The sequence below is a fragment of the Compostibacter hankyongensis genome, from assembly GCF_039541075.1.
Lineage (GTDB): Bacteria > Bacteroidota > Bacteroidia > Chitinophagales > Chitinophagaceae > Compostibacter > Compostibacter hankyongensis.
The window spans coordinates 1-57,671 of record NZ_BAABFN010000019.1 but is presented as its reverse complement, the minus strand read 5'-3'; the positions used below and the strand labels follow the sequence as shown (position 1 = coordinate 57,671).

Annotated in this window: 44 protein-coding genes (1 of these 44 running past the window's edge); 23 read left to right on the top strand and 21 right to left on the bottom strand. The window is 53.8% G+C overall.

What is annotated here, in order from left to right; genetic code table 11:
- The 3 genes from ABD851_RS14675 to ABD851_RS14665 form a co-directional block, all read right to left on the bottom strand.
- Positions 1-206 carry the 5' portion of a hypothetical protein gene (locus ABD851_RS14675; protein WP_344980603.1) on the bottom strand. The gene continues 28 nt to the left of window position 1, outside the view, so the window shows 206 of its 234 coding nt (coding positions 1-206); its start codon is at positions 204-206; its stop codon lies beyond the left edge, outside the window.
- Positions 207-224: 18 nt separating this feature from the next.
- The gene (locus ABD851_RS14670; protein WP_344980601.1) at positions 225-1,877 is read right to left on the bottom strand and encodes a sodium:solute symporter family protein; all 1,653 of its coding nucleotides are present in this window, start codon (positions 1,875-1,877) and stop codon (positions 225-227) included.
- A 158-nt stretch (positions 1,878-2,035) separates the two neighbouring features.
- Positions 2,036-2,908 carry an SMP-30/gluconolactonase/LRE family protein gene (locus tag ABD851_RS14665; RefSeq protein ID WP_344980599.1) on the bottom strand — a complete coding sequence of 291 codons (873 nt, stop codon included), beginning with the start codon at positions 2,906-2,908 and terminating at the stop codon, positions 2,036-2,038.
- Between the two features lie 158 nt (positions 2,909-3,066).
- Here ABD851_RS14665 and ABD851_RS14660 point away from each other — a divergent pair, with 158 nt between their 5' ends.
- Positions 3,067-3,963, top strand: coding sequence for a 3-hydroxyacyl-CoA dehydrogenase family protein (locus ABD851_RS14660; protein WP_344980597.1), 897 nt, complete (start codon positions 3,067-3,069; stop codon positions 3,961-3,963).
- Here ABD851_RS14660 and ABD851_RS14655 read toward each other — a convergent pair.
- Together ABD851_RS14655 and ribD are read right to left on the bottom strand one after the other, a co-directional pair.
- Positions 3,947-4,564 (bottom strand): IMPACT family protein, encoded by a 618-nt coding sequence (locus ABD851_RS14655; RefSeq protein ID WP_344980595.1) that lies wholly within the window; start codon positions 4,562-4,564, stop codon positions 3,947-3,949. The genes ABD851_RS14660 and ABD851_RS14655 overlap by 17 nt on opposite strands.
- Positions 4,564-5,610 carry a bifunctional diaminohydroxyphosphoribosylaminopyrimidine deaminase/5-amino-6-(5-phosphoribosylamino)uracil reductase RibD gene (gene ribD, locus ABD851_RS14650; protein WP_344980593.1) on the bottom strand — a complete coding sequence of 349 codons (1,047 nt, stop codon included), beginning with the start codon at positions 5,608-5,610 and terminating at the stop codon, positions 4,564-4,566. Before ribD ends, ABD851_RS14655 begins: the two co-directional genes overlap by 1 nt.
- A 68-nt stretch (positions 5,611-5,678) precedes the next feature.
- Here ribD and ABD851_RS14645 point away from each other — a divergent pair, with 68 nt between their 5' ends.
- Entirely contained in the window at positions 5,679-6,197 is a 519-nt protein-coding gene (locus tag ABD851_RS14645) for a DUF3267 domain-containing protein (RefSeq protein ID WP_344980591.1), read from the top strand.
- Positions 6,194-7,057: a peptide chain release factor N(5)-glutamine methyltransferase gene (prmC, locus tag ABD851_RS14640; RefSeq protein WP_344980589.1), complete on the top strand. Its 864-nt coding sequence runs from the start codon at positions 6,194-6,196 to the stop codon at positions 7,055-7,057. The genes ABD851_RS14645 and prmC overlap by 4 nt, the downstream gene beginning before the upstream one ends.
- Here the strand turns inward: prmC and fmt are convergent.
- Together fmt and ABD851_RS14630 are read right to left on the bottom strand one after the other, a co-directional pair.
- Positions 7,054-8,016: a methionyl-tRNA formyltransferase gene (gene fmt / locus ABD851_RS14635; RefSeq protein WP_344980587.1), complete on the bottom strand. Its 963-nt coding sequence runs from the start codon at positions 8,014-8,016 to the stop codon at positions 7,054-7,056. The genes prmC and fmt overlap by 4 nt on opposite strands.
- Before the next feature lie 63 nt (positions 8,017-8,079).
- Positions 8,080-9,276, bottom strand: coding sequence for an exo-beta-N-acetylmuramidase NamZ family protein (locus tag ABD851_RS14630; protein WP_344980585.1), 1,197 nt, complete (start codon positions 9,274-9,276; stop codon positions 8,080-8,082).
- 150 nt (positions 9,277-9,426) lie between these two features.
- Here ABD851_RS14630 and ABD851_RS14625 point away from each other — a divergent pair, with 150 nt between their 5' ends.
- Together ABD851_RS14625 and pepT are read left to right on the top strand one after the other, a co-directional pair.
- Positions 9,427-9,855 (top strand): FKBP-type peptidyl-prolyl cis-trans isomerase, encoded by a 429-nt coding sequence (locus ABD851_RS14625; protein ID WP_344980583.1) that lies wholly within the window; start codon positions 9,427-9,429, stop codon positions 9,853-9,855.
- A 48-nt stretch (positions 9,856-9,903) separates the two neighbouring features.
- Positions 9,904-11,151 carry a peptidase T gene (gene pepT, locus ABD851_RS14620; RefSeq protein WP_344980581.1) on the top strand — a complete coding sequence of 416 codons (1,248 nt, stop codon included), beginning with the start codon at positions 9,904-9,906 and terminating at the stop codon, positions 11,149-11,151.
- Between the two features lie 3 nt (positions 11,152-11,154).
- Here pepT and ABD851_RS14615 read toward each other — a convergent pair whose 3' ends face one another.
- The 4 genes from ABD851_RS14615 to ABD851_RS14600 form a co-directional block, all read right to left on the bottom strand.
- Positions 11,155-11,463, bottom strand: coding sequence for a rhodanese-like domain-containing protein (locus ABD851_RS14615; RefSeq protein ID WP_344980579.1), 309 nt, complete (start codon positions 11,461-11,463; stop codon positions 11,155-11,157).
- A gap of 72 nt (positions 11,464-11,535) precedes the next feature.
- The gene (locus ABD851_RS14610) at positions 11,536-12,333 is read right to left on the bottom strand and encodes a PASTA domain-containing protein (protein WP_344980577.1); all 798 of its coding nucleotides are present in this window, start codon (positions 12,331-12,333) and stop codon (positions 11,536-11,538) included.
- A 68-nt stretch (positions 12,334-12,401) separates the two neighbouring features.
- The gene (locus ABD851_RS14605; protein WP_344980575.1) at positions 12,402-13,388 is read right to left on the bottom strand and encodes a D-alanine--D-alanine ligase; all 987 of its coding nucleotides are present in this window, start codon (positions 13,386-13,388) and stop codon (positions 12,402-12,404) included.
- Positions 13,389-13,599: 211 nt separating this feature from the next.
- Positions 13,600-13,947 carry a 4Fe-4S dicluster domain-containing protein gene (locus ABD851_RS14600; protein WP_344980573.1) on the bottom strand — a complete coding sequence of 116 codons (348 nt, stop codon included), beginning with the start codon at positions 13,945-13,947 and terminating at the stop codon, positions 13,600-13,602.
- An 82-nt stretch (positions 13,948-14,029) separates the two neighbouring features.
- On the opposite strand from ABD851_RS14600, the gene ABD851_RS14595 reads away from it, so the two are divergent.
- Together ABD851_RS14595 and ABD851_RS14590 are read left to right on the top strand one after the other, a co-directional pair.
- On the top strand, positions 14,030-15,034 hold the full coding sequence (locus ABD851_RS14595) for an aldehyde dehydrogenase family protein (RefSeq protein ID WP_344980571.1): 1,005 nt from the start codon (positions 14,030-14,032) through the stop codon (positions 15,032-15,034).
- A 300-nt stretch (positions 15,035-15,334) separates the two neighbouring features.
- Positions 15,335-16,864, top strand: coding sequence for a S1C family serine protease (locus ABD851_RS14590; RefSeq protein WP_344980569.1), 1,530 nt, complete (start codon positions 15,335-15,337; stop codon positions 16,862-16,864).
- A 303-nt stretch (positions 16,865-17,167) separates the two neighbouring features.
- Here the strand turns inward: ABD851_RS14590 and proS are convergent, their stop codons facing one another.
- A complete protein-coding gene (gene proS / locus ABD851_RS14585; protein WP_344980567.1) occupies positions 17,168-18,643 on the bottom strand; it encodes a proline--tRNA ligase in 1,476 nt (491 codons plus the stop codon).
- A 245-nt stretch (positions 18,644-18,888) separates the two neighbouring features.
- On the opposite strand from proS, the gene ABD851_RS14580 reads away from it, so the two are divergent.
- Entirely contained in the window at positions 18,889-19,947 is a 1,059-nt protein-coding gene (locus ABD851_RS14580) for a hypothetical protein (protein WP_344980565.1), read from the top strand.
- Between the two features lie 136 nt (positions 19,948-20,083).
- Complete coding sequence (locus ABD851_RS14575; protein WP_344980563.1) at positions 20,084-21,679, top strand: OmpP1/FadL family transporter; 1,596 nt, start codon at positions 20,084-20,086, stop codon at positions 21,677-21,679.
- Positions 21,680-21,798: 119 nt separating this feature from the next.
- Here the strand turns inward: ABD851_RS14575 and ABD851_RS14570 are convergent, their stop codons facing one another.
- The 5 genes from ABD851_RS14570 to ABD851_RS14550 all read right to left on the bottom strand — a co-directional run bounded on the left by ABD851_RS14570 (position 21,799) and on the right by ABD851_RS14550 (position 27,260).
- Positions 21,799-22,965 carry a 2-isopropylmalate synthase gene (locus tag ABD851_RS14570; RefSeq protein ID WP_344980561.1) on the bottom strand — a complete coding sequence of 389 codons (1,167 nt, stop codon included), beginning with the start codon at positions 22,963-22,965 and terminating at the stop codon, positions 21,799-21,801.
- A 61-nt stretch (positions 22,966-23,026) separates the two neighbouring features.
- Positions 23,027-24,106 (bottom strand): 3-isopropylmalate dehydrogenase, encoded by a 1,080-nt coding sequence (leuB, locus tag ABD851_RS14565; RefSeq protein ID WP_344980559.1) that lies wholly within the window; start codon positions 24,104-24,106, stop codon positions 23,027-23,029.
- A gap of 141 nt (positions 24,107-24,247) precedes the next feature.
- Positions 24,248-24,853 (bottom strand): 3-isopropylmalate dehydratase small subunit, encoded by a 606-nt coding sequence (gene leuD, locus ABD851_RS14560; RefSeq protein ID WP_344980557.1) that lies wholly within the window; start codon positions 24,851-24,853, stop codon positions 24,248-24,250.
- 70 nt (positions 24,854-24,923) lie between these two features.
- Positions 24,924-26,321, bottom strand: coding sequence for a 3-isopropylmalate dehydratase large subunit (leuC, locus tag ABD851_RS14555; RefSeq protein WP_344980555.1), 1,398 nt, complete (start codon positions 26,319-26,321; stop codon positions 24,924-24,926).
- A 141-nt stretch (positions 26,322-26,462) separates the two neighbouring features.
- A complete protein-coding gene (locus ABD851_RS14550; RefSeq protein ID WP_344980553.1) occupies positions 26,463-27,260 on the bottom strand; it encodes a methyltransferase domain-containing protein in 798 nt (265 codons plus the stop codon).
- 139 nt (positions 27,261-27,399) lie between these two features.
- Here ABD851_RS14550 and ABD851_RS14545 point away from each other — a divergent pair, with 139 nt between their 5' ends.
- Complete coding sequence (locus ABD851_RS14545; protein WP_344980551.1) at positions 27,400-28,956, top strand: hypothetical protein; 1,557 nt, start codon at positions 27,400-27,402, stop codon at positions 28,954-28,956.
- A gap of 152 nt (positions 28,957-29,108) precedes the next feature.
- Here the strand turns inward: ABD851_RS14545 and ABD851_RS14540 are convergent, their stop codons facing one another.
- The gene (locus ABD851_RS14540) at positions 29,109-29,954 is read right to left on the bottom strand and encodes an N-acetylmuramoyl-L-alanine amidase (RefSeq protein WP_344980549.1); all 846 of its coding nucleotides are present in this window, start codon (positions 29,952-29,954) and stop codon (positions 29,109-29,111) included.
- Between the two features lie 125 nt (positions 29,955-30,079).
- On the bottom strand, positions 30,080-30,679 hold the full coding sequence (locus ABD851_RS14535; protein ID WP_344980547.1) for a hypothetical protein: 600 nt from the start codon (positions 30,677-30,679) through the stop codon (positions 30,080-30,082).
- A gap of 382 nt (positions 30,680-31,061) precedes the next feature.
- Here ABD851_RS14535 and ABD851_RS14530 point away from each other — a divergent pair, with 382 nt between their 5' ends.
- Positions 31,062-32,033 (top strand): ribonucleoside-diphosphate reductase small subunit, encoded by a 972-nt coding sequence (locus tag ABD851_RS14530; protein ID WP_344980545.1) that lies wholly within the window; start codon positions 31,062-31,064, stop codon positions 32,031-32,033.
- 38 nt (positions 32,034-32,071) lie between these two features.
- Complete coding sequence (locus ABD851_RS14525; protein ID WP_344980543.1) at positions 32,072-34,480, top strand: ribonucleoside-diphosphate reductase subunit alpha; 2,409 nt, start codon at positions 32,072-32,074, stop codon at positions 34,478-34,480.
- 78 nt (positions 34,481-34,558) lie between these two features.
- On the opposite strand, the gene ABD851_RS14520 is transcribed toward ABD851_RS14525, so the two are convergent.
- Both ABD851_RS14520 and ABD851_RS14515 read right to left on the bottom strand, forming a co-directional pair.
- Positions 34,559-34,984, bottom strand: coding sequence for a DUF6157 family protein (locus tag ABD851_RS14520; RefSeq protein ID WP_344980541.1), 426 nt, complete (start codon positions 34,982-34,984; stop codon positions 34,559-34,561).
- A 79-nt stretch (positions 34,985-35,063) separates the two neighbouring features.
- On the bottom strand, positions 35,064-35,813 hold the full coding sequence (locus ABD851_RS14515) for a GntR family transcriptional regulator (RefSeq protein WP_344980539.1): 750 nt from the start codon (positions 35,811-35,813) through the stop codon (positions 35,064-35,066).
- An 856-nt stretch (positions 35,814-36,669) separates the two neighbouring features.
- Between ABD851_RS14515 and ABD851_RS14510 the strand changes: the two genes are divergently transcribed.
- The 11 genes from ABD851_RS14510 to ABD851_RS14460 all read left to right on the top strand — a co-directional run bounded on the left by ABD851_RS14510 (position 36,670) and on the right by ABD851_RS14460 (position 57,536).
- Entirely contained in the window at positions 36,670-39,705 is a 3,036-nt protein-coding gene (locus ABD851_RS14510; protein WP_344980536.1) for a SusC/RagA family TonB-linked outer membrane protein, read from the top strand.
- Positions 39,706-39,723: 18 nt separating this feature from the next.
- A complete protein-coding gene (locus tag ABD851_RS14505) occupies positions 39,724-41,472 on the top strand; it encodes a RagB/SusD family nutrient uptake outer membrane protein (protein ID WP_344980534.1) in 1,749 nt (582 codons plus the stop codon).
- Between the two features lie 86 nt (positions 41,473-41,558).
- Complete coding sequence (locus ABD851_RS14500) at positions 41,559-42,557, top strand: metallophosphoesterase (RefSeq protein ID WP_344980532.1); 999 nt, start codon at positions 41,559-41,561, stop codon at positions 42,555-42,557.
- A 39-nt stretch (positions 42,558-42,596) separates the two neighbouring features.
- The gene (locus ABD851_RS14495) at positions 42,597-44,330 is read left to right on the top strand and encodes a glycoside hydrolase family 99-like domain-containing protein (RefSeq protein WP_344980530.1); all 1,734 of its coding nucleotides are present in this window, start codon (positions 42,597-42,599) and stop codon (positions 44,328-44,330) included.
- A gap of 77 nt (positions 44,331-44,407) precedes the next feature.
- A complete protein-coding gene (locus ABD851_RS14490; RefSeq protein WP_344980527.1) occupies positions 44,408-45,631 on the top strand; it encodes an MFS transporter in 1,224 nt (407 codons plus the stop codon).
- A 58-nt stretch (positions 45,632-45,689) separates the two neighbouring features.
- Positions 45,690-47,177 carry an L-fucose/L-arabinose isomerase family protein gene (locus tag ABD851_RS14485; RefSeq protein WP_344980525.1) on the top strand — a complete coding sequence of 496 codons (1,488 nt, stop codon included), beginning with the start codon at positions 45,690-45,692 and terminating at the stop codon, positions 47,175-47,177.
- A gap of 98 nt (positions 47,178-47,275) precedes the next feature.
- Positions 47,276-50,524, top strand: a complete 3,249-nt coding sequence (locus ABD851_RS14480) for a SusC/RagA family TonB-linked outer membrane protein (RefSeq protein ID WP_344980523.1) — start codon at positions 47,276-47,278, stop codon at positions 50,522-50,524.
- Between the two features lie 10 nt (positions 50,525-50,534).
- A complete protein-coding gene (locus tag ABD851_RS14475; RefSeq protein ID WP_344980521.1) occupies positions 50,535-52,424 on the top strand; it encodes a RagB/SusD family nutrient uptake outer membrane protein in 1,890 nt (629 codons plus the stop codon).
- Between the two features lie 58 nt (positions 52,425-52,482).
- A complete protein-coding gene (locus ABD851_RS14470) occupies positions 52,483-53,670 on the top strand; it encodes a DUF5000 domain-containing lipoprotein (RefSeq protein WP_344980519.1) in 1,188 nt (395 codons plus the stop codon).
- Positions 53,671-53,700: 30 nt separating this feature from the next.
- Positions 53,701-54,939 (top strand): DUF4998 domain-containing protein, encoded by a 1,239-nt coding sequence (locus ABD851_RS14465; RefSeq protein ID WP_344980517.1) that lies wholly within the window; start codon positions 53,701-53,703, stop codon positions 54,937-54,939.
- Between the two features lie 56 nt (positions 54,940-54,995).
- Positions 54,996-57,536 carry a hypothetical protein gene (locus ABD851_RS14460; protein WP_344980515.1) on the top strand — a complete coding sequence of 847 codons (2,541 nt, stop codon included), beginning with the start codon at positions 54,996-54,998 and terminating at the stop codon, positions 57,534-57,536.
- Positions 57,537-57,671 lie beyond the last annotated feature (135 nt).

Genomic DNA, 57,671 nt, shown 5'->3' with positions numbered 1-57,671 from the left:
TCTTCCGCATTTTTTTCCATACCGCCCCATTTCCACATGGCCAGCATGACCAGGGAAAAAACGACAAACACTATCCCGCAATCGCGATTGATGGTCTCTCCGACAGGCAGCCCGGTTTGTCCGGTAAAGGAAACGATCAGCAGCATGATACCCACCAGCAGAAAGAAAAAGCCTACCACAAAACGGAGATCAATCATATTCTTCATGGCATATTATTTTTCGGATCAGTAGAAGATCAGGTTCAGCAAAAGGGTAAGCACCAGTACGATAACCGCCAGCGTCACGGGTTTCCTGTACCAGACAAGATGCTTTGTTTCCGGTCGCGGGGTAAGGCTGTACACCAGTCCTACCAGCTCGGGCTCTTCTTTTTTCCGGGTAAACAGGCTGATCGTCCAGGTCAGCACAAAGCAGCAGCTGAAGGCCATGATGGCGATCATGAAGTTCTGCCCCATGGTGGAGCGAAACTCATGCAGGTTGGCGATCCAGGCGCCTTTTCCTTCAGCCAGGGTGAGCCCGTGGGTGAAAGCCGCCGCTGCAGTGCCGCCCAGCAGGCCCCAGAAGGCGCCGTTGGCCGTGGTCTTCTTCCAGAACATGCCCAGGAAGAAGGTGGCAAAAAGCGGGGCGTTCACAAAGCCGAACACCAGCTGCAGAAAATCCATGATATTGTTAAAGCTCCTGGCCAGATAAGCGGTGGCGATGGAGGCCAGTATCCCGAACACGGTAGCCAGCTTGCCCACCATGAGATAGTGCTTGTCGCTTTTGCCCGGTGCAAAATAAGACTGGTAGATGTCAAAGGTCCATACCGTATTGAAAGCGGTGACATTGCCCGCCATGCCGGACATAAAAGAGGCGAAAAGTGCGGTGAGACCAACCCCGAGAATACCGCTGGGATAAAAATGACCCAGCAGGGAAGGCAGCGCCATGTCGTAGTTGGGCGTTACCCCGTCCGGCTTTAACGGGAGGGTATAGCTGCCGCTGGCCTGCAGGGCAATGGCGATAATACCCGGCAGGATCACGATGAAGGGCATGATCATCTTGGGGAAACCGGCGATCAGCGGGGTCTTCTGCGCGGCGGTCATGTTACGCGCGATCATGGCGCGCTGTACCACCAGGAAATCCGTACACCAGTAGCCGAAGGACAGCACAAAGCCAAGCCCCATGGCCATCTGCCAGATATTCACTCCCATGGCGTTGGCATCCGCATCGCCCATGTATTTCCAGGCATGGGTCATGGGCTCGGGTATATTTTTTACGATACCCTGCCAGCCGCCCGCCTGGTGGATACCCAGGTATACCAGCGGGGCAATGCCCAGGACGATCAGGAAGAACTGCAGCACCTCATTGTAAACGGCGCTGGTAAGACCGCCCAGGAAAGTATAGACCAGCACCACGCCTGCTGCCAGGAAGATGGAGAACTCAAAGCTCCACCCCAGGATGGTCTGGAACAGCAGGGCCAGCGCGTACAGGGATATGCCCGAGCTGAAGATCGTCATCACGGCAAAGGTGATGGCATTGAAGCCCCTTGTTTTCTCGTCAAAGCGTTTGGCCAGGTATTCCGGCACGGAGCGGGCCTTGCTGCCATAATAAAAAGGCATCATGAATACGCCCAGGAAAAGCATGGCCGGGATCGCTCCTACCCAGTAGAAGTGGCTGGTCATGATCCCGTATTTGGCGCCCGAAGCGGCCATACCAATTACTTCCTGCGCGCCCAGGTTGGCCGATATAAAGGCCAGGCTGGTGATCCACAGGGGGATAGACCGGTTACTCATTAAAAAGTCGTTGCTGGTCTTTACCCTTTTTTTAATAAAAAACCCGATGCTGATCACGAAAACAAAATAGAGTCCGATGATCAGATAATCGATGAGCTGCAGGTGCATAATTCAGGTCGTTTCTTGACAATACGGTGAACAGGTCGTGCCGGCGCGCATAGCCTTCCCGGCGTCTTTTCCGTTTTACGGGCGGGAAAAATAATAATAATTAGCCTATCTCCCGGGAAAAATTCATAAACGGGTCTTTTCCCTTCCGCAAGGGGGGATCAGCCCCGGAATACATTGGGTGCAAATCCCTTTACACCGGGTCTTACCGCAAAGATGCTTCCGCTGAGCGGATATTTTTCCAGGTCGGCCTTTTCCAGATCCTTCCGGGAGGTAGTGATGTACAGGGTATCCAGGTCTTTCCCGCCGAAAACGCAGGAGCTCACGTTGGGCGCCGCCACATCTACCTTAGCGAGCATCTCTCCCGTAAGGGGATCCCAGTGATAGACCCCCGCTCCACCCCAGTGCGCCACCCAGAGCCGGTCGTTTTCATCGATGGTCATCCCATCCGGGTATCCCATGCCGGGCGACAGCCGTATGACGTTTTCCCGGAAACGAATGCCGCCCGAGATATCGTCGTAATCATAGGCCTGCACACAGCCGGTAGACGTATCAATATAATACATCGTTTTCTTATCCTTCGTCCATACGATACCGTTAGAAATGGAGGTACGCGCTATTTTTACTTCCGGATTGAGGTCGGGTCCGATGCAATAAAGGTTGCCCTCATGGGGCTTCCCGTCCAGCTCCATCGTGCCCAGCCAGAAGCGTCCTGCCGGGTCGCATTTACCATCGTTGCTGCGGTTGTGCGGCCGGTCCTGTTCCAGCTCCAGCAACGTCTCCACCTTGCCGGTATCCGGATCAAAGCGGTCCACAAAGCCCTGCATGCCGATGACAATGCGACCCTGCTCATCGGGAACGATGGTCCCCGAGAGGGAACGCAGGGACCAGGCCTGGTGTACCTTGGTCAGCGGATCGATATTGTGCAGCTTTTTTTTCAGGATGTCCAGCCAGAAAAACTGCTGCCGTTTTTCGTGCCACAGGGAAGCTTCTCCGTGGGCACAGGGTATCCGGTAAAAAAGAGCTGCCTGCATGGTATAGTGATTTCTTTTGCGGGGACGCTAATCTCGATGCAACTTCGAGGTCTCCTGCCCGCCGCAAAGCGATGGCAGGCAGATCCGGCCCCTGAAAACGAATACGAGCGGATGAAAATACATAAATTGCATGATCTTTCACGGCAAACCTCCTGTTCATGCAAAATATAGCGGTCATCGGGGCGGGAACGATGGGAAACGGCATTGCTCATATATTTGCCCAAAAGGGATTTAACGTCACCCTCTGCGACTTATCACCGGAGGCCCTGGAGAAGGCCCTGCAAACGATATCCCGGAACCTGGACCGGCAGCTGGCCAAAGCGCGGCTGTCTGCCCGGGAAAAGACGGAAACCCTTTCGCGGCTCCGCTGTTCCGCCTCGCTGCAGGAAAGCGTCAGGGAAGCGGCGCTGGTCGTCGAAGCTGCCACCGAGGACGCCCCCACCAAGCTGGATATATTCCGGATGCTGGACCGGGAGGCGCCTCCCGCCGCCATCCTGGCCACCAATACCTCTTCTATCTCCATTACCCGGATCGCCGCTGCCACCCGCCGGCCCGGGAAGGTCGTCGGCATGCATTTTATGAATCCGGTACCGGTGATGGAACTGGTAGAGGTCATCCGCGGCTATCATACCAGCGGGGAGACGGTCGCCGCCGTGACGGCACTGGCGCGCGATCTCGGAAAAACACCCTGTCTGATAAACGATTACCCGGGTTTTGCGGCCAACCGCATCCTCATGCCCATGATCAATGAAGCGATATTTGCCCTGCACGAGGGTGTCGGCGACGTGGAAGCCATCGACACAGTGATGCGGCTGGGCATGTCCCACCCGATGGGTCCCCTGCAGCTGGCCGATTTCATAGGGCTGGATGTATGTCTTTCCATCCTGCAGGTACTGGCGGCGGGGCTGGGCGGATCCAAATACGCCCCCTGTCCCTTACTGGTCAACATGGTGACCGCAGGATGCCTGGGGATAAAAAGCGGGGAGGGCTTCTATACCTATACGCCCGGCAGCAAGGAGCGAAAGGTCAGCACACGGTTCATACACCCTCTTTAAGGCGAAAGGCTATCTCCAGGTTGGGAATCCCTTTCAGGTCTTTCAGGCAATCCTGCAGCTTATTCACGGGAATACCTATACGCAAGCTACAGAACAGCTGCAGCTCCTGCTGCTGTATGCTGCAGCGGTATTGCCGTACCGTCTGCAGCACCTGGTTGAGCGTCGTATAATCAAACTGCAGCTCGCAGGTCTCTTCAATCTGCTTGCGCACTGCCGGGGTAAGCTGAAGGGCAAGCGCGGCGGCGCTCCTGTACGCCTGGATCAGCCCCGGCACGCCCAGCAGCGTACCGCCGAAGTAGCGGACTACGGTCACCAGCACGTCCGTCAGCCCGCGGCGGTCTATCTGACCCAGGATCGGCTTCCCTGCCGTTCCGGAAGGCTCTCCCGCATCGCTGACGCGGAACAGGAGCCCTTCGGTGCCCAGGCGATAGGCAAAACAGTGATGGCTGGCTTTGGGATGCTCCTTCCGTACCGACTGCAGCCGCTCTTTTACCGCTTCCGGCGTGCTCACCGGAAAAGCAAAAGCCAGGAACCGGCTTCCCCGGTCCTTGAATTCCGCCTCGGCATTCCGCTCTATGGTAAGATAGCTGTGTGTCTCCATTATGCCGGATAATAGGTATTTATTTCATCGCCATGCAGCAGCGCATGTTCCCCAAGCTTCCAGTGCGAACAAGCCGGCTCCCGTATTCCGCCGGGCAGGCTTACCTGCCCGGTGATGACGCGCGCCTCATCCCAGCAGCCATGATCCAGGAAGGACTGCAGCACCGCGGGGCCGCCTTCCACCAGCACAGACTGCACCTTACGCCGGTACAATTCCTGCAGCACCGTCTCCGGAAAAGCGTCCGGATCTGCAGCGATCCATTCCACCGCTCCGCGTTTGCCGGTTTTCAGGCCGCTGAATATCCAGGTGGGTCCGCCATCCTGCAGCAGGCGGGCCTTTTCCGGTATGCGCAATCTCCTGTCCAGCACAATACGGAGGGGGGAGCTTCCGCTCCAGTACCGGGTCGTCAGCAGCGGGTCGTCAGACAGTACGGTGCCGGAACCCACCAATATGGCCGCCTCCTCGCTCCGCCAGCGATGAACCAGCCGGTCGGTGCTGTCGCCGGATATCTTCAGGGCAGCGCCATCGGCGCAGGCCACGGCGCCTTCAGGCGTCCGGGCCCATTTCAGCATCACGTAAGGACGCCGTTGTTCGTGAAAGGTAAAAAAGCGCCGGTTTATGTAACGGCATTCCGTTTCCAGCACACCCGTCTCCACCGCCACCCCGGCGGATCTTAATTTTCCGATCCCTTTTCCGGCTACTTCGGCAAAGGTATCGGTGCAGCCGATCACCACCCTGGGTATCCGTTCCCGTATAATGCGGTCGGCGCAGGGAGGCGTTTTCCCATGGTGGGCGCAGGGCTCCAGGCTCACATACAGGGTAGATGCGCTGATCAGTGGGCGGTCTTCCTTCGTAACGCTTTCCAGGCAGTTTACTTCGGCATGCGCTTCCCCGTAGCGGGCGTGCCAGCCTTCCCCGATGATGCGCTCCCCGTAAACCAGCACCGCTCCCACCATCGGATTGGGCGCTACGCTCCCGGCTCCGCGGGCCGCCAGCTGCAGGCAACGCCGCATCATCTTTTCTGCTGTAATGATGTCTTCTTTCATGAAAAACGGGATGTACAAAAGTAGGCAATCCCGGGAAACGGTTTTCAACGATATCGTACCTTCGCGGAATGACAATGGAGCAGCATACCGGTCAGCAAAAAAGACTCTCGGCCGCCGCCGCCAGGGCCAATCTATATGCCCTGCTTTTTGTCATGCCCATTTTTGTGCTTTATGCCGTTCCCTACCGGATGATCTGGGGAAGAAACCTCGCCACCGCCGCCCTGGGGGTAAAATGGCCGCATCCGCTCCTGCTGTTGCTGTGCCTGGGTGCGGGCATCCTGCTGCATGAGCTGATCCACGGCCTTACCTGGGCGTTCTTCTGCCGGTCCGGCTTGCGGTCCGTCCGCTTTGGTATCCTGTGGCGTTCGCTCACTCCCTACTGCCATTGTACCGCGCCCCTGAAGCGCTGGCAATACAAGACCGGGGCGCTCATGCCGGCCCTCCTGCTGGGACTGGGGCCCGCGCTGTACGGCCTGGCTACGGGCGCACTCTCCGCACTCTGCTTTGGTTTTATCTTTACGCTTGCCGGCGCAGGGGATTTCCTGATCGTATGGCGGCTGTGGAAAACAGGGAAACACAGGCCATGATGAATTTCCGGGAAGCAAGGCAACATTACAGCCAGCTGCTGCATCCCCTGTATGAAGCGCGGGAAGCGGAGGCGATTACAGACCTCGTCCTGGAATCGGTAACCGGGAAAAGCCGGCTGCAGCGGATAACGGACCGCGATGCCTGCCTTACCGGGGTGCAGCAGAGCCGGCTGCAAGCGGCGTTTGACCGGCTGCGGCTGCAGGCACCCGTGCAATATGTGCTTGAAGAAGCCTGGTTCCATGATTTACGGTTACGGGTAAACGAAGAAGTGCTCATTCCCAGACCCGAAACGGAAGAGCTGGTGGAATGGATCATACAGGACCAGGAGAAAGCTCCGTCAAAAGCGCAGCAGCTCATAGATGCGGGGACCGGCAGCGGCTGCATCGCCATTGCCCTGAAAAAGACCCTGCCGGACCTGCAGACCACCGGTACGGATATCAGTGCGGGCGCGCTGGCCGTGGCTGCCGGAAACGCAAGCCGTTATGGCCTGGATATCGGCTGGATAAAAGCGGACATGCTGGATGAGACGACCTGGCCCGCGATGCCGGGCTGCGACATCCTGGTCAGCAATCCCCCATATATCCGCCGCAGCGAGGCCGGGGCCATGGCTCCCCATGTCCGGGACCACGAGCCGGCGCAGGCCCTTTTTGTGCCGGACGAAGACCCCCTGCTTTTTTATCGCGCACTTGCCCGGCTGGCCTGTCGGAAGCTGCGGCCCGGAGGCGCCCTGTATGTGGAGATCAACGAGGCCCTGGGCGACAGCGTGGCCGCTCTCTTTCGTAAGGCGGGGCTGAATCCCGTCGTCCTGCGGCAGGACCTGTTCGGAAAAGACCGTATGGTAAAGGGAAGCTTGGGTTAACCCCGGCGGTACCCCCGCAGGAATTCTCCGACAGGCATCCGCTTTTTTCCTTCCAGCTGCACTTCCAGCACGCGTATCCACCCATCGGCACACGCAAAGCGGAGAAAGCTTTTGTAGTCGGTATCCCAGGCGCCGGGGTCTGCCCGGGGCGGCATCCTTTCTTTCTCCGCCCGGAATATCTTCAGGGTCTTGTCCTGCAGCCAGGTCCATGCGCCCGGGTAAGGGCCGAGCCCCCGGATACGGTTATAGACGGCGGCGGTATCCTGCTGCCAGTCGATCTTCCCGTCTTCCTTAAACAGCTTGGGCGCCCGCTTCAGCTGCGATTCCGGCAGCTCCGGCTGAGGGGAGGTCGTATAGCCGCCCGCCGCCATGGCTTCCACGGTCTTTAACAGCAGCTTCGCTCCCGTATGCATCATCTCATCGTGGAGCTCGCCGGCCGTCTCATCGCGGCGTATGGGCATCCGTTCCTGAAAAAGCATACTGCCGGTATCAATTTCCTGCTGCAGCAGAAAGGTGGTAACCCCGGTTTCCTTTTCCCCGTTGATGATCGCCCAGTTGATCGGGGCCGCTCCCCGGTATTGCGGAAGCAGGGAACCGTGCAGGTTAATGGTGCCGAGGCGCGGCATGGCCCACACCACTTCGGGAAGCATCCGGAAGGCCACCACTACCTGCAGATCGGCCCCGAGGGCGCGCAGCTCCTCCAGAAAGCCCGGGTCGCGCAGCTTTGGTGGCTGGAGCACGGGGAGGTCGTTGGCGACCGCATACTCCTTTACCGCGCTCTGCTGCAGTTTCAGCCCCCGGCCGGAGGGCTTGTCCGGGGCTGTTACCACCCCCACGACGGGCCAGCCGTTTTTGATCAGGATATCCAGCGAGGGCACCGCAAATTCCGGCGTCCCCATAAAAACAATGCGCAGTTTTTTCCCGGGAAGGGGCGTATGGCGAGATGTTCCGGTAGTCATGGGATGCGGTTTTGAAGATTAAAAGGCAGCGGGCTTCCGGCCACGCCTCGGGATGCGGCACACTCAGGGATACAGCAGGTAGCGCTGTCTGATCTCTTTAAACCGGGTCAGCTCCGGCGCCCAGCTTGCCCGGATCTTTTCTGCGCTCCAGCCGGCCTTTACCTGCTGCATCAGCGCGTCGTTGCCCGCCAGCTTGTTAAAATACGCATTGAAAAAATGATCCTTGTCCGGCGCCAGACGATAGGCTTCGAGCAGCCATTTCAGCTGTATCTTCCCGCCGGTTTCCCGCAGGGCCTCCTCCGGAGATGCCGCCGCAAGGAAACCATAGCAGCGCTTGTCCAGCTGAGGGGGATTTTTGGCGCCCGGACGGCTGCGGGGCGTAAAAGCATAGAGATCCGGCGGAAAGTCCGGGCGGCCGAAAACCTGAAAAGGACGATCCGTGCCCCGGCCCACGCTGCAGTCCGTGCCTTCAAAAAAGCACAGGGAAGGATAAAGATATACCGAAGTCATGTCCGGCAGGTTGGGCGACGGACGTACCGGCAGGGTATAACGGCTCCGGTGGGTATAGCCGCGGCAGGGTATAACGGTCAGCTCCGGCTGCAGATCCGGACTGCTCAGCCAGCGTTCCCCGATCAGCATACGGGCATACTCCCCGATCGTCATCCCGTATACGATTGGGATAGGCTGCGGACCGACGCCGGACCGGAACTTCAGGTCCAGCACGGGGCCATCCACATAAAACCCGTTGGGATTGGGACGGTCCAGGATGATAAAGGGCTTGTGGTTCTCGGCGGCGGCTTCCATAAACCGCTGCATGGAGCTGATGTAGGTATAAAAGCGCGCGCCGACATCCTGGATATCATACAACATGACGTCCACATCAGTCAGCTCTACGGAAGTAGGCTTGTTGTGCTTGCCATAGAGCGAGATCACCGGCAGCCCGGTTGCCGGGTCGGTGCTGTTGCCGACGGTTTCACCCGCGTCGGCATTACCCCGGAAACCATGTTCCGGTCCGAATATCTTTACGATCTTCACCCCTCTTTTCAGCAGTGTATCCACCAGGTTCTGCTCTCCTACAAGGGAGGTCTGGTTCACCAGCAGGCCTACGCGCTTTCCATCCAGCAGGGGAAGATATTTTTCGGTTTGGTCTGCACCGGTAAGTATCTTCTGCGGCTGTGGCCGCCGGGCAGCCTCCGCATGATCCGGGATATGCGGAGCACAGAAAATCAGCAGGGGCAAAAAGAACAGGATCAGGCGCATGGGAGAACTGTTGATGTTGTGACAAAGATAATATTCTTTGCGCTGCTCCGGCGGTACCGCCGGCGGCCTGCCCCTGTTACAGGGTATATCGGGGCAGCCCGGGCATTTTTTCTTACCTTGCAGTTTTATTCATCTTATTAAACTTTTTTTATGCAGACTGCGAAGAAAGGAGATACCGTAAAGGTGCACTATCACGGACGGCTCGGCAACGGCGAAACTTTTGACAGTTCCGAAGGCCGCGATCCTCTGCAGTTCCAGGTAGGGGAAGGCATGGTGATCAAAGGCTTCGACGACGCTATGATCGATATGAAAGTCGGCGACAAGAAGACGGTGAACATCCCCGTGGAGGAAGCCTATGGTCCGCGTGATGAAGAGCTGGTCATCGAATTTCCGGCCGACCGGATGCCGGCCGACCTTAAGCCGGAAGTGGGCATGCAGCTGCAGATGCGCAGCCAGGAGGGACAGACCATGCCCGTCGTGGTGACGGCCATCGGCAACGATACCCTCACCCTGGACGCCAACCATCCGCTGGCGGGAAAGGAACTGACTTTTGACATAGAATTGGTAGAGATCGGCTGAGCACGGGTCAACCTCACGACACCCGGCCGGCATCATATCTGCTAAGCCATGTTTGAAAACTATGCTTATACGGTCGCAGACCGCTTTCTCCGTTATGTACGGATCGATACACAGTCCGATCCCCGCTCTACGGGCTTTCCTTCCAGCGCGGGGCAGCTGGACCTGCTGCGGCTGCTGGCGCAGGAGCTGCGGGATATGGGATTGGCCGACGCTGAGCTCGACGAATACGGGTATGTATATGCCACCCTGCCTGCCAATACCGCCAAGCAGGTACCGGTGATCTGCTTCTGCTCGCATGCGGACACCTCGCCGGATTGCAGCGGCGCCGGCGTTAAACCGCTGGTACACCGGCAATACGACGGGAACCCCATTGTGCTGCCGGACGATCCGGCCCAGGTGATCCGCGCGGAGGAGCATCCCGCTCTGGCCGGTAAAAAGGGGGAGGATATTATTACCGCCTCCGGCACTACCCTGCTGGGCGCAGACGACAAGGCCGGGCTGGCGGAGATCATGGATGCCGTGCACTACCTCGTTGCCCATCCCGAGATAAAGCACGGGAACATCCGCCTGCTTTTCACGCCGGATGAAGAGATCGGCCGCGGGGTAGACCATGTGGATCTGAAAAAGCTGGGAGCCGACTATGGCTATACGATGGACGGAGAAACCGCCGGCTCGCTGGAAGACGAGACCTTTTGTGCAGACGCCGTGGAGATTATCATCCACGGTATTGCTGCACACACCGGTTTTGCAAAAGGCAGGATGGTCAACGCCGTAAAGGTGGCCGCCGCCATTATCGATGCCCTCCCCAAAGACCAGCTCTCACCGGAAACGACAGAGGGAAAAGCCGGATTCATCCATCCGCTTCATTTGGAAGCAGGGGGCGAAAAGGCCGTTATTGAATTTCTCCTGCGGGATTTTACCCTCTCCGGTCTGAGGGGTCATGAGCAATTGCTGCAGGCGGTGATGGAAAGGGTGCTTCGTAACTACCCGGGAGCGCAGGTGGAATGGAAGGTAACGGAGCAATACCGCAATATGAAAACGGTGCTGGACCGTTATCCGGAGGTAACCGCTTATGCGGAAGAGGCCATCCGGAGGGCCGGCCTGCGACCGGAGCGGCACAGCATCCGCGGAGGGACCGACGGCTGTCGTCTTTCTTTTATGGGCCTTCCCTGTCCCAATATCTTTGCCGGCGGACATGCCTTTCACTCCCGGCAGGAATGGATCAGCATACAGGATATGCAGAAGGCCGTGCAGACCATCGTACACCTCTGCAGCATCTGGGAGGAAAAAGCTTGAGCCTTAGCTTCCGGCCTGCTCCTGCCATTTGAGCATGCCGCCCTCGAGGTTCACGACATTGGTGAAACCCATGGTCTCGAGCAGCATGGCGGCCTGTCCGCTACGGTTGCCGCTGCGGCAGTAAAGCACGAGCTCGTCGTCTTTATAAGGCTCGAGCTCATCCACCATCATGGCGCGGATATCGCCCAGGGGCAACAATATACCTCCGATATTAAATTCCTCGTGTTCGTACGGCTCCCGCACATCCACCAGGCGGACATCTTCTCCTTTGTCCAGCCGCTTTTTCAGTTCCGCTACTGTAATGTTTTCCATAATGATCAGGATCGGTATTTCGGATTGTTCAAGCTGAAAATATCACCGCGAAGTTAACGCATTCCGGTCAATTCACAGGGCTGACGAGTCTGCCGGAGGGATTCCGGCCGCAGTGCTGTCCTGCGATATCCAAAGATCGATGCTTTCGCCTGCACGGATATAATGGGGGGCGCCGGAAGCGCTTCTGGCAGAAGGATTCTGCCTGAACACATGGGCGTTGGCGGTGTCGGTCAGCACGCCATCCGTCAGCACCACCCCGCGGTTCAGGTTGCTTGCGCTCAGCAGATCGAGGGCCTGCAAATAGGTCAGCCCCACCAGGTTGGGAACGGGGTTGTCCACATTCCCGATACCGTCGCCCAGCACCAGGGTAATGCGCGCGCCTTCCGGCACCAGGGTGCCCGGGGCAATGGGCTTGCCGTTGTACAGCTGCTGCAATACGGCATCCTTGGCAATATCGGGGCGGTAAAGCGTGTCGCCTAAGTTCAGCCGCTGGCTTTCGAGGGTCATCATGGCGCTGCGGAAGGAATAGTTGACCAGGTCCGGCATGGCGGTGGTCGGCGGCATTTTTTTATTGAGGGTAAGATATACGGTACGGCCCACCTTCACCACAAAACCGGCTTCCGGCGTCTGCCGCAGCACGGTCAGTGGAGCTGCCGTATCGGTATAGGCAGAATCCTGCACTACTACGTTAAAGTCCAGCGAGCCCAGCAGGCGGCTGGCTTCTGCGCCCTGCTGCCCGGTTACCTTGGGCACCCGCAGGGTCTTGCCGTGACGCGTGATCACGCCCAGCAGGGTAAAAAAGAGGATGGCCAGTATAATAATCAATACAATTACGGCAATCAGGTTGGCCAGAAAAGATCTTTTAAACACGGGCAATCGGTTTTAACAAAAATCGAATTTCCTATTTTTTGCTTATATCCCCAATTATAACCTTCAAATCATTCAAAGCAGGCCTCCAGCAAAGAGCCGTAAAAATCCTTCAGGGTCATCCCCGCCGCCCGCACCTGCTTCGGTACAATGCTGCCGTCGGACTGCCCCGGCATGGTATTGATCTCCAGGAAAAAGAGCTCGTCGGTCTCCTCTTTCCAGATGAAGTCAATCCGCGTAATCCCGCGGCAGTTCAGGGCGTTATAAAGACTGCAGGCGGTCTGACGGATCCGTTGCTGCAGGGACTCCGCCGCTTCGGCGGGCGTCACCTCCTGGGCCAGACCGGGGGTATACTTGGCTTCATAATCAAAAAAATCGCGGGTGCTGATGATCTCGGTAATGGGCAGCACGGTAAAGATACCCTGGGTTTTAAAAAGACCGCAGCTGAATTCCCGGCCCGGCACAAACTGCTCTACCAGCACCTGGCTATCTTCACGGAAAGCCTTTTCGAGCGCCGGTTCCAGATCGTCCACGGTGGTTACGCGGGACATGCCCACGCTGCTGCCGCCTTCGTTGGGCTTTACAAAACAGGGCAGCTCCACCTGCCGCAGGATATCGGCAATGGCATAAGGCTGGTTCCGGAAGAGATGCACCGAGGGGGATATGTTTACCACACCCAGCGCGGCAACCACCTTGTTGCAATAGCTTTTGTTAAAGGTAAGCGCGGAGGTGACCGATCCGCAGCTGGTATAGGGGATGCCCAGCATATCGAAATAACCCTGAAGACGGCCGTCTTCGCCCGGGGTGCCGTGTATGCCGATAAACACGGCATCAAAGGTGACCTTGCGCCCGTTCAGCGTCAGGGAGAAATCATTCCGGTCTACCTGCACCACTTCACCCTTGTCTGTAATGTGCTGCCAGGCCGCGCGGGTGATCTCTATTTTATAGACATCGTACCGCTCCTTGTCAATATGCTTTTCGATGGTTACGGCACTTTGCATGGAAATACCGTACTCTCCGGAATATCCGCCTGCTACCAGGGCAATGTTTTTTTTCATATCGTCATGGGTCAATAGTCAATGGTCCGGTTTCCGGGTTTCTGGTTTCCAGTTTCCGGTTTGAGGCTGCTGGTTTATCTCGCCCACTATGATTTTCAAAGGCCTTGATGAACGCTGCGCGTTTCCGGTTTTAAAAAAGCCCGTACTGCGGAAACAGACGGGCTTAAATGCTTTCGGCAGCTCCGGGCCTGCGGTCCGGATGTCCGCATGCTCAGATGTGGAGCCGTTCCTTTTTGGATAGCAGCTCATCCACGGTTTCCCGGTACATTTCGTCCGGCACGCAGCAATCTACCGGGCATACCGCTGCACACTGGGGTTCTTCATGAAAGCCCTGGCACTCAGTACATTTATTGGGTACGATATAATAATAGTCCACGCTGATGGGCTCCATACGCTGGTCGGCATCCACTGCGGTGCCGTCCATCAAGGTATATTCTCCCTTTATGCTTGTTCCGTCGGCAATGGCCCATTCCACCCCTCCCTCATAAATGGCATTATTCGGGCACTCCGGTTCACAGGCTCCGCAATTGATACATTCATCCGTGATCTTGATAGCCATGTCAAAAATTTATTTCAGTGGTAAACGATACTTTTGCATGGACAAAAGTAAACTATCTTGTGCTAAATCTATAATTTTTGAGATGGAATTACCGTTGGACAAGCGCATTGCCCTGATGGCCCGGCTGGGCGAATACCTGGACAGCCCCGCTCCGGAGCTGGATGCGATCATTGCCGCAGCCGCCCGGGAAAATCCCTGGTTCACACCCGGTTTTATACGGCTTGCCCTGCACAACTGCTGCAATGAGCTGCTCCGGCCGGAGCTGTTGCACAGCTGGGCCCGGCATTATGAAGTACCCGACCGGCTGTCCGCGGCGGAAACGGGCATCGTCATGGCCGGCAATATTCCCCTGGTGGGCTTTCATGATTTTCTCTGCGGCTTTATCAGCGGGCATCCGCTTCGTATCAAGCTTTCTTCCAAAGACGCGGTACTGCTGCCCCATCTTCTGGAGCAGCTGTACCGCTGGGAGCCGGCCACCCTTCAGCGGGTGCGCATCGCTCCCCAGCTGAAGGATTGCGCAGCCTACATCGCTACCGGCAGCGACAATTCTGCCCGGTACTTCGACTACTACTTCTCCAAGTACCCCCATATCATCCGCCGGAACCGGACTTCTGTTGCCCTGCTGGACGGATCGGAAACCACGGAAGAACTGTCTTTGCTGGCTGATGATATCTGTCTTTATTTCGGCCTGGGATGCCGCAATGTCACCCAGCTGTACGTACCCGAAGGATATGATTTTATACCGCTGCTGGAGGCCTTGAAAAAGTATGTCGAGTTCGGCGAGCATCACAAATACCGCAATAACTACGATTATAACCTGGCGCTGCAGCTCCTGAATAACCAGCCTTATCTGTCTACCGGGTTCATGCTGCTGACCGACGACGCTTCGCCCTACTCCCCCATCAGCGTACTGCATTATCAGACCTATGCCCCCGGCGACCGCCCGGGAGAGCGCCTGATGGCGGATGAACGCATCCAGTGTATCGCCGGCCACGGACATCTTCCCTTTGGCAAAGCCCAGCAACCCGGCCTCACCGACTATGCCGACGGCATAGACACGATGACTTTCTTCCGGGGACTTCGCTGAAAAGGGATTCCCGGTTCGGGATTTCCGGTTTCTGGTTTCCGGAAGTCTAAGGTTTAAAAGCCGAAGGTCTAAAGTTCCATTCCAGACAGATAAACTTTAGACTTGAAATGCCCTTCGCCTTTGACCCTTCACCTTTTACCTTTCTTTAACCTTTCGCCTAAAGTATTGTTAAAGTGACTGTGGGCTTGTCTGTATTTGTTTCTTCAGGCGTTAATTTTGCAACAGACCATGCAAAACCGCAGAAAGCCCTTGCGGCCACCGCTGCGAACCGCATTTACCGATGGAAAAAAATTCATGCTCATGAAACTCAAAAATATCGCCACGATTGTCCTCATCAGCGGCGCTACCGCAGTGGGCAGTGTATTTGCCTACGACCATTATTTTGCCAAGCACGAGGATATTTACCTTACCGACAGCAACCGGATGCCGGCGCATTATGTCAGCTATAACAGCAGCGAAGCCGCGGATGCGGTGGACTTTAGTCCGGCTGCCAGCGTTGTGATCCCCGCCACGGTGCATATTAAAACAAAAACGCCGCCCCGTGAGGTGAGCGCCGGCCATTCCCAGCAGGATCCCTTTGGCGGGATGTTCGGGAACCCCTTCTCCGATTTCTTCGGGGGCGGAAGCGGTGGTCATTATTACCGCCCGGGCCAGATGGCTTCCGGCTCCGGTGTGATCATCGCGGAAGACGGCTACATCGTCACCAACAATCATGTGATCGACGGGGCAAGAGAGATCGCCGTTACGCTCAACAACAACAAAACTTACAAGGCCAAGATCGTGGGACAGGATCCGAACACTGACCTGGCTGTGATCAAGATCGACGCCAAGGACCTTCCTTATATCGTATTCGGCAATTCCGACCAGACGAAGGTAGGACAATGGGTGCTGGCCTGCGGTTATCCGCTGAACCTGCAGTCCACCGTTACCTCCGGCATCATCAGCGCAAAATCGCGCAAGCTGGGGATCAACGACGAGGGCATCAACCCCATCGAAAGCTATATACAGACCGATGCAGCGGTGAACCCCGGCAACAGCGGCGGTCCCCTGGTGGATACGCAGGGCCGGCTGGTAGGCATTAACTCGGCCATTGCCTCCCCCACCGGTTCCTTCGCGGGCTATGCGTATGCCGTGCCGTCCAATCTCGTGAAAAAAGTGGTGAACGATATCCTCAAATACGGAACGGTACAACGGGCCTACCTGGGTATACAACTCCAGCAGCCCAACCCCAGCAAGGCTTATCAGATCTCTTACAACGGCAACAGCAATGAGCCGGAAGGCGTAAAGGTAGATGAAGTGACTTCCAACGGAGGCGCCGTAAGCGCAGGCCTCAGAAAAGGAGACCTCATTACGAAGATAGACGATCAGGAGGTTCATACCCAGAACGAGCTGCTGAGCGTAATCGCCAACTACCGGCCGGGGAATGTGGTAAAGGTTTCCTATACCCGGGACGGGAAGGAATACACCACGCGGGTAACGCTGAAAAATGAAAACGGCACCACCGATATCGTAAAAGCCGGCATCCTGGATGTGCTGGGCGCCGATTTCCGGGAACTGCCGGAAAAATATGCCCAGAAGCTGGGCATCTCCGGCGGAGTGGTCGTGGTCAATATCGGCAGCGGCCTGATCCGGCAGCAAACCGATATGCATCCGGATTTTATCATCCTGAAGGCCGGCAGCACCCTGATAAAATCAGTGGACGACCTGAAGGAAGCGCTGCAAAAGCAGGGTAATAATGTGGTACTGCAGGGATTTTATATCGGGGAAGACGGTGTTTCCGACATCTACTCGTATGCGCTGAACAATGTAAAGGGCAGCATTGTAAATTGATAAAATAATTTAGCGCCTTAGGTACAGGTTTGTTTGTTTCATATAGGTTTATAGGTTAGCAAGGGCTCCGGATTTTTCCGGGGCCTTTTTGCTTCCCGGTTTCCGGGTCTCTGATTTCCGGTTTGACGTTTCCGGGTTTCCGGTTTGAAGTTCATCAAATAATCGAAGGTCTAAACCTTAAACAAGAAACTTCAAATCTCAAACTTCTAAAGTCGATCTGCCTGGAATGATACTTAGACTTTAAACTTAAAATGCCTTTTACCCTTCACCTTTCACCTCTATTTCCCCTTTAGAGAGTGGGGCTTAGTAGGCCCGGGCAAAGAGCACCCGTTCGCGGGAGGGCTTGCCGCTGAGGATGCATTTTCCTTCTTCGGGGGGATTATCCAGCGGTATACAGCGTATCGTAGCTTTGGTCAGCTCCTTTATCCTGGTCTCGGTTTCCGCGGTACCGTCCCAGTGGGCGGATACAAAACCGCCTTTCTCATCCAGGATTTTCCGGAAGGTATCAAAATCGTCGGCCGGGGTAATGTGCTCTTCCCGGTAGGTGGATGCCGCACGGTATATCTGCTGCTGGATATCATCCAGCAGGTCCTTTATCCTCGCGGCAAGGTTATCCAGCGACAGGCTCATTTTTTCCCGGGTATCCCGGCGCGCCACCTCGGCAACGTTCTGCTCCAGGTCCCGCGCACCCAGGGCAATCCGTACCGGCACGCCTTTCATTTCGTACTCCGCAAACTTCCAGCCCGGGCGCACATTGTCGCTGTCGTCGTATTTTACCCGGATACCCGCTTTTTTCAGCTCGGCGCTGATCTCATCCGCCTTCGCATCAATGAGGGCCTTCTGCTCCGCTCCTTTCCAGATCGGGACGATCACTACCTGCAGGGGAGCCAGCAGGGGGGGCAGCACGAGGCCTTCATCATCGCTGTGCGCCATGACCAGTGCGCCCACCAGCCGCGTGGAGACCCCCCAGGAGGTAGCCCATACGTGTTCGAGCTTGTTCTCCCGGGTAAGGAACTGCACATCAAAGGCTTTGGCAAAGTTCTGGCCCAGAAAATGCGAGGTACCGGCCTGCAGGGCTTTGCCGTCCTGCATGAGAGCTTCTATGCAATAGGTATCTACCGCTCCGGCAAAGCGCTCTGCCGGAGATTTTACACCCCGGACGACGGGCAGAGCCATATAGCGTTCTGCAAAATCGGCGTATACGGCCAGCATCTGCCGGGCTTCCGCCTCGGCTTCCGGGGCGGTGGCATGGGCGGTATGCCCTTCCTGCCAGAGAAATTCGGAGGTCCGCAGAAAGAGGCGGGTCCGCATTTCCCAGCGCACCACATTGGCCCACTGATTGATCAGGAGGGGAAGATCGCGGTAGGATTTTATCCAGTCTTTATAAGCATTCCAGATGATGGTTTCCGAAGTAGGTCTTACGATGAGCTCCTCCTCCAGCTTTGCTTCCGGGTCCACGATCACCCCCGCACCCCCGGGATCGTTCTTCAGCCGGTAATGGGTCACCACGGCGCATTCCTTGGCAAAACCCTCTACATGAGCGGCTTCCCGGCTGAGAAAGCTCTTGGGGATAAAAAGGGGGAAGTAGGCGTTTTGATGACCGGTATCCTTAAACATCCGGTCCAGCTCATCCCGCATTCTTTCCCAAAGGGCAAAACCATAGGGCTTGATGACCATGCAACCCCGTACTGCCGAATAGTCAGCCAGCCCGCTTTTGATGATCAGATCATTATACCACTGGGCATAATCCTGCTGACGGGGGGTGATCTCTTTACTCATAATGTTGAATTGGCGCGTTTTTTGAAATATTCCTGCCGGAAAAAACGCCACAAACGTACAATGAAAATCCCAGATTCTGCGGCGTATTTTGTCTGCCCTGCTATCCGCTGAAGCCCTCCCGAAAATTGGATGAACGGTGTGGCCAGACCACAAAAAACCATTATCTTTACGGAAGAGAGCCTGTCATACAGGCAGCAGAGCGCTGCCGGCATGATGTGTGATCTGAAACATTAAACCCATACACAATGAAACCGATATCCATATACCTGCTCGCCGCCGCCCTGCTGCTGGGGGGGTGCGCAACGACCTACCGGTCGGGGCAGACGCCGGATGACGTATATTACTCTCCGGTTCAGCAGTCGACAAGCGCTCCTGCCGCTACAGAAGAGCAGTACAGCACGGACGACAACGGCTACGCCGCTGCCGCCCCGGAGGACGACGGCAATTATGTCACCTACGAGAACGGCGACACCTATGACGATGAATACAGCAGCGATTACGACTATGGCCGCCGTTTTGACCTGTTCGACAACCCGGGCGCATTTTATAATTCCAACTACTATTACTACAATACCCCGATGGGCTTCGGGAATCCTTTCTGGTATAGCTATACGCCCGGATGGTCCTTCGGCCTGGGCTATTCCCCCTTCTACTCCTCGCTCTGGTATCCTTCCCTTTCCTTTGGCCTGGGCTGGGGCGGCGGTCTTGGCTGGGGATATCCCGGATGGGGCTGGGGTGGCGGTTACTACCACGGTTGGGGCAGCCCATACTGGAATGGCTATTACAACGGCTATCTCAACGGTAAATATGCCTATGGCTACCGCCGGCCGGCCACTACGGTAGGTCCGCGGCGCAGCTTTACTTCGAGGGCGGGCGCAGCAGGCACCGTAAGAACGAGCACAAAGCCTTCCGAAAGCAGCGTCAATGCCCCCAGAAGGGTGTTCAGACCCGGCGAAAGCAATACGGTTGACCGGAGCGGCAACAGAAGGGTGTTCCGCAGCAGCACGGACGAGCGCAGCACCGGCACGCGGCCGACTACTACGCGGAGGGTGTTCCGTCCGTCGTCCGATGAACGTCCGGCAAATACTGAAACAGCGCCCCGTCGGGGATTGCGGATATTCCGGAGCAATAACAGTAACAGCAACGAAAGACGTGCTCCGGAGCGCACCGTCGCTCCCCAGCAGAGAAGGTCCTATACTCCTCCGCAGCGGTCTTATACGCCGACGCGTACCTTCTCCGCACCCAGCCGGAGCTTCAGCAGCCCCAGCAGCGCACCGTCAAGGTCCGTTGCCCCGCGGCGGTAAATAAAAACAAAGCATTCAATCCCTCCCGTCTCAAGCGGGAGGGATTTTTCCATCCGCAACAGCCGGTTCAAGCGCAGCCGTCATTTTTAAATCTTCCAGCCAGGAATAAAGCTACTTTGTCAAACGGAATAAGACCATGAAGCGATCCCTTTTATCAGCCGTTCTTGTTTTTTTATCTATCGTTGCCGCACAGGCGCAGGACGAAACCGATGCGCTCCGTTACAGCCGTCTTACCTCGGGAGGCGATGCACGCACTCAGGCTATCGGAGGCGCCATGGGCTCGCTGGGCGGCGACGTCAGCGCCATGTCCGTCAATCCCGCAGGCATCGGCCTTTTCAAGACCAACGAGCTGACCATAACGCCCGGCTTCCGCAGCCTGAATACGGATGCCACCTATTACGACAACCAGGCTTCCGATTCCAAAAGCAGCCTTTTCCTCCAACAGATAGGCCTGATCTTTGCCAGCAATCCCCGCCGCAAAAACAACGACAGCCGCTGGAAAAATGTCACTTTCGGACTGGGGGTGAACCGTCTGGCCAACTTCAATCGCAGCCTGTATTATACCGGCACCATAAAAGGCGACAAAAGCAATTTCTCTTCCTACTCGGATAATTACTGGCTGCAGCTGCAGGGCGAGACCGATCTGGATGGCGCACAGGACAATTACCCGTTCGGGCCCAGCCAGGCGATCCGCACCTATCTCATCGACCCGGTACTGGATGACAACAACAATCCTACGGGAGACTGGGCCGCCCTCCCCAGCGATATCATCAGCAACGGCCATCCGCTGGAGCAATCCAATTCCATCTCCAGCAAGGGCGGCATCAATGAATTTTCGCTGTCCGTAGCCGGCAATTACGACGACAAGCTCTTTATCGGCGCCAGCCTGAACATCCCCTCTATCAATTACGACCGGAGCCAGACTTTCCGGGAAACCAATACACAGGATAAGAACTCCGTGCTGAACTATTTTGATGTCGACAACAGTCTCCATACCAACGGCGTGGGCATCAACGGCAAGCTGGGTCTTATCTACAGCCCCCAGCCTGCGCTGCGGCTGGGTGCGGCTTTTCATACTCCCACGGTATACACCCTGCACGATACCTATTCCACCCGGGTCACCACCAGCACCACCGACCAGGGACTGCTGACCTCCTCCACCCAGGATATTACCGACGGTTATCCCGGGGAATACGATTACAACCTCACCACGCCCTGGCATGCGCTGGCCAGCGTCTCCTATCTTTTCAATGACGGGGTGGATGCTCCGGTACACGGCTTCATCACCGCCGATTACGAGTATGTCAACTATGCCGCAGCCAAGTACCGCTTCAACCGCGACGACGGCGGCTCCGGCCTGGGCGGCGCCACCGCCAAAGATCAGGCCGATGCGCTGAACCGCTCTATCAAGGACATGTACAAAGGAGCTTCTAACCTGCGGTTGGGCGGAGAAGTAAAGTTTAACGTAATGGCCGTTCGGGCCGGCGTGGCCTGGTACGGCAGCCCTTACCAGGACAGCAATGTCAAAGGCGACCAGCTTTTATACAGCGGAGGCCTGGGTTACCGCAACGGGGGCTTTTTCGCCGATCTGACCTATGTATACAACCGGGAAAAGGACGAAGACCAGCCCTATTACGTGACGGCCAACGACGCAGGTATCCCCTCTCCCCAACCCGCCGCCCTTACCTCCGGTGGAAGCAATATTATCCTGACGATAGGGTTTAAGCTGTAGGGTAAATAACCCGGTTAAGCATAAAAAAACCCGCGGTAGACACCGCGGGTTACAACATAATGAATCGCCTAATAAAATCTTTATGCTTACGCACTTAAAGGTGCGGGACAATTCCTTGATCAGGCCCGGGCAGGTTTGCCGGATACCAGGCTGCGTAATTCCTCATCGCCGATCTCTTTTTTCTCATCTGCCATCATGAGAAAACGTTCGTATACCTCATCCATATCTATTTTCTGCACATCGTAGCCCAGCCGCAGCAGGTGATGCCGCAGCGCATGCCGCCCGCTGCGGGCGGTAAGGATAATGGAGTTCGAGGCCAGGCCCACATCTTCCGGATTGATGATCTCATAGTTCTCCCGGTGCTTCAGCACGCCATCCTGATGAATGCCGGAGCTGTGGGAAAAAGCATTGCGGCCTACAATGGCCTTATTGGGCTGCACGGGCATCCGCATCATATCGGAGACCATACCGCTGATGGCATAAAATTTCTTGGGATCGATACCGGTGGTCAGCCCCAGGGTCGCCTGATGCGTACGGAGCACCATGGCCACTTCTTCCAGGGAAGTATTTCCGGCCCGCTCCCCGATGCCGTTGATCGTACACTCTGCCTGCCGCGCCCCGTTCTTCAGACCGGCAATGGCATTGGCCGTAGCCAGACCGAGGTCGTTGTGGCAATGCACGGAAAGGATGGCCTGCTCCACATTCGGAACATGATCCTTGAGGTATTTGATCTTGGCGCCGTATTGCTCAGGCAGGCAGTAGCCGTTGGTGTCCGGAATGTTCACCACCGTGGCTCCGGCGGCAATGACGGCTTCCACCATCTGCGCCAGATATGCATCGTCGGCCCTGCCGGCATCTTCTGCATAGAACTCCACATCATCCACGAACTTGCGGGCATATTGCACTGCATCGACTGCCCGTTCCAGGATCTGCTCGCGCGTGCTGTTGAACTTGTATTTGATATGCATATCGGACGACCCGATACCCGTATGGATACGCGGACGTTTGGCCTGTTTGAGCGCTTCCGCCGCCACCTCGATATCCTTACGGTTGGCGCGGGTCAGCGCACAGATAACGGGAGCGCTGACCGCCTGTGATATTGCCACCACGCTCTGGAAATCACCCGGACTGGAAATCGGGAAGCCGGCCTCGATAACATCCACACCGAGCGCTTCCAGCTCGCGGGCAATCTCTATCTTCTCCTTCGTCGTCAGCTGGCAGCCCGGTACCTGCTCCCCGTCTCTCAACGTGGTGTCAAAAATGTAAACGCGGTTCTTATCATCCATGATCATGGGTTTAATAATTTTATAACGGATTTATCCGGCCTGAGCCGTGTCTGTCATCGCCTTACTGTAACAATGCAATCACCTTGCCTCCCATAGCCGAGGTACCCAGCACAAAATCGTTGGGTATTTTCTTGTCGGCAATATCCAGGGTCCGGTAGCCCTGCTTCAGGGTATGGTCCACCGCCTTTACCAGCGCTTCGGCCTCGTCTTTCAGCCCGAAGGATATCTCCAGCATCAGCGCGGCAGACAGGATGGACGCCAGGGGATTGGCGATACCTTTGCCGGCAATATCATGCGCCGATCCGTGGATCGGCTCATAGAAGCCGGTGGTGTCTCCCACGGAGGCCGATGCCAGCATACCCATGGAGCCAGCGATCTGCGAAGCCTCATCGGTGAGGATATCCCCGAAAAGATTGGCGGTCAGCACCACATCAAAACGTTTCGGGTCTTTTACCAGCTGCATGGCGGCATTGTCGATAAACATATGCTCGGTTTCCACATCGGGATATTCCGCTGCGATCTGCTGCACTACTGCGCGCCAGAGCCGGGAAGTTTCCAGCACATTGGCCTTGTCCACCGAGCAGAGTTTTCTGCGTCTTGCACGGGCAGCCTCAAAGGCCTTGCGGGCGATGCGCTCCACCTCATAGCGCTGATAGCTCATCAGATCGGAAGCCCAGCTGCCGTCCTCTGCCTTTTTCTTTTCCCCGAAATACACATCTCCGGTCAGTTCCCGGAAAAACAGGATATCGGCGCCGCTCAGGATTTCCGGGCGGATGCTGGAAGCTCCGAGCAATTCGTCAAACAGGCGGATCGGACGCAGGTTGGCATACAGTCCCAACTCCTTGCGGATCTTTAACAAGCCCTGTTCCGGCCGTACCTTCAGCGAAGGGTCGTTATCGTATTTGGCATGGCCGATGGCCCCAAAGAGAATGGCATCGGAGGCCCTGGCCTTGTCCAGCGTTTCCTGCGGCAGGGGATCTCCTGTGGCTTCTATGGCCACATGCCCCATCAAAGCCTCGTCAAACGAGAAAGTATGTCCATGCTTTTCGGCAATGGCCTGCAGGGCCTGTTTCCCCCATTCCGTTACTTCCTGCCCGATACCGTCGCCGGGGATGACCAGTATTTTTTTGTTGATTCCCATGTAGTCGTTTCTGATTTCTGGTTCAGTAGTTTAATGTCTAAAGTTGATCTGCCTGGAATGGAACCTCAGACGTTAGACTTTAAACTCAAAATGCCTTTCACCTTACACCTCTCCCCCTTAGGGAGTAGGAGGTTAAGGCGACTAAAAATTAAACAGCCGGCTGGCCTCATATGCTTTTATCTTATCCTGCTGGCTAAGGATAAAGTCGATATCATCATAGCCGTTGATAAGACATTCCTTTTTATAAGGATTGATGTCAAAATGCTCCTCGCCACCGCCGGTCAGCCGGATCACCTGCCCGGGCAGATCCACTTCCAGCCGGGCCTGCGGATCGTTCTTCACGGCCATAAAGATTTCCTGCAGAAAAGACTCCGATACGGTGACGGGCAACAGGAAATTGTTCAGCGCATTGTTTTTAAAGATATCGGCAAAGAAGCTGCTGACCACCACATCAAATCCATAGTCGGCGATAGCCCAGGCGGCATGTTCCCGCGAAGAGCCGCAACCGAAGTTCTTGCCGGCTACCAGTATCTTCCCGGAGTAGGTGGCGTCGTTCAGCACAAAATCCTTTTTCGGACGGCTTTCGTCATCGTTCTCGTAACGCCAGTCGCGGAACAGGTTTTCTCCAAAACCTTCCCGGGTGGTCGCTTTCAGAAAGCGGGCCGGGATGATCTGGTCGGTATCCACGTTTTCGATGGACAGCGGCACTGCCGTCGACACGAGGTGTTTAAAGGTACGTTTGGACATAATTTTCTAATTGCATTTCTTTAAAATCGTTCCCTCATCAAATCAGCACATCATCAAATCATCAAATCAATCATATCATTTCCCGCACATCCACCACCTTGCCGGTCACCGCAGCGGCGGCCGCCGTCAGCGGGCTGGCGAGGAAGGTCCGCGCATTGGGGCCCTGCCGGCCTTCAAAGTTGCGGTTGGAGGTGGATATGCAATATTTCCCGGCAGGTATCTTATCCTCATTCATCCCCAGGCAGGCGCTGCAGCCCGGCTCGCGCAGCTGGAATCCGGCCTCCTCGAAGATTTTGTCGATACCTTCGGCACGGGCCTGCTCCTCTACCTGTTTGGATCCGGGCACCACCCATACCTGCACATGCTCGGCTTTTTTCCGACCCTTTACAAAGTTGGCCACCATACGGAGATCTTCCATACGGGCGTTGGTACAGCTTCCGATAAATACATAATCCACCGGCTGGTTCAGCAGGGCGGCTCCCGGCTGCAGGCTCATATAATCCAGCGATTTTTTGAAAGCGGCCTTTTCCTTTTCCGGAAAGCTTTCCAGCTCGGGGATATGACCGGCCACTCCCATGCCCATGCCCGGGTTGGTGCCGTAGGTGATCATCGGGGTAATGTCCGCAGCATCAAAAGAAAGCACCTTGTCAAACACCGCATCTTCATCCGAATACAATGTCTTCCAGTATTCCATCGCTTTGTCCCAATCGGCTCCCCGGGGGGCGAACTTCCGGCCTTTGATATAGCTGAACGTGGTTTCGTCCGGGGCAATCATACCGCCGCGGGCGCCCATCTCGATGCTCATGTTGCAGATGGTCATACGAGCCTCCATGCTCAGGCCGCGTATGGCCGACCCCGTATATTCCACAAAATATCCCGTAGCGCCGGAGGCGGATATCTGCGAAATAATGTACAGGATGATGTCCTTGGACACGACGCCCTTTTTTAGCGTACCGTTGACCTCGATCTTCATCTTCTTGGGCTTGTACTGCAGGATGCATTGCGTAGCCAGGACCTCCTCCACTTCGGAAGTGCCGATGCCGAAGGCCATGGCCCCGAGGGCGCCGTGCGTGGAAGTATGACTGTCTCCGCATACGATGGTCATCCCCGGCAGGGTAATGCCCAGCTCCGGCCCGATGATGTGCACAATGCCCTGGAAGGGATGTCCCAGCCCGTATAACTCTACGCCGAACTCCTCACAGTTACGCGTAAGCATTTCCACCTGATGCCGGGAGAGGGCTTCCCGGATCGGCAAATGCTGGTTCAGCGTAGGCACGTTATGATCTGCCGTGGCATGCGTTTTTTCCGGACGGAATACCGGTATCCCCCGGCGCCGCAGACCGTCAAAGGCCTGGGGACTGGTCACTTCATGAATAAAGTGCGTGTTGATATACAACACATCGGGATACCCTTCGCGACTGCTCACCACATGCGCGTCCCAGATTTTTTCTACCAATGTTTTTCCCATAAAATCGGTTTCTCGTTTTCAATTTCTTGTTCAGGAGGCTAAGGTTTAAAGTTTAAGATCTAAGGTTGATTTGTCTGGAAAGAAACCTTAGGCTTTAGACCTTGAACCTTAAACTGCAAAATGCCTTTTACCTTTCACCCTTTACCTTTCACCTTTTACCTCCGTCTCCGGCGGCAGGGGTTTCTCCGCCACAAATCGCAGTCGCCTGTAATCGGCATACCAACGCCCGTTACGATAGCAGGAAGGCCGCAGCAGCTCCTGCGCTTCCCGGGCCAGGTCTTGCTGCTCCGCTTCGGGTATCCCTTCAAAAAGCGCTCCTCCAAACATCATGAGCCAATCCGCTACACCGTTGTCGGCGTCTTCCAGAAGCGTTTCGCGATCAAAATACTGCAGCAGCCGCAGCACAAAGCCGGTCTGCTCCAGCAGGGCGGCATATGCGCCGGGGGCCGGGAAATACCATACTTTCCTGGCGGCCTGCGTCTTATATCCGTGCTTTTCGAGCACCGCGCTTATGGCGCCGGTGACCAGGCCCACATTTCCCTTGCCGCCCATCTCCGCCACAAAACGTCCTCCGGGCTTTAACACACCGCAAACGGCGGCGAGGACTTTTTCCTGCTCCTGCATCCAGTGCAGCGCCGCATTGGAAAAAACGGCATCGAACTGCTGCTCCCCGGAAAGCGCCGTCGCATCCTGTAATTTAAAATTTATCCCCGGATATAGCAAGCGGGCCTGCCGGATCATGTCCGGCGAACTGTCCACCCCGGTAACTACGGCTCCCTGCTCCGCCATCTTCGCAGCATGATGGCCGGTACCGCAACCCAGATCCAACACCTCCATCCCCGGACGGATATCCAACAGATCCAGCAGCACGTTCCCGTATTCCGCCACAAAGCCGTGGCGTTCATCGTAACAGCCCGCGTTCCATTGCATCTCCGTCATACCGGTGTCTTTTTATTTCTCAAACCTACATGACCTCAGGAAATTGTAATAACTTTATTTGTTTCAAATTACGATCATAAACCAGTTTTGTTTTTTCAAAACACATTAAATATCAAATAGTTAAATACATTCAATTCCGATGCCCAACCAGATAAATGAGGCCTTGTTCGACCTGGTAAATACCCTCACCAAGGCAGAAAAAAGGCATTTCCAGCTCTATCTGAACAAAAACAGGGACAAGGAAGACAAGCTTTTCATCCAGCTTTTTCATGCCCTGGAAAAAATGAAGGTTTATGATGAGAAGGCGCTCTTCCGGAAAGTCCCTGCCATCAAAAAACAGCAGCTCTCCAACCTGAAAGCTCATCTTTACAAACACCTGCTGACCAGCCTGCGCCTGCTGTACAAGGAGAAAGACCCTGCCATCGAGCTACGCGAACAGTGCGACTATGCCCGGGTGCTTTATGATAAAGGTCTGTATGCGCAAAGCCTGAAGATGCTTTCCAAGATAAAGCTCCAGGCCCGGGAGCGGCAGGAGCTGATCCTTTGTCATGAGATCATTGAGTTTGAGAAGCTGATCGAATCGCGGCACATTACGCGCGGACTGGAGAACCGTGCCGAACAGCTCAGCCTCGAATCGCGGCAGCTAAGCCGGCAGCTGGCCCGGATCAGCTACCTGAGCAACTTCTCGTTGCAGATGTACGGTCTTTACCTGAAAATCGGTCATGTGCGCAATGAAAAAGATGAGCAGCTGCTCCGTCATTTTTTCGAAAGCAACCTGCCCCGGCGATCGGCGATCGACAAGATGAGCCTGCAGGAAAAGCTGCAGCTCTTTCAGGCTTTTTGCTGGTACTATTACGCGCTGCAGGATTTTCTGATGTATTACCGGTATGCGCAGAAATGGGTAAATCTGTTTGAAACCTATCCCCTGCTGAAGGAAAGCGATCCCGTCCTTTACATAAAAGCCATGCACAACCTGCTTACGGCGCATTTCTACAACAGCAACCGGGAGCGTTTTCTGCAGGACCTCCGCACACTGCAGACCTACGTAGAGGAACATGCCCACCGCTTTGATGATAACATGCATATCACGGCTTTTGTTTATCTGTACACGGCTGTCATCAACCGGCATTTTCTGGAAGGCACTTTTTCCGAAGGCCTGGAAGTGGTGCCGGTTATCACCGAAAAGCTGGAGAGCCTGCACCTGAACCTCGACCCGCACCGGGTGGTAGTCTTTTATTATAAGATCGCCTGTCTGTATTTCGGCAGCGGCGACAATCAATCCGCGATTGAGTACCTGAACCGGATCATCAATATGCGCATCGGCAACCTGCATGAAGACCTGCAATGCTTTGCCCGTATCCTTCACCTCATTGCACATTATGAGCTGGAGAACTACAGCCTGGTGGAATACCTGGTACGGTCGGTCTATCATTTCCTGGCACGGCACCGGGACCTCAGCCAGGTGATCGAAGCCATCATGGTATTTCTGCGACGAAATCTATATACCGATCCCCGCAAGCTGCAGGGCGCTTTCCGGGCGCTGAAAGACCGGCTGGAGAAGATTGCGGAGGATCCGTATGAAAAACGGTCCTTTCTCTATCTCGACATTATTTCCTGGCTGGAGAGCAAGGTCAGCGGGCGTCCCGTCCAGGAGGTGATCCGGGAAAAATACCTGAAGGGGGTGCCGAGATTCTGAGGGTTTCTGATTTGAAGTTTCTGATTTCCAATTTCTGATTTGAGGTTCTCCTTAGTCTAAGGTCTAAAGTTTCATTCCAGGCAGATCAACTTTAGACGTTAGACCTTGGCCTTTAAACTGCAATGTGCCTTTCGCCTTTAACCTTTAAGGAGTCAGTGGGTTAAATATTTCTGCTCGATATCATAGAGCACTTGCTTGTTTTCGGGGCTCAGCGCTGCGGTGGTATCCGCAGGGATAAAATGCCGCTTAAAAGCCAGGATGGCCGCGGTGGTATCACGAAGGTTATAGCCGATCACCCGCAGGGCCGCTTTATAATCAAAATCCTCCGACGGCGCTACCAGTACTGAATCCTGCCAATAGCCGTAACCGTTATCCGCCAGCTTTTTCCAGGGGAAAAATCCGCTGGGATCTACCTTTCTTCCGGGCGCTACATCGCCGTGCCCCACAAAATTGGCGACAGGGATATGGTACCGCTCCTTCAGGGAATGCAGGATCACCAGCAGGGCGGCGATCTGTTTTTCGCCGAAGGGTTCATGTCCGTTGTTGTCCAGCTCTATTCCTATAGATGCCGAGTTGACATTGGCAATGTTCCCCCAGCTGGAGACGCCGGCATGCCAGGCCCGGTACTGCTCATTGACCAGCTGGTATACGGTTCCGTCCTTACAGACCAGGTAATGGCTGCTGACCCGTCCGCGGACAGCCGGGTTGGTCAGCGTTTTAAGGGACTGCATACAACCGTCCTGCGCCGTGTGATGAAGGATCACAAGATCGGGGGTACGGATGTCAAAGTTGGAAGAGGGAGCAAGGATACTGCTCACCGACAGCGAATCCAGCGGCAACTGCACGGGTACAAAATCCCCGTAGCCGCTGCTCATCTTTTTCTGTTGATCCCGGTACGCGGTCCGGGCGCTTTTTCCGAGGGGATAAAATCCGGTTGGGGCACAGGAGGCGACGAGGACCACCGGCAACAGCAGAAAAAAGGATCTGAATATTCGCATAGGCAGAAGAAGTACTGTCTGCTAATATAAATAAAAAAAGCATCCCCTGCTCCAGACGTGAACAGGGGATGCACACTTTCCACATAAAACTCAAAGTTTATCCATTCATCTTCGTCAAGCCCTCGTTATGGTTCAGATCCTGCTGAATCCACCGTTGACGGAGCATCCGGCGGTTTTACACTACCGTTGTCCTGCGCAGATGCCGCGGAGGTATCCATGTACTGTACCGGAGCATTGCCGCTGGGCGAAGTCTGGCTGGGCGTTGCCGACGGGTCGCTCCCGCTTTGGGCGCCCGGTACGGTATCCATCGCCGGGGCTATGGCCGGCTGCTGGTGCTGCAGGTCAGGTGTCGCCTGCCCTGCGGGTTGCTGCATATTGTCCGGGGTCTGCCCTGCGGGTTGACTCAGGGACGGCTGGGTTGCCTGAGGCGACGGCTGCTGCAGGCTGCCGGGCGTCTGCCCTGCGGACGGCGTTTGTGCCGGCTGCGTTCCGAAAGGATCGGCCGTCGATCCTGCAGGACCGGTATTGAGCGTGTTTCCCGAATTCAGGGCCGGGGAAGTAGAAGGCGTCCCGGCGCCAAATTGAGAAGGATTATTTCCTGAGGGGCTTGTACCGGGGGCCGGCTGGGTTCCTCCTCCGGCCGGACTCATGCCGGATTGTGCAAAAACTGCCGCGCTGACGAATAGTGCCGGTACAACCATGGTCCATTTCACGATCTTGTTCATAACACCTCCTATTTTATGGTTAACATTCAATTGCGCTTAAAAAATAACTTTCTTCCCGTCTGCTCTGTTATATCCCGTAAGAGGAGGAGTAAAAAAATACGCTACCGGTAAAAGTTCAATTACTATGCCAAAAAGCGATACAAAAAGCGATTAACGAACCTACAACAAATAACATTTTTATTAATATTACCTTATCCACAGGGTGTTTAAAACTAAAGGCCGCCCGATTCCGAGCCTTTCCTATTTTTGTTTTACACCACGCAAACGACCGGCAAGTATCCTGCTGCTTCCCATGCGGAAGCAGAGGCGGACCTGCCCCCTGAAGTTTAGGAAATACCGGTAATTTGCGGACCGTTTCAACGTCATCATAAAACCCTGAGATATGAGCAACGAACCAGAAATTCTGCTACGGGAAAACAAAGACCGCTTTGTGATCCTCCCTATAAACTATCCGACCGTCTGGGAACACTATAAACGGCACGAGGCCAGCTTCTGGACGGCCGAGGAAATAGACCTCAGCAGCGATCTGAAAGACTGGGCCTCGCTGAACGACGGGGAACGTCATTTTATCTCCCACGTGCTGGCCTTTTTTGCCGCCAGCGACGGTATCGTCAACGAGAACCTGGCGGTAAACTTCATGAGCGAGGTACAGATACCCGAAGCGCGCTGCTTTTACGGCTTTCAGATCATGATGGAGAATATCCACTCCGAAACCTACGCCCTGCTCATCGATACGTATGTGAAGGATCCCAAGGAAAAAGATCGCTTTTTCCATGCCATCGAAACCGTACCGGCTGTAAAGAAAAAGGCCGAATGGGCGCTCCGCTGGATCGAGAACGGCAACTTCGCCGAAAGGCTGGTGGCTTTTGCCGCCGTGGAAGGCATCTTCTTCAGCGGCAGCTTCTGCTCCATCTTCTGGCTGAAAAAAAGAGGACTTATGCCGGGGCTTACCTTCTCCAATGAGCTGATCAGCCGCGATGAAGGCCTGCACTGCGAATTTGCCTGTCTGCTCTACAAAATGCTGAAAAACAAGCTTTCCCAGGAACAGGTATACCATATCATCACAGACGCTGTAAAGATCGAAAAAGAATTCATCACCGAAGCCCTGCCGGTAGACCTCATCGGCATGAACAGCCGGCTGATGAGCCAGTATATTGAATTTGTAGCGGACCGCTGGCTTAGCGAGCTGGGCTATCCCAAAGTATACCAGGTCTCCAACCCCTTCGATTTTATGGAGATGATCTCCCTCCAGGGTAAAACCAATTTCTTTGAAAAACGGGTGGGCGATTACCAGAAGAGCGGCGTAATGGCTAATAAAGCTTCCCAGACCTTCAGCCTCGACGAAGATTTTTAATTTTTCAGAAAGATTACTAACCCTTTAATACACCAGCCATGTATGTCATAAAAAGAGACGGCCGCAAGGAATCGGTCAAGTTTGATAAAATTACGGCGCGCATTGAAAAGCTCTGCTACAGCCTGTCCTCCCAGTATGTTGACCCGGTGGATGTAGCCAAAAAAGTGATCAACGGGCTGTATGACGGCGTCACCACTACCGAGCTGGACAACCTGGCCGCAGAAACCGCCGCCTCGCTAACCGTCAAGCATCCGGACTACGCTTTGCTGGCTTCCCGCATTGCGGTCAGCAACCTGCATAAGAATACGGTCAAATCGTTCTCCCGGACCATGAAGCTGCTCCACGACTATGTGGATCCCAATTCGGAGAAACCGGCCCCCCTGATCGCCGACGATGTATGGGAGATCATTAAGAAAAACAAGGACCTGCTGGATTCTACCATCATCTACGACCGCGATTTCGACTTCGACTATTTCGGCTTCAAAACGCTGGAACGCTCCTACCTGCTGAAGGTAGACGGGAAGATCGCGGAACGCCCGCAGCATCTTTTTATGCGCGTGGCCATCGGCATTCACAAAGAAGATATCGACTCCGCCATCAAGACTTACGAGCTGATGAGCGAGCGCTGGTTTACCCACGCCACCCCCACCCTCTTCAACGCCGGCACGCCGAAGCCGCAGATGTCCTCCTGCTTCCTGCTGACCATGCAGGAAGACAGCATCGAAGGCATCTATGATACGTTGAAGCAATGCGCCAAGATATCCCAGAGCGCCGGGGGGATCGGCCTGAGCATCCATAACATCCGCGCTACCGGCTCTTATATCGGCGGCACCAACGGCACCAGCAACGGCATCATTCCTATGCTGCGCGTATTTAACGATACGGCACGGTATGTGGACCAGGGCGGCGGCAAACGCAAGGGCGCTTTTGCCATCTACCTCGAACCCTGGCATGCCGATATCTTCGAATTTCTCGACCTGCGTAAAAACCACGGCAAAGAAGAAATGCGCGCCAGGGATCTTTTTTACGCCCTCTGGATACCGGACCTGTTTATGAAACGGGTGGAAGAAAACGGAGACTGGAGCCTCTTCTGCCCCAACGAAGCGCCGGGTCTGCACGAATGCTGGGGCGAGGAATTCGAAAAGCTCTATACCCGCTATGAATCGGAAGGACGCGCCCGTAAAACCGTAAAGGCGCAGGAGCTTTGGTTTGCGGTTCTGGAAGCGCAGATCGAAACCGGCACCCCCTATATGCTCTACAAGGATGCCTGCAACCGCAAATCCAACCAGCAGCAGCTGGGCACCATCAAAAGCTCCAACCTCTGCACCGAAGTGGTGGAATATACCGACCGCGATGAAATCGCCGTCTGCAACCTGGCATCGCTGGCCCTGCCGCGTTTTGTACAGGACGGCGCTTTCGACCACAAGAAGCTGTTTGAGGTAACCTACCAGGCTACCGTAAACCTGAACCGCATCATCGATCATAATTATTACCCGGTGGAAGAAGCAGAGCGGTCCAACATGCGCCACCGCCCCATCGGCCTCGGCGTGCAGGGGCTTGCGGATGCCTTTATCCTGATGCGCTACGCCTTTGACAGCGCCGAAGCCCGCCAGCTCAACAAGGATATCTTTGAAACCATCTATTTCGCCGCGCTGACGGCTTCCCTGGACCTCGCCAAGAAAGAAGGCCCCTATGAAACCTTTGCCGGCTCTCCCGCCTCCAAAGGCAACCTGCAGTTCGACCTCTGGGGAGTACAGCCTTCCGACCGGTGGGACTGGGCATCCATCAAGGAGGGCATCCGGGAGCATGGCCTGCGCAATTCGCTGCTGGTAGCGCCGATGCCTACCGCCTCCACTTCGCAGATACTGGGCAACAACGAATGTTTTGAGCCGTATACCTCCAACATCTATACCCGGCGGGTGCTCAGCGGGGAATTCATCATCGTCAACAAACACCTGCTGCGCGATCTGGTACAGCTGGGTCTGTGGGACAACGACATGAAAAACCGCATCATTGCCGCCAACGGCTCTATCCAGCATATACCCGAAATACCGGGCACGCTGAAAGATATCTATAAAACGGTATGGGAGATCAAACAGCGCACCCTCATCGATATGGCAGCCGACCGCGGCGCGTTTATCTGCCAGTCCCAATCCCTGAATGTGTTCGTGGATCAGCCCAATGCGGCCAAGCTTACCTCCATGCACTTCTATGCCTGGAAAAAAGGATTAAAGACCGGGATGTACTACCTGCGGACACAGGCGGCCACCCAGGCCGTGCAGTTTACCGTGGAAAAGCAGGGCGGTAAGAATTTCGATCCCGTTATCCCGAAAGCCATACCGGAAACCGTGCCCGTCGCCGCAGCCGCCGAGGCCGAGATAGAGCCGGTCTTCGTGGAAGGCGCCGCATGCCCCACAGATGGCAGCTGCGAAGCCTGCAGTGCATGATTATTTCTTGCCACAATAAACAAAAAGGTCCCGTTTAAGGCGGGACCTTTTTTATATCAGCTGTTAAAGGGAGCCCGGCTATCGGCCCGCTTTCTTTGAACGCATCGCCTTTACGACCTGCAGCTTCTTATCCCGCAGGAAAGCCCGGTATTCGGGCGTCTCCATACCATACAAAGCTACCCGTCCCTGCTCGTCGCTATGAATACCCCAGCCGTATCGCTTGGCGAGCGGAGAGCAACGGAGACAGGGCTGTCCCTTCGCAAAAAAAATCCCGCGCTCTGTTTTCAGACTATCGCCGGAAAGCCCGTTACGGACCGCATGTACCTCGAAGACCACATCGTCGGAAGTGAACCGGTAAGGATGATCATAGATCAGCTCGAACTGGATCGTGGCGACTGATCTGGCAGCTCCCCGTTCGGGAGGCATTTCCCCCCGGGAAGCGGGACAGTCTTCCGCCACCGCAATAAGGGTATTGAAATAATTTGTCGTATGAACCTTCTCCATGCTTCGATGCTTTTTAATCGATTACTCCTGCTCAATTTACATTATTCCCGGAAAATGCCCACCTTATTATAACACGGCATTACAGCTCGGGATGAGCAATAATGGCAAACTTGTACTTATCTCCCCGGTAGTAGGAACGTTCGATCTCTACCACCTTTCCTCCTTTGGTAACGATGGATGAATCCAGGATAAAAATGGGTATCGGCTCCCGGGTATCGAAATTATTGTCCGGCGCGCCGGGCTGAAGGATATCCGCGCTGAGGGTCTGCTTGACATCGGTTATCTTCAGATAATATTCATCCTCATAAAGCTTGAAGTAGGACTTTTCCGTGGACGTCATGTGTATCTTGGGACAAAGCTCCAGCGAGATGTACTTTACCTCGTCTTTCATGAGTACGTCATCCGCATAGCGCAACTGATGGATCTTCAGCACAGACCCCTGGATGATAAAATGCTGTCCGTTGATCTCCGAAGAAATGCCGTCCTGCAGGACGGTCTTTTCCAGGATAATGTTCCGCGGGGTAAATCCTTCCGCCTCCAGGCTCTCATTAAAACCGCGGCGGGTACTGCCGATAGATCCCAGCACGCGCAGCAGCTGATGGTCCCGGGTACGATTCACCACAAAGGTCCCCTTCCCCTTTATCCTTCTGCCCCAACCTTTCAGCTCGATCTCCAACAGGCTCTTACGGGCCGTGGTATTGCTTACGCGGTAGCTATGAATAATCTCATTTTCGGAAGGTACCTTATCGCCCGGCTGTAGCTCCCCGGACGCGATCTTCGCAATGATATCTTCCGATATCGCCAGGAATTTCGGTTGCTGTTTTTTCATCTTATACGGATAGGGTTTGAATGCAAACGCATAAAGTTAAATACTCTATAGGAAAACCGGATTGTTTTCCCCGAAACACCCTCCTTTAAAAGCATCCATCGTCCTGAAAAACCATTCCGTCGCTCTTAAAAATAAAATTTGTTTTGTTAAAAAAAACTGTTTTCTTTGTCATGATTAACTTAGAGCGTTAACTATTATGAGACCATCCTCGCTACGCAAGATCATTCTTGCCATGCCCTCGTCAGCTCCGGGGTGAACCTGATGCCCGGAAATGGGCGAAGGAAGGCGCTTCCCGGACACAGCAAACCCTTTACCCGCTGGCATATCATAAGATACTCCGGAAGCGGCCGTATTTCATATGACCACGATGCTGTCCGTCCACAAACGCCGGATCACCCACTATACCACTATCATCAACCATACTTTGAGGAGCAAACGCTTCCTCCTCACCGGAAAAGTTATCTCAAATTGAAACAAACATAGTGCGTAAGGATATAATCAATAGCGCCGGCTATTAATGATTGATGATCACCGAGCCACCGGCATGCTTCGCCGGCACAGGGACAACGCCCGGAAAAGCTCATAAAATGTTAATTATAGCATAAAATTGCCGTAATACTACCGCGATAACTTTGCCGCCTGATTGACCGTTTTTCTTACCATAAAAAACACCTTTATGTTTGACATGAGAAAAATTATACACAAGCACAAAATCTGGGTTCATGCTTTAACCCTCTCACTGGTATGCAACGTTTTAGCGTTAAGCCTGCACGCGCAGGCGTCTTATGCCAGCAACGACGTACAGGCTTCCAAAAACATTGTTCCATCTCATTCCGCTCCTCAGGAATCATCCACGATGAATCTGGTCGCGGCAGTCCCCATTACCGGGGCGGTAAAAGATGAACTGGGTAACCCGTTATCCGGGGTAACGGTTCAGGTCTTAGGTAAAAATGTGGGGACCATTACCGATGACAACGGGCATTTCAGCCTGGAAGCGTCCTCCTCGGACTCTTTACAATTCACCTATATCGGTTATCAGACGAAGCATATCATCGTCGGCACTGAAACCCGTATAGACGTCACGCTGGAAGCGAATGCGGGCAGCCTGAACCAGGTGGAGATCGTTGCTTTCGGCGAACAGAAAAAGGCTACCGTTACAGGAGCCATTGCATCGATCGGCACCGCGGAATTGAAGCAAAGTCCCTCGGCCAACCTAAAAGTATCCCTGGCTGGCCGGCTCCCGGGGTTGACAGTCATTCAAAACGGCGGGGAACCCGGCGTGGATCAAACGCAATTATACTTACGGGGCAGGGGAACGCTGAACGGACAGGCACCTTTGGTCCTGGTAGACGGAATTGAGCGCGACATCAGCTATCTCGACCCCAATGAAGTAAAGAATGTCACCATATTAAAAGACGCTTCGGCAACGGCACTTTTCGGGGTTAAGGGCGCCAATGGGGTCGTACTGGTTACTACGAGAAGAGGGGAAGCCGGAAAGCCGGAAATCAGCTTAACGCAGGAGTTTGGCATCCAGAGTTTTACAAAAACCCCTGACGACGTGGATGCCTATACCTGGGCCCAGTTGAAAAATGAAGCATGGCGTAATGACAATCCGGGTGCGGCCCCCAATGACCCCACCAACCAGCCCCCCTACTCTGCCGATGCGCTACAGCATTTTAAATCGCAGGATAATCCCCAGGCCTACCCGGACCATAACTGGCTTCAGGAGCTTACTCATAAGTATGTTCCTATGGAACGCGTGAACCTGAATATGTCCGGCGGGGGAGGGTTTGCCCGTTATTTTGTAAACGTAGGCTACCTGTACCAGGGCGGATTATGGAAAACGGATCCGGACCTGGACTACGATGCCCGGGCCTTCCTGAGAAGATACAGCTTCCGGGCTAATATTGATGCTACCCTGGATAAAAAGAAAACCCTTACTACCTTTTTAAATGTGGCCGGGTATCTGGATGATCAAAACAAACCGGGTAAGGACAACTACGGAAACGGCGGCACTTATGCCTTGCTGAATACGCTGTTCCAGAAATGGCCTTCCGTACAACCGGGCCCAACGACACCCGATGGAGAGGTACTGATCGGAGACGGAAATTATGGACAAAGTCCCTGGGCGATGATCAACAGAACCGGATACCAAAAAAATACCGGGGATAATGTTACGGCAACCTGGGGATTGGAAAAGGACTTTAGCAGTCTCACCAAAGGATTGACCGCCCGGTTTGTAGGATCATTTGATACCAGAACAGTCTATAGCCTTTCCGCCAGAAGGGATTACGAGAGATGGGTACAGTTTATTGATCCCAACACACCCGCCGCGAACGGAGGCGACAGCGTCATGTATCTACAAACGATGACCAATTTTATCAATACGCCGCTTTCCACGAGCACAAGTGCTACGTTCCAATCCCATACACAATTGCAATTCTTTCTGAATTATGCCCGGGACTTTGGAAAACATGCGGTCACAGGCATGTTAATGGCCAATCAGGAAAGCTGGATAAGAAATGGTGAAAGATTGCCTTTTCATCTACGCGGCCTGGCCACAAGGTTAACCTATGGATATGATGAGCGTTACAACATAGAATTTGATGCCGGATACAACGGTTCGGAACAGTTCAGAAAGGGTAACCGGTATGGTCTATTCCCTGCTATTTCAGCTGGCTGGGTAGCCTCCAACGAAAGCTTTCTCAAGGGAAATAAAGCCATTAGCTTTTTAAAACTAAGAGGTTCCTACGGTATTGTGGGTAATGATCAGCTGGGCGATCAGCGGTTTTTGTACCTGGATGATATAAGCGTGGGCACCGGTGGATTTACCAGCAATCTCGGAGAAGGACATGTAGTAAATGAGGATTACCTGGGAAACCCGGATCTTAAATGGGAAATTGCAAAGAAGGGTAATATAGGCCTTGAGCTGGGGCTCTTTGATCAACTGAATCTGACGGTTGATCTGTTTACAGAAAGACGGAATAATGTATTGATCAACCGGGGGACCATACCCACTTTGATCGGACAACCGAGTAGTTCCCTGCCACCTATTAACCTGGGGAGAATTGAAAATCACGGCTATGAAATCAACCTGAAATACGAGAAGATCATCAGTCATGATTTTACCGTTCTCGCCAACCTCAATTACAACTATGCCAGAAACAAAATATTATTTGTAGACGAAGCGCCCAAACCGGATGATTATGCCTATCGCTATCGTATGACCGGATATGAAATCGGACAGATCTGGGGATACATTACAAATGACGGATATTACCAAAGCCAGGAGCAAATAGATAACTCAGGCCTGGATTTTGAAATCGGCAAAACTCCGCGCCCCGGCGATCTCATCATCAAAGATCTAAATGGAGACAAAGTCATTGATGAGAAGGATATCGCACCGATCAGGCACAGTACAGTTCCAAGGCACACCTGGGGCGCCGCACTCTCTGTCAACTACAAGGGATTTGACTTGTCCGCTTTGTTCCAGGGACATTTCGACGTAGGCAGCGGAACAAACAGCTTCGCCTGGGAATGGTATGACTTCCGGGACTACCATAAAAATGCCTGGACGGCAGAACGTGCGGCAAACGGAGAAAAAGTCACTTTCCCGGCGTTAAGTCAAACCCAGTCCTTCAGCGAATTCGGAAATACCTTCTTTGCTGAAAATACCAGTTATGTCCGGTTGAAGAGCCTTGAAATCGGCTACACCCTGCCGGAACGTCTTTCCAGAAAGTTAGGCACCAGCCATATCAGAATTTATCTCAACGGGCTAAACCTCTTCACCTGGGATAAGATGAAATTTAATTCTTACGATCCGGAACTGGCCAGCCAGGATACGTATCCGATTCAGCGGATCTTTAATTCGGGGATTAACATCAACTTCTAATTCTTAATTGTCTATATCATGAACCGTATCAGAAAATCTATTATACTGACGATAGCTGCAGCATTATGGCTCGCCAGCTGTAAAAACGACAAATACCTGGACATAACCCCCGATGGCAGGGTTAGTTTGAATGACGTATTCACCGATGCTCAAAACACAGAATCCTATCTGAACACTGTCTATAATTACCTTCCTTTTGGCGGAATTTATTATCATTATTATGAGTTTCTGGCCGCCTTTACGGATGATGCGCAGAGTAGCGATGCCCCTACCCAGGCCGGGTTTGCCGCAACCGAGTGGTACAGCGGATCGCTGACCCCTTCTAAAAACCCGCTTTATACCGGCAACTACCCAACAAACAATGGAAATCGATACGAAAGAAACTGGGAAGGCATCCGCAAGGTAAACACCTTCCTGGCCAATATCGATAAAGCCGCTGTAAAGAACGAGTCGAACAGGGCAAGCATGAAGGCTGAAGCAAGAGTATTACGGGCATTCTTCTATTCACGGTTGATCAGGAAGTACGGAGGCATGCCCATTATCAAGGAGCCGCTCAGCCCGGAATACGATTTCAGCACCTTAAAGAGAAATACCTTTCAGGAATGTGTTGACTTTATCGTGGAGGATTGTAACGCAGCACTCGCCGAAGCCAATTTCACCTGGAGGAGAGTTTCCACTGCCGATGCCGGCAGAATGACAAAAGCCGTGGCCGAGGCTCTTAAAACCCAGGTTACCCTTTATGCCGCCAGCCCGCTTTGGAACAAAACAAATGATGCAGCCCTTTGGCAAAAAGCCGCCGTAACTGCCAAAACCGCGTTGGAGGACCTGCTGGCTAACGGCTATCAACTGTATAATAACTATGGAGAATTTTTTGAGAACTCTCCCGATGATGGCGCTAATCCCAAAGACAAAGAGACAATTCTGGTAAGCCGGGCCTTTGGAGCACAATACCCCCTTAATATGCTTGTACTCCGAATGGCTTCCGTATTAAATGCCGACAAGGCCGGGTCCTGCCCCACGCAGGAATTGGTAGATACTTATGATATGGATAATGGTGAAATGGCCATAACCGGATATTCCGACGCAGATCATATGCATCCTATCATCAATCCTGCCTCAGGCTATGATGATGCCAACCCGTATGTACACAGAGATCCCCGCTTTTATGCGACCGTATGGTATAACAATGCCTATTACGGGAAGGTTAACGGGGCCGATTACTACATCGGGGCTTATAAAGGAGGAAATGTAGGCATTTCCAACACCAGGCAAAGAACGCATACCGGATATTATCTTAGAAAATACAAAGCTCCGGAGGATCAGTCCAATAATTCCGGAAATGAGTCCTTCCGGTTCATCAGACTTGCCGAAGTTTATCTGAGCTATGCAGAAGCAGAAAATGAAGCAGTGGGTCCGGACCAAAATGTCTACAGCGCTATTAACGCGATCCGGCGGCGGGTCGGAATGCCTGACCTGCCTGCCGGTTTAAGCAAGGATGATATGAGAGAACGTATTCGCCGGGAACGCCGCGTTGAAATGCCTTATGAAGAAATACGCTTTTATGACGAGCGGAGGTGGAAGATCCTGGACAAATCGGAAAAAGTTACCACCGGAATGTCCTGGACCAAAAATGCCGACGGCACCTTCAGCAATGAACGCATCGTCGTAGACAGGCGGAAAACATGGGAAGACAAGTACCTGATTTTACCCATTCCGCTGGATGAAATAAATAAGATGCCGTCTTTTGAGCAGAATCCGGGATGGTAATTATTTATTTTTCTATACCCAATTGCCCGATGCGACTTAATTTTAAATATTTCGTAACGCAAATCTCAAAGTCATAAAAATAAATCATGAAATCGAGTAACCTCTCCTGCAACCTAAAAAAGGCCATAGTAACGGGTATGCTGGCCTGCCCGTTCACCTATTCCTTCGGACAGAAGTTCACCATCCCTGTATTTCCGGATACGCAAACCGAGATAAGCAAGGATCCCGAAATGCTTTTTAGCCAGGTAAACTGGATAAAAGAGCATAAAGACAGCCTGCATATTCCTATTGCCCTGCATGTGGGCGATGTGGTTGACTTTAATAATCACAGCCAATGGGAATATGCCAGCGAAGCTTTTGATATCCTGGATGAGGCCGGCGTACCTTATGCCATAACCGTCGGAAATCACGACACCCATGCCATAGGCTTGCACTCCGGCAGCGCTGCGCCCGGGAATGTAAATGCCAACTTGAGAAATACGGATAAGTTCAATTCTTATTTCCCCATTTATCGATTTAAAAAACAAAGAGGCCGGTTTGAAGAAAATAAAAGTGACAATGCCTATTATACTTTCAGGGCAGGCGGATTGGACTGGCTTGTACTGACATTGGAGTTCACCTCCAGACGGGACCCGATCAACTGGGCCGATGAAGTGGTTGCCAGCCATCCCAGTTTTAATGTCATTATCGTCACGCACTACTTTTTGAATCCTGACGGGAGCATCGGACAACGAAACGCCGGCTATGGAAACCTGAGTCCCCAGGAGATCAACGATTTCCTTGTAAAAAAATACCCTAACATCCTGATGGTGCTGAGTGGGCATGTAGATGGCAGCGCCTGGCATGTAGAGAAAGGAGACAAGGGCAATAACGTCTATGAAATCTTGCAGGATTTCCAGGGAAAGAAATATGGCATGGGCGGCGGATATCTGAGGTTGCTCGAAATCGACACCCAGGCAAAATCCATATCCGCTAAAATATATTCGCCCTATCATGATAAAGAAATGGGCGGGACATCTACCTTCTCATTCTCCAATGTCGATTTTATAACCAAATTCCCGACCGGAGAAGCATTAAATGACTAAGAAAACGGCTTGTGGAAAGTGGGACACAAAAAATATATTATGAAAACCAACAGAAAAACAAAAGTCTGTTCCATCCTGAACATCCTGCTCATGTTCACCTGCCTCAGCATATACGGACAGGATATGACCGGACAGAAAGCAGGCAGCAGCGATATCGTTTTGGGCGCCTATTATTTCGATGGCTGGACCGGGACCACATTCCATATAACAGACAAGCTAAAAAGCCAGTATCCGGTCCGGGAACCCATATGGGGCTGGGCGACAAGCACCCAGCCGATCGTGGACGCTCAGATCAGCAAAGCAGCTGAGGCCGGTCTCGGCTTTTTTGCATTTGACTGGTATTTCAAAGACGGCACCGATAACTATCCGTTGAACCATGCCCTCAGCCTGTATCGCTCATCCCCCAATAAAGACCGGCTCCAATTCTGTCTGATGGTTGCTAACCATAATCCATATTATATCCAACCTGACAATTGGGGAGATGTTTCTCAAATATGGTTGAAGCTCTTTAAAGACAAACAATATTTAAAAGTGGACGGAAAGCCGCTGCTGATATTTTTCGAGGTTTCGTCACTCGTTGACAAATTCGGCTCAACCGAGGCCGTCAAAAAAGCATTTGCTCAACTAAAAGAGGCCTCAATCAAAGCAGGGCTGAAAGGGGTTTCCATTGCCGCTTGCGTTTACAATAATGCAGCAAACCTCCATCAGGCAGAAGCTTGTGGATTTGACGTTTTAACCGGGTACAATTATCATAGCGACGGACTGGCAAAAGACCGGGAAGTGACGCCTATTGACAGCATGAGCACTGCAGAAGTCCGGGTATGGAATGGAATTAAAACCAAATCTCATTTGCCCTACATGCCATGTATTACTTTGAATTGGGACCCGAGACCCTGGAGAGCCGACACGGTGAAAGTACCCCGTTTTTCGGGTTATTCCATGTCATCGGTTTATCATGCGGTCCATGCTGCCAGAAAGTGGATAAGCGAAAATACACAGCGGACGCCCAGGGAAAAGATTGCGGTGATGTATGCGTGGAATGAGAACGGAGAAGGCGGATGGCTGACACCATCAAAGATAGCAGGAGACAGTCTGCTGTCCGGCGTCAAAAAGTCACTCTCTTTCTCCCTTAAGGCAAACGGCCAAACCAATAACATCCGGGATGTTCGCAATGTCCTGATCTTGGGGAATAGCATAACGAGACATGCGCCGAGTCCGGGATTGGGATGGTTCGGAGATTGGGGCATGGCGGCCAGTGAAAAGGAAAAGGACTATGTGCATGATCTAATAAGAAGATTTAAGGAAGTAAATCCTTCGGTGCACTTTCATATCAAAACCATTGTTGATTTTGAAAGATCATACTGGAATTATGATTTTTCGGCTTTGGACAGCCTGGCAATGATAAAGCCGGATCTGATCATTCTGCATATAGGAGAAAATGTCCCCTCAAAAAAGCTCGGGGAAAAGCCGTTTGGCCCTTATTATGGCAAATTGCTGCATTTCTTTATCTCGGGGAATACGGATGTTAAAATTATCTGCACGTCTTCCTTTTGGAGCTGGGAGCAGCAACAGAAGATAAGCGATATAATAGAAAGGGAAGCGCATAAAGAGAATTGTTTTTTCGTAAGGATAGACCAGCTATCCTCTGATTCTTCTGCTATGGCCATTGGAAAATTTAAAAACCACGGCGTTGCGATACATCCTTCGGATGCAGGTATGAAGGCCATGGCAGATCTGATTTGGCAAAAAATAAGCGATGTCTATATAAAATAAAAAGTACCGCCCTAAAATTTTGTTTTGTTAAAAGAATTGACTTTCTTTGCAGCAATCAACTTAGTGCGTTAAGCATAATGAATCCATCCCTGCTGCGAAAGGTCATTCTTGCCATGCTCTTCATCACGACCGGACTGAGCTTCCTGGACAGACAGGTGCTGTCCGTGGCCATCCTGAAGATGCAGCAGGAATTCACCATCACGGACATACAATACGGATTTGTCAATACCGCCTTCCTGGTCAGCTATGCGATCATGTTTTCCGTCAGCGGGCGGCTCATCGATAAAATGGGCAGCACGCTGGGGCTGGCTATATCGGTAGGGATATGGTCGCTGGCGAACATCCTGCACGGCACTGTCACGACGGTTTACCAGCTGATTGCTTTCCGTTTTCTCCTGGGAGCCGGGGAAGGAGGATGTTTCCCCGGCGCGGCAAAGGTCGTAGCCGAATGGTTCGATGAAAGGCGGCGCGCCCTGGCCAATGGGATCGCCATCGGCGGCTCTGCTATCGGAGCCGTTATCGCCCCTCCCCTTACCATCTGGATGACCGCCGCCATGGGCTGGCAGGCAGGCTTTGTGTTGCCGGGATTGGTCGGATTAATCTGGGTGGGCGGCTGGTTGCTGCTCCTGCGCCGCCGGCAGGGAAGCGCTGTCCGGCAATCGTCGGCCTCATCCCCGCTTCCCTCCCTGGGAACGCTGCTGCAGAACCGCCGTGTCTGGATATTTATACTGATCCGCTTTCTGCTGGATCCGGTGCTGTACTTTATCATGTTCTGGGCGCCCAAATACCTGTCCTCCCAGCGGGGGGCCTCTTTTGAAGCGGTAGGAAAGCTCTTCTGGATACCTTTCCTGGCGCTGGGGATCTCCAATATATTCGGAGGCTGGCTTTCCGACAGGCTGATCCGCAGCGGTATGACCACGGGACGGGCACGGAAAACCATCATGGGAGCCGCGGCGGCGCTCACCATGGCGGCCCCGTTCATCGCCGTTGTTTCCACGGTGGAAGCGGCGGTCATCCTCATGGCCGTGATCCTGTTTGCCCACGGCTGCTGGATCACCAATTACATTACCGCCATCACCGACACCTTCGGGAGCAATGCCACTTCCACGGTCGTCGGGCTATCCGGCACCGCGGGCGCCGTTTCCAGCCTGCTGATCAATCCGCTGATGGGCGTGATCATCCAAAACAGCGGATACCGGCCGCTCTGGATAGGCTGCGGATGTATGTATCCCCTGGGCTTCCTGCTGCTGGCATTTTTTATCCGGAATACACGGCAGCGGGCTACGGTTCCGGCTGTTTAATTTTTTTTTATTTATCAAAACATAGTGCGTAAAGTTTAAAATAAAAAACGGTAAGAAGATGAAAACTCCCCTTGTCATGGATGACATACAGGTACCCTTTAACAGTATTCACAGCCCCCGGCGCGGGGCGAGGATCGGTATATTCGGAGTGGGATACCATAAATACTGGAAACAGTTCGACGGACTCAAGGAGCAGTTGCTGGAAAAGCAGGCCAGGTTGCTGAAAAAGCTGAGCAGCCTGCCGGCAGATTTCCTGGATTTCGGGCTGATAGACCATGTCACAGCCGCCTATGATCTCGTTCCCCGCCTGAAAGCCGCCGACCTGGACCTTGTGTTTTGCGACATGCTTACCTATGCCACCTCAGATACTTTCGGGATCATCATCAGGAGCCTCGACATACCGGTGGTCCTGGTAGCATTGCAGCCGGATATGGCGCTGGACTATGAAAAGGCCTCCACACACCTGCAACTCTACAACGACGATATCTGCGCCCTCCCGGAATTTGCCGGCGTGGCCGTGCGGATGGGAAAGCAGGTGCCCCATATGGTCATCGGCACGCTGGAAAACGATGAAGCCGCAGAAAAGGAGCTCGAAGCATATTGCCGGATCGCTGCCGTGCTGGGGGGTCTGAAACGGGGGCGCATCGGCCATATCGGGCATCCGATTGACGCCATGCTCGATATGCATACCGACGCTACAATGCTCACCGCCCATTTCGGGACCCATATCGTGCAATGCGAAGCACACGAAATCCTGGCCCAGTACCGGAAGGTAAGTCCGGAGGAACAGGAAGAGGCCAGCCGGCGTATTCTTTCCTTCTTTGATACCCCGGATCCCGTTTCGGACCCGATCTCTGAAAAGCTGCAGGACCGGGACCTGGCTGTCGCCGCGCGCACCACGGTTGCCCTGGAAAAATTCGTACAGGAAAAAAAACTCGACGGGCTGGCCTATTATTATGAAGGAGACGAAAACAGCGATATCCGTCTCATCATGACCAACCTGATCGTCGGAAATTCCCTGCTGACGAGTAAAGGTTTTCCGATGTGCGGCGAGTCCGATCTGAAGACCTGCATTGCCCTGTTTATCATGGATCGCCTGGGCATCGGCGGCAGCTTTGCCGAATTCCATCCCGTGGATTTCAGGGAAGGCTTTGTCCTCGTCGGACATGACGGACCGCACAATATCGCCATAGCAGAAGGGCGGCCCGTGCTGCGGAGCCTGAAGAAATACCACGGAAAACCGGGATTCGGCGCGAGCGTGGAGTTCAAGATCAAGGAAGGTCCGATCACCATGCTCAGCATCAGCTCCACCTTCGAGGGAAAGTTCAAGTTTATCATCGCGGAAGGCGAATCGGTGAAAGGCCCTATCCCGCCTACGGGCAATACCAATACCCGGGGCTTCTTCAAGCCGGATGTAAGGACCTTTCTTCAGAGCTGGATCAAAGAAGGCCCCACGCATCATTTTGCATTGGGCACCGGACATCATGCCGATACCATTGCTAAGATAGCCGGCTATCTGAATATTGAAGCGGTCATCGTGCATTGACTTCGCTGAAAGCCTGTCCTCCGGGTTGCAGGCGGTTACGCTTATGGATTACCCATCCGTTCACAAGCAGGTCTTATCCGCTAACAAACCGTTCAAGTATGAAGAAAAAAAACAAGACATCCTCTTCTGCTTCGATAAGGAATCGGGCAATCCGGGGACTGTTGATCCCTGCGATGTCGCTGTGCCTTATCTGCTGTCTTGCGGGGATCAGCCCCGCCGCATCGCTACCCGCCGGGAACCACGCCGGATTGCCGGAGGCGGCATACCACAGGTTGCCAAACAAAGAAATCCGGGGCACTGTAACCGACAGTTCAGGCGCTCCCCTGCCGGGTGTGACGGTATCCGTAAAAAACGACCCTTCCGTCGCGACCTCTACCGACCTGAACGGGAAATATATCCTTGACGTTCCCGATAACGCGGTCATCCTTTTCAGCATGGTGGGCTTTGACCGGCAGGAGGTTTCCGTAAGCGGGCGGGAGATCATCAATATCACCCTGATGCCATCTTCCAACCAGCTGAACGATGTGGTGGTCGTGGCTTTCGGCACACAGAAAAAGCAGGAGGTCGTAGGCGCCATGACCTCCATCAGCCCGAAAGAGCTGAAGATTCCGGCAAGCAACCTTACCACAGCCCTGGCCGGAAGACTGGCCGGCGTGATCGCCTATCAGCGCAGCGGCGAACCGGGCGCGGACAATGCGGACTTCTTTATCCGCGGGGTGACCACCTTCGGATATAAGAAGGATCCGCTGATCCTCATCGATGGGATCGAGCTCTCTTCGACAGATCTGGCCCGCCTGCAAGTGGACGACATCGCCAGCTTTTCCATCATGAAAGATGCCACAGCCACGGCGCTCTACGGCGCACGGGGAGCAAACGGCGTGATCCTCATCACCACCAAAGAAGGGGTGGAAGGCAAAGCCCGGGTTTCTGTCAGGATAGAAAATTCCGTATCTGCGCCCACCAGGAACGTGGAGTTCGCCGATCCGGTGACCTATATGAACCTGGCCAATGAAGCCGTGCTCACCCGGGATCCGCTGGGCGTCCTGCTCTATCCCCAAAGCAAGATCGACAATACCCTTGCCGGCACAAACCCCTATGCCTATCCGGCCACAGATTGGCGAAAGGCGCTCTTCAAGGATTACACCATGAACCAGCGGGTCAACTTCAATGTATCCGGCGGCGGAAAGGTAGCCCGCTATTACCTGGCCGCCACGCTCAATCAGGATAACGGCGTGCTGAAGGTGGATGACCGTAACAATTTCAACAGCAACATCAATCTGAAAACCTATGAGCTGCGGTCCAACGTCAATATCAATCTTACCAAAACTACCGAAGCAGGGATCCGGCTTTACGGCACTTTCGACGATTACACCGGACCGATCAGCGGCGGAACAGATATGTACAGAAAAGTGATGAGAGCCAATCCCGTGTTGTTCCCGGCCTATTTCCCGGCAGATGAACAACATCGCTATGTTCAGCATATCATGTTCGGCAATGCTGCCGACGGCAACTATCTCAATCCTTATGCAGAAATGGTGAAAGGATATAAGGATTATACCAAAACGCTGGTGCTGGCGCAGTTTGAGCTAAAGCAGGACCTCTCCTTCGTCACCAAAGGATTATCCCTGAACGGCATCTTTAATACCACGCGGCAGGCTTACTTCGGCGTAGCCCGTTCCTATAAGCCCTTCTGGTACCAGACGGGAGGATACGACAAGCTTACCGACACCTATACGATCAGCTTACTCAATGAAAACGAAGGAACCGAATACCTGGACTATAACGAGGATCCCAAACAGGTGAACGCAACCACCTATATCCAGGCATCAGCCAACTACACCCGGACATTCTCCGATAAGCACGACATCAGCGGAATGCTGGTATTCCTGCTGAACAACCAGGTGGAAGCCAACGTCTCCAGTCTTCAGGCCTCGCTTCCGCACCGCAACATCGGCGTATCCGGCCGTTTTTCGTACTCCTATAACAACCGGTATTTCGGAGAATTTGATTTCGGATACAACGGCTCAGAACGCTTTTATGAAGACAAGCGTTTCGGGTTCTTCCCTTCCGTGGGCGCAGCCTGGTATGTCTCCAATGAAAGCTTCTGGGAACCCTACAAAAAAGTGATATCCAATCTCAAAATAAGGGCTACCTACGGTCTGGTCGGGAATGATGCGGTCGGGGATCCGCAGGATCGCTTCTTTTACCTTTCCGACGTGAACATGAACGATGCTGCCAGGGGATCTGTATTTGGTACCGACAACCGCTATGCCCGGAACGGCATCTTCGTGAACCGTTACGGCAACAGCGACATTACCTGGGAAACAGCTACCAAAACCAACCTGGGTCTGGAAGTCGGCATTTTTGACCAGGTCAATGTTCAGGTAGACCTCTACCAGGAGCATCGCCGGAATATCCTGATGACCCGCGCTTATATCCCGATGACCCTCGGCGTATCCGGCACCTCCGACATAAAAGCCAATATCGGGGAAGCGGCCGGCAAAGGGATAGACGTCTCTGCCGACTACAACAAATATTTCGGCAAATATTTCTGGCTCCAGGCCCGGGCCAATTTCACCTATGCCACCAGCAAGTTCGAGGTATATGAAGAGCCGGACTATGCGGAAAAATATCTTTCGCACAAAGGCTGGCCCCTCACCCAGCAGTGGGGATATATTGCAGAACGTCTCTTTGCCGACGATGACGAAGTTGCCAATTCTCCTTTACAGGGTTTCGGGGAATACGGAGCGGGGGACATCAAATACCGCGACCTGAACGGCGATGGCCAGATCACTTCGCTGGACCGGATGGCGATCGGCTATCCCTCCACACCCGAAATTGTCTACGGCTTCGGCATATCTGTGGGATATAAGTCCTTCGACCTCTCCTGTTTCTTCCAGGGACTGGCGAGGGAATCCTTCTGGATCGATCCCGAAGCGACAGCGCCTTTCGTGGCTTACCGGTACAGCAGCGATGAGCTGCCGGGTACTTTGCTTCAAAACCAGCTGCTGAAAGCCTATGCGGACGATCATTGGTCCGAGGATCACCGCAATCTGTATGCGCTCTGGCCCCGGCTGAGTACCCGGACGATCGCCAACAATACCCAGACCAGCACCTGGTTCATGCGGAACGGGGCTTTTCTGCGGCTGAAGACCGTCGAGCTGGGCTATACCCTGCCTCAGCGCCTCACCCAAAAAATACACCTCGAGAAAACCCGGTTTTATCTGAGCGGTATCAATTTACTCACCTTCAGCCATTTCAAGCTTTGGGATGTGGAAATGGGCGGCAACGGCCTGGGCTACCCCGTACAACGGGTAACCAACATCGGTGTTCAGGTTTCCTTCTAAAAACAATGACATGAAAAACATAAAATACTGCTTCTTCACCTTATGGGGCCTTTTATGCTCCTGTCATTATCTGGATATCGTGCCGGACAATGTGGCCACCGTGGAATACGCTTTCAGGATGCGCAGCACGGCAGAACAATACTTGTTCACCTGCTATCATTACCAGCCTCATTTTGCCGACCCTTATAATTATCCGGCCTTTCTGGGGGGAGATGAGATCTGGAGCAATCCCTTTGACGTAAACACTCCCAAGCTGAACTGGCAGATCGGCATGGGATTTCAGAATGTCGTAAACCCCTACTGCAACTTCTGGGGAGGCGGCCAGGGCGGAACGGATCTCTTTTTGGCCATACGGACCTGCAATACCTTTCTCGACAATATCGGGGCGGTTCCCGACATGAACGACTTTGAGAAAAAACGGTGGGCCGCAGAAGCTAAATTCCTGAAGGCCTATTACCACTTCTTCCTGCTGAGGATGTACGGCCCCATCCCCATCATCGATAAGAACCTGCCCATATCCAGCGGACCCGAAGCGGTAAAGGTATACCGCGAGCCGGTAGATTCCTGCGTCAATTACATCGCAGCCCTGCTGGACGAGGCGGCGGCTGATCTCCCGGACGCCATCACCAACGAGGTCTCGGAACAGGGCCGGGCCACCCGGCCTGCAGCGCTGGCCATCAAAGCGAGACTCCTTATGATGGCGGCCAGCCCCCTGTTCAACGGGAATACGGACTATAGCAACATGGTGGATAAAAGAGGCCTGCCGCTGTTCAGCGCCACAGCAGACCCTGCCAAATGGCAGAGAGCGGCAGACGCCTGCAAAGCCGCCATTGATGCCTGTCAGGCCGCAGGCAAGGCCCTGTACTATTACCAGCCGGCGGCGTTTGTACCGGCCAATATATCGGAGACGACAAAAACCGAGATGAGCATCCGCAATGCGTTCTGTGAAAAATGGAACCCCGAGATCATCTGGGCCAGCACCGATAATATGGCCTCTACCGTACAAAGAGAGTCCCTGGCATGGCTGTACAGCAGCGATATCCAGCAAACGGTACGCTCTACTTTCTCTCCTCCGCTTAAAATGGCAGAGCTCTTTTATTCCAGCAACGGCGTTCCCATTTCGGAAGACAAGACCTGGGATTACGACAACCGGTACGGTCTCAGAAAGGCCGTTCACAGCGAGGAGCTTTATATCAAGGAAGGATATACCACCGCCGTGCTCAACTTCGACCGGGAGCCGCGGTTTTATGCGGATCTGGGATTCGACGGAGGAAGATGGTACGGACAAGGCAGATACAGCGATACCGATAACGTATACGTGGCGGCCAAATTCGGCCAAACCGCCAACAACCACGCCTGGAGCTTTTCCATTACAGGCTATTGGCCCAAGAAGCTGGTGAATTACCTGGATGTCTCCAACGCCCAGGAGGTAACCGTGGAAGCATATCCCTGGCCGGTCATACGGCTGGGAGACCTCTATCTGCTCTATGCAGAAGCCCTCAATGAAGTAAACGGACCGGGGGCGGAAACCTTTAAATGGATCGATCTGGTGCGCCAACGGGCCGGCCTGAAGTCCGTAGCGGAATCATGGTCACTGTATTCCAAACGGCCGGATGCTTATCAAACTCAGACGGGTCTGCGAAAGATCATCCACCAGGAGCGTCTGATCGAAATGGCCTTTGAAGGCCAACGCTTCTGGGATCTGAGAAGATGGAAAGAAGCCCAGCAAACCCTGAGCCAGCCGGTACGCGGATGGAACTATACCGGAAAAGACGAGGAAAACTATTACCAGGTCAGGGTGCTGTTCAACCCGATCTTCAAAAAACGGGACTATTTGTGGCCCATAAAAGAAAGCGAGACGGTCACCAATAACAACCTGCTGCAAAACCCCGACTGGTAACCGGCAATGCCGTAAGAAAAATATCCTTTCGTCTATACGATCATTATAAACTGCCGATATGAAATATCTATCATTTCTGATACCGATCCTGCTGCCGACCCTGCTGTCCGGATGCAAAGAAGAAAAGCTGGGACCTTTTAAGGAGGGAGGCCCTGCGCCTGAGCCCGTCTCAGGAGTGCATGTTAGTCCCCGACACGGCGGAGCAAAGCTCACCTATACCCTTCCGCAGGATCCCCATCTTTTTTATGTGAAGGCCGAATATGAAATCCGGCCCGGTAAAACGCTGGAAAAGATACAGACCTTTTATAACAATACGCTGACCCTGGAAGGCTTTGGCGATACCCTGGAACACGAGGTCAGGCTATACAGCGTCAGCCGCGGAGATATCAGATCGGAGCCGGTCATTGTAAAGGTAAAACCGCTTAGCCCTCCGGTACTGGAGGCATTTAAATCCTTAACGATGCAGGCGGATTTCGGAGGCGTGACGGTACATTTTGAAAACGAGGATTCGGGCAATATTGTGATCAGCGTGCTGACCAAAGACTCCGTGGGAGAGACCACCACCGCCGATATCTTTTATACCAGCCTGAGATCCGGACAGTTTTCCGTACGGGGCTTCGCTGCCGAGAAAAGATGGTTCGGCCTGTGCATCCGCGACCGCTGGGACAACCGTTCCGACACCCTGACTGGCGAGCTGACGCCCCTGTTTGAACAGAAGCTGGACAAAAAGAAGTTTAAGTCCCTTGTATTGACAACAGACGCCGTAGCGGCTTCCGCCACCGTGCAGATGAGCAACCTCTGGGATGATGTAACCGCCTATCCCCAGTTTTTCCGGACGGCGACAGGGTCCGGCATACCGCACTGGTTCACCATGGACCTCGGCACTACCGCCAAGCTGAGCCGCTACGTGATGATTCAGCGTGGCGCCTTTGATGAAAATACCCTGCTGTATTCGGCCGGGGATCCGAAGCTGTGGGAGGTCTGGGGAAGCAACCAGCCGGCGCCCGACGGCAGCTGGGAAGGCTGGACGAAGCTCGCCGACTGTGAATCTGTAAAGCCCTCCGGATCCGGAATAGGGCAGAACACCAATGACGATATTGCCAAAGCCCGGGCCGGTCAGGAGTTCAGCTTTCCGCTGGATGCACCACCGGTGAGGTATATACGAATCAAGATGCTGCAGACCTGGGGAAATTCGGACTATATGTGGATGTCCGAGCTCACCTTTTACGGACAGCCGCAACAGTAACCCATACCGCTACGCTAAATCATTATTATCATGGCATACCATTATATCCGCTGCTTTGTCCTCCCGACCTTCCTCTGCTGCCTGCTTTGGTCCTGCAGCAAGATGGACGAAAGCTACCGCCCCCTCCGGGATAAGGGAGAAATCAACTATCCGGGGAAGGCGGATTCCATCATCGTTTATCCCGGACAGAACCGGGTCAGATTATCCTGGATCCTGCGTGCCGATCCGAATGTGGTTAGCTGCCGGATATTCTGGAATAACGGCAGGGATTCGGTTGATCTCCCCGTTGAACGGACACACGCGCAGGATACCCTCAGCATCGTCATAAAAGATCTGGAAGAAGGCAATTATGTCTTCGAGGTATATACCTACGACGATAAAGACAATGTATCGGTAAAAACATCGGCAGACGGACGGGTATACGGAGCGTCTTATACCGACGGCCTGACAGACCGGCGGCTGCTCAGCGCCCTGAAGGTAAACGGGAAAACAAAACTGCTCTGGGCCGCATCCCCGGAAACATCCCTCGGTACGGAAGTCCGGTACACCGATCAGGCAGGGGCAACCCATACCCGCTTTATCCCACCCTCAGACAGCATCAGCAGATGGGAAGGCTATCCCGGCGGCGACACCCTGCAATACCGAACGCTGTATATGCCGGAAGTCCTGTCCATCGATACCTTTTTCACCGCGTATAACACCATAACCGTACAACAGGCCGTTCCCGAAAAGCTGGACCCCGCCACCTTCAGGGAATTCACGCTTCCGACCGATGCCCAGCCCCTCAGCGGCACCAAAGTGTCCAACCTGTGGAACGGCGTGCTCGCCGGCAAAGTAAATAACGTTATACAATGGTATCGTACAGTGGATGGTTCCGGCATACCGCACTGGTTTTCCTTCGACATGGGCATGACCGCCAGCATCACCGGCATGCTGACATGGCAGCGGGGAACGCTGGACGAGCCCACCCTCCTTTATGCCAACGGGAATCCCAGAAAATGGGAAATATGGGGCAGCAATGATCCGGCTCCCGACGGCAGCTGGACCGGCTGGACCAAGCTTGCAGACGGCGAATCTGTGAAGCCTTCCGGCCTTCCGCAGGGTCAGACGACACCGGAAGACATCGAACATGCCAGGGACGGCGAAGCAACCGTTTTCCCGGAAAACACGCCGGCAGTGAGATATATCAGAATAAAAATCCTGGAAACCTGGGCCCGAACCGATTATATGTTCATGAGTGAAATTGAATTGCAGGGCATTGCCGAATAATAAGCACAGAAAGGGCAAACATGATTGCTTAGTTTTGAAAGATAAAGACAAATAACATGCAGCATAACCGCCTCGTCTTTTATACCGCCCTTGTCTGTTTGCTGGGATATTTTCCGGCAACCGCACAACGGCCCGGAAGCGCCAACACCGCTTTCCTGAAAGGAGATCCTTTTCACAATATCACCCTGGAGGTCTCGCTCAAGCCCTTCAAGAAAAATGATAAGGCTTATATCAGAAAGACCGCGGAAGAGATGTTCACACAGTGGTTTTCCCTGCTCCGTCATACCGATACCGTATCCATCATGCTCTGGACCGCCGACGGCTCCGAGATACTGGACTATTCCGGCAACCTCAGTCAGCATCTCGAATGGGCAAGATATATCGGTAATCCCAACACAGGCCGGCCCGTGGGCTCGGGCCCGAAAACGCTTTCCCTGCACGAAAGGGCTTACTACTACATGGAGCATCCGCCCGAATTCACCTATGGTGATCTTAAATACATCATCTCCGTCCTGAAAGAAACCGGGCGGGCCATCACCGGTAAGCCCATTAGGGTAGGCGCCACTTTCGACCCGGGGCCTGAATTTGCCAAATCCCCTTTCAAGTATGAACGGCATCGTGAGATACTGGGCGGGAGCGCTATGGGTAAGAGCACCTTTGTCAGCTGCTACTCCGTCTTACATGCAGATACGGTACGCTATGCCGGATTCCCCCGGGGCATCCCCGACAACACACCGTTCGGCACCTTCTTCGGGCGGCAAAGCCGGCATTTCCTGCAAGACCTCGGATACGATTATCTATGGCTGAGCAACGGGTTCGGATTTGGCGTGGAAGGCTGGTCATCCACGGGAGCCGTGTTTACGGGGAAAGGCTTTCTGCCGGAGAAGCTCGGTCCGACGCGGGCCAGGATCATGCAGTTCTGGAACCTGTTCCGCCGGGAGTGTCCCGGCTTTCCCATCCAGACGCGGGGTACCAACCTGTCTACCGGGATCGACCTGGCGAGGGACGGTGTCGATCTGAAAGGCATTTACGAAGGGGGATATGACATCCTGCCTCCGCCCAATTCACCTTGGGCAGCGCTCGACGGCGACTTCGGGCTGGAAATGGTCGGTTATATGTCCCGGATAGCGCAGCTGCCGGACAACCGGTTTCTTTTCCGCTATTACACTCATGATCCCTGGTGGCTGAACAGCCCCTGGCTGGACCGATACGGCCGGGAACCTCACGATATCTACCTGCCGATGTCGGTATCCCGTATCGACAGCGCAGGCAAAATAGGCGTGCCCACACACCTGAACTTCCTTTCCATCGATAACTCTTACGGAGAAATGCCCACGCAGGTTCCCGATGAAGTGATCCCGCATATCCTCAAAGCGCGGTACGACGAGCCGACAGCGCCCGGTCCGCTGGTCTGGGTTTATCCGTTTGACGAATATCACCGGTGGGCTTACCATTCGCCGGAAAGGCTTCCGGAAGTCTATTACGGGGATTGGTTTATCCGGCAAGCGATCAACAACGGCTTCCCGCTGAACACGGTTGTTTCCACCACGGCTTTTCAGAGGGTATCGGAACGGCAACCCCGGTATTTCAGGGAATCGATCCTGGTATCGGTGGCGCCGGATGCCGGCAGTGCGCTCGAGCAGGACCTTATCCGCTATGTAAAAAACGGCGGCCGGCTTATCGTCTACGGACCGGCAGATCGTACCGGACCGGCTTTCCGGGAGCTTCTCAACCTGAAAAACGTCGATCCCCTGGAAGGCCGCTTCAGGCTGTCCACTACACTGAACGAAGATGAGCTGGAATCAAAATATCCGGACAGCATACTTCATCGTTCCCTTTTTTGCGGGGGAGGTATAAGCACCCTCATAAAGGATACCGCAGACCCTTATACGAAGCTGGTTGCAAAGATGGAGCAAAACGGAAAGATCCGTCATGCGGTCTGGACAAGAAAGGATCCTTCCTGGAACGGAGGCAGGGTCGTCTATGTCAGAGGCACTAACTCCGCCAGCTTCCTGGGGGGCAAACTACTCCTGCCGGACAACCCGAAAAAATGGTTCCCGGGCGCTGTATATCTGCGGTACGTACTCGGCGAATTCGGCATCGACTACGGGATCGCAAAAAAGGATCCGCAGGTGAAGAGCCCTATTATGACGGTTTCCCGGAACGATAACGGATTTTTCTTTTCGGGTTACGTGCCCAATACCACAGTCCGGCAGTCATTTAAATTTCCCCAGGGCGCGCCGCTGCTGACCGGATTCCAAACCGAGCTGAAGGAAGGGCGGTCTGTTTATTACCTGCCTACGGCATGGCACCGCGAATGCCGGATATTCGTACAACAACCCGCAGGCATGCTCTCCTGTAAAGAGCTGCATTCGGGAGAGATCGGCATCAGCAGGAGATTCCAGGTAACAGGCCTTGATCATGCCACGGTAGTCATCTATCCGCCTGCCGATATTACAAAGGACAAGCTGCGGGTCTATCTGAATGCAGGATACCCCTGGAAAACGGGGAAAAAGGAGTTTATCCCGGGCGAAAGCAGCTATGGAAAAAGTTATGAAGCGAAAGATGTGACCGGCACCCTTACGGTGGCCTGGTAACGGAAGCCCTGCATCAGATGGAGAGTTTTTCAGCAGGTGTTATATTTGTTCTTAACGCGTTGTGCTATTAACGGGTGATTATTTATGGGAATAACAAATATGTATATAGTTATGAAATAAAAAATGTTGTGCAGT

Excerpts from the sequence above, each read along its gene's own strand:
- ABD851_RS14670 (WP_344980601.1), bottom strand. The coding sequence starts at position 1,877 with ATGCACCTGCAGCTCATCGATTATCTGATCATCGGACTCTATTTTGTT.
- ABD851_RS14665 (WP_344980599.1), bottom strand. The coding sequence starts at position 2,908 with ATGCAGGCAGCTCTTTTTTACCGGATACCCTGTGCCCACGGAGAAGCT.
- ABD851_RS14660 (WP_344980597.1), top strand. The coding sequence starts at position 3,067 with ATGCAAAATATAGCGGTCATCGGGGCGGGAACGATGGGAAACGGCATT.
- ABD851_RS14655 (WP_344980595.1), bottom strand. The coding sequence starts at position 4,564 with ATGGAGACACACAGCTATCTTACCATAGAGCGGAATGCCGAGGCGGAA.
- ribD (WP_344980593.1), bottom strand. The coding sequence starts at position 5,610 with ATGAAAGAAGACATCATTACAGCAGAAAAGATGATGCGGCGTTGCCTG.
- ABD851_RS14645 (WP_344980591.1), top strand. The coding sequence starts at position 5,679 with ATGACAATGGAGCAGCATACCGGTCAGCAAAAAAGACTCTCGGCCGCC.
- prmC (WP_344980589.1), top strand. The coding sequence starts at position 6,194 with ATGATGAATTTCCGGGAAGCAAGGCAACATTACAGCCAGCTGCTGCAT.
- fmt (WP_344980587.1), bottom strand. The coding sequence starts at position 8,016 with ATGACTACCGGAACATCTCGCCATACGCCCCTTCCCGGGAAAAAACTG.
- ABD851_RS14630 (WP_344980585.1), bottom strand. The coding sequence starts at position 9,276 with ATGCGCCTGATCCTGTTCTTTTTGCCCCTGCTGATTTTCTGTGCTCCG.
- ABD851_RS14625 (WP_344980583.1), top strand. The coding sequence starts at position 9,427 with ATGCAGACTGCGAAGAAAGGAGATACCGTAAAGGTGCACTATCACGGA.
- pepT (WP_344980581.1), top strand. The coding sequence starts at position 9,904 with ATGTTTGAAAACTATGCTTATACGGTCGCAGACCGCTTTCTCCGTTAT.
- ABD851_RS14615 (WP_344980579.1), bottom strand. The coding sequence starts at position 11,463 with ATGGAAAACATTACAGTAGCGGAACTGAAAAAGCGGCTGGACAAAGGA.
- ABD851_RS14605 (WP_344980575.1), bottom strand. The coding sequence starts at position 13,388 with ATGAAAAAAAACATTGCCCTGGTAGCAGGCGGATATTCCGGAGAGTAC.
- ABD851_RS14600 (WP_344980573.1), bottom strand. The coding sequence starts at position 13,947 with ATGGCTATCAAGATCACGGATGAATGTATCAATTGCGGAGCCTGTGAA.
- ABD851_RS14595 (WP_344980571.1), top strand. The coding sequence starts at position 14,030 with ATGGAATTACCGTTGGACAAGCGCATTGCCCTGATGGCCCGGCTGGGC.
- ABD851_RS14590 (WP_344980569.1), top strand. The coding sequence starts at position 15,335 with ATGAAACTCAAAAATATCGCCACGATTGTCCTCATCAGCGGCGCTACC.
- proS (WP_344980567.1), bottom strand. The coding sequence starts at position 18,643 with ATGAGTAAAGAGATCACCCCCCGTCAGCAGGATTATGCCCAGTGGTAT.
- ABD851_RS14580 (WP_344980565.1), top strand. The coding sequence starts at position 18,889 with ATGAAACCGATATCCATATACCTGCTCGCCGCCGCCCTGCTGCTGGGG.
- ABD851_RS14575 (WP_344980563.1), top strand. The coding sequence starts at position 20,084 with ATGAAGCGATCCCTTTTATCAGCCGTTCTTGTTTTTTTATCTATCGTT.
- ABD851_RS14570 (WP_344980561.1), bottom strand. The coding sequence starts at position 22,965 with ATGGATGATAAGAACCGCGTTTACATTTTTGACACCACGTTGAGAGAC.
- leuB (WP_344980559.1), bottom strand. The coding sequence starts at position 24,106 with ATGGGAATCAACAAAAAAATACTGGTCATCCCCGGCGACGGTATCGGG.
- leuD (WP_344980557.1), bottom strand. The coding sequence starts at position 24,853 with ATGTCCAAACGTACCTTTAAACACCTCGTGTCGACGGCAGTGCCGCTG.
- leuC (WP_344980555.1), bottom strand. The coding sequence starts at position 26,321 with ATGGGAAAAACATTGGTAGAAAAAATCTGGGACGCGCATGTGGTGAGC.
- ABD851_RS14550 (WP_344980553.1), bottom strand. The coding sequence starts at position 27,260 with ATGACGGAGATGCAATGGAACGCGGGCTGTTACGATGAACGCCACGGC.
- ABD851_RS14545 (WP_344980551.1), top strand. The coding sequence starts at position 27,400 with ATGCCCAACCAGATAAATGAGGCCTTGTTCGACCTGGTAAATACCCTC.
- ABD851_RS14540 (WP_344980549.1), bottom strand. The coding sequence starts at position 29,954 with ATGCGAATATTCAGATCCTTTTTTCTGCTGTTGCCGGTGGTCCTCGTC.
- ABD851_RS14535 (WP_344980547.1), bottom strand. The coding sequence starts at position 30,679 with ATGAACAAGATCGTGAAATGGACCATGGTTGTACCGGCACTATTCGTC.
- ABD851_RS14530 (WP_344980545.1), top strand. The coding sequence starts at position 31,062 with ATGAGCAACGAACCAGAAATTCTGCTACGGGAAAACAAAGACCGCTTT.
- ABD851_RS14525 (WP_344980543.1), top strand. The coding sequence starts at position 32,072 with ATGTATGTCATAAAAAGAGACGGCCGCAAGGAATCGGTCAAGTTTGAT.
- ABD851_RS14520 (WP_344980541.1), bottom strand. The coding sequence starts at position 34,984 with ATGGAGAAGGTTCATACGACAAATTATTTCAATACCCTTATTGCGGTG.
- ABD851_RS14515 (WP_344980539.1), bottom strand. The coding sequence starts at position 35,813 with ATGAAAAAACAGCAACCGAAATTCCTGGCGATATCGGAAGATATCATT.
- ABD851_RS14510 (WP_344980536.1), top strand. The coding sequence starts at position 36,670 with ATGAATCTGGTCGCGGCAGTCCCCATTACCGGGGCGGTAAAAGATGAA.
- ABD851_RS14505 (WP_344980534.1), top strand. The coding sequence starts at position 39,724 with ATGAACCGTATCAGAAAATCTATTATACTGACGATAGCTGCAGCATTA.
- ABD851_RS14500 (WP_344980532.1), top strand. The coding sequence starts at position 41,559 with ATGAAATCGAGTAACCTCTCCTGCAACCTAAAAAAGGCCATAGTAACG.
- ABD851_RS14495 (WP_344980530.1), top strand. The coding sequence starts at position 42,597 with ATGAAAACCAACAGAAAAACAAAAGTCTGTTCCATCCTGAACATCCTG.
- ABD851_RS14490 (WP_344980527.1), top strand. The coding sequence starts at position 44,408 with ATGAATCCATCCCTGCTGCGAAAGGTCATTCTTGCCATGCTCTTCATC.
- ABD851_RS14485 (WP_344980525.1), top strand. The coding sequence starts at position 45,690 with ATGAAAACTCCCCTTGTCATGGATGACATACAGGTACCCTTTAACAGT.
- ABD851_RS14480 (WP_344980523.1), top strand. The coding sequence starts at position 47,276 with ATGAAGAAAAAAAACAAGACATCCTCTTCTGCTTCGATAAGGAATCGG.
- ABD851_RS14475 (WP_344980521.1), top strand. The coding sequence starts at position 50,535 with ATGAAAAACATAAAATACTGCTTCTTCACCTTATGGGGCCTTTTATGC.
- ABD851_RS14470 (WP_344980519.1), top strand. The coding sequence starts at position 52,483 with ATGAAATATCTATCATTTCTGATACCGATCCTGCTGCCGACCCTGCTG.
- ABD851_RS14465 (WP_344980517.1), top strand. The coding sequence starts at position 53,701 with ATGGCATACCATTATATCCGCTGCTTTGTCCTCCCGACCTTCCTCTGC.
- ABD851_RS14460 (WP_344980515.1), top strand. The coding sequence starts at position 54,996 with ATGCAGCATAACCGCCTCGTCTTTTATACCGCCCTTGTCTGTTTGCTG.